We start from the raw sequence: 42791 nt of genomic DNA on the forward strand, positions 1-42791 counted from the left end.
GGACCCGCGCCCGGCGGAACACCGCCTCGGCGTACTCCCGGACGACCTGGACGGCCTCCTGCTGCATGGCGGTGCTCCTAGGGGAAGGGGTGCGGGTGGGGGTTGCGGCCGGTGGCGCCGAGCCGGTCCGGTCCGTGCGTGCCGCGGGCCAGGTGGCGCGCCAGGCGGTCGCTCCACAGCACCCGCTGGCGCTGCCAGCCGAAGTCGATGGGGACCAGGGCGGGCGCCACCACAGCCATCGTGTGCACGCCGGCTACCTCCTGCTCCGGGCAGGTCTGGTCGACCGCAACGACGTCCCCGCCGAGCCCGGCGATCAGCCCGCACAGGTACTCCATGTCGGCGCGCAGGTCGTCGTGGACCGGCCGGGTCGACAGCCAGTCCCCGTACAGGTCGTCCATCGCGCGCAGCGGCGGGTCGTCGAAGAGGAAGCCGGCGTGGCGGGTCATCTCCGGCAGCCCGTACAGCAGGGCGTGGTGGCTCAGTTCGGTGACCTTCGTGTAGTCGCGGATCATCTCGCGCAGCTCCGGCTCGCTGGCGGCGACGCGCTCGTCGAAGCCGGGCACGTAGGACGCGGTCTCGCAGACGGCCGCGCGGACCGCGTCGTCGGGGTCGAGGCTCGCGCCGGCGGCGAAGCAGAGCTGACCGAGGCCGCCGCCGCGCTTCACGGCGACCGCGGTGACCACCGGCACGGGCAGGTCCGCCCGGGTGTCGAACAGCCGGATGTCGTACCCCAGCAGGTCGACCCGGTCGAGCATGAAGTGCACCCGCTCGTCGCGGCAGGTCGCCGGGTCGATCTCGGCGAGCCGGGCGGAGCCGTACCAGGCGAGCAGGAACGCGTCCCGCTCGACCAGCTCGAGCATGCCGTGCAGCAACGCCTCCTCGGGGCAGCTGCCGCTGGCGCAGCCGTTGGAGCACTCCTGGACGAACTTGCGGTGGTCGGTGCGCCGGTCCAGGTAGTAGACGAGCTGCTCGGGCACCAGCCGCGGCACCTTGTCCCGCAGCGACCAGCCCCAGACCCAGGGCATCGGCCGGTCCGGCGCGTACTGCTCGTAGTAGAGGCCGTGCCCCTGGTAGAACGCCGGGTGGTAGCCCAGCCCGGCGGGGTCCAGGGCGTCCGGGGCCAGGTTGGCGTAGCTGTCGAAGACGCTGGTCCGCCGGGTGCGGGGGAACTGTCCGGCGTACCGTTCCAGCCCTTCCAGCAGTGCGTACGTCTCGCTGCCGCCGTAGCTGTTGGCGTGCCCGCTCCACCACATCTCGTGCAGGTCGTAGCGGCTGCGGATGCGGAAGTAGCCGGTCACCGGCGCCGTGGCGGTGGCGTTGTACGCCCGCAGCGCCCCGCCGCCGAGCGCGCCGGCCACCGGGTTCGCCAGCGCCGCGACGGGCAGGTCCAGCTCGCCGGCCGAGCGCAGCCGGTACGCGGACGGGTCCGGCTTGGGCCGGCGGGTGAGCGGGATGACCGCGGCCTCGGCGGTGTCCGGCGCGACGGTGGCGCAGGCCGGGCACTCGGAGTCGGCCAGCACCGGCACGGCCGTGGTCTCCAGGGTGTCCATCCGCAGCTGCCACAGCCGTCCGACGCCGGCCCGGTCGGTGCGCGGCCGGGCGGCGTCCAGCAGGAGCTGCCACAGCGCGTCGACGGCGAACGGTGTCAGGTGGGGCAGCGCGGCGACCGTGCCGACGCGGGCCTGGTGCTCCAGCGCGTGCCGCTCCTCGCGTACCCGGATGGCCTGCCACCGGCGCTGCGTGCAGAGCGGGCAGGGGCCCGGCGCGGTGCCCGTCCACCGTGGCCCGACCAGCGCGGTCGCGCCGTGCAACCAGATCGGCACCACCGCGCCGGTGCTGCCGTCGCCGCCGTCGGCGTACGCGTCGGTCAAACCGAGGGCGGCGATGCGGACGGTGACGCCGTGCAGCGGCGCGTCGGGACCGGCCGGCTGCCGCGCGCGATCCTGGAATCGCTCGTGGAACGCCTCGCCGAGCTGTTTGAGGCTGCTGTCCCACCCGGTGGAGGTGGTCCGGACATCGACGATCATGCGGTTCACCTGTCTGCGGTCGCGGGGCTGTGATGCGGGGAACCGGTGCCCCGCCGGCGTGGCTCGCCGGCGGGGGCGGTAGGGCGGTGGGCAGGGATCACCCGCCGCCGCATCCGGTGCTGGTGCTGCTGCTGCAACAGCTCGACGTGCTGCAACTGCAGCAGCTGGAGCAGGAGCAGCTGGAGCTCGACCAGTCCATGACCATCGCGTCGATGGCGTCGACGTCCTCGATCTCGAACGTCTCCGTCTCCAGCGCGCGCAGTTCCTCAGTCAGTTCCGGCATTTCCTTCCACCTCCCCTCGGGCGGTCAGGGCGCGCGGCGCCGGCGGCCGTCCGGAGCGACCGGCGGCGACGTCGCTCAGCTGGTGCTGCTGCAACTCGACGAGGTGCAGCTGCAACAACTGGACGTGCTGCAGCTGGAACAGCTCGACGTGCTCGTGCTGCTGCTGCAGATGTCCATGAGCTCGGCGGACAGATCAGCGATGTCCTCGATCTCGAACGTCTCGGTCTGCAGGTCGCGAAGCTCGCTGCGGACCGAGTCGGGCAGTACGCCGGATGTCGGGGGTTGTGTGGGCACAGGCCTCTCCTTGAGCCGCGTTCGAGCCGGTCGTCGGTGGTCCGCCCGCACCACCACGGTGGCTGCGGAGGCACGCAGGGGGCTACTCGCCGGCGTCGGCCGGCGGCGGATGGTGCGTCATCGTTGCGGCGTCCCACCGGGGACCGGAGTCGTCAGCGTCGGGGGCAACCCCGTCGGACCGGTCAGCCGCAGCTGGAGGTGCTGGTGCTGGTGCTGCAGCAGCTCGACGTGCTGCAGCTGCAGCAGCTCGAGCAGGAGCAGCTGGAGCTGGTGGCGGCGAGCGCCTCGCCGCCGTCCTCGACCTCCTCGATCTCGAAGGTCTCGGTCTCCAGCTCGCGGAGCTCGTCGTTCAGGGTGATCGGCATGTTGTCACCTCCTTCCCGTGGTGCGTGCCTCGCCGAAACCACTGACGTGGTGGTTCAGTCGGCCGCCGGGGCCTGCCGGCGCAGCAGCACGACGCCGCTGCGGAAGGCCCCGGTGGCCCGGACGTCCCGGGTCGTCGTCTCGACCAGCAGGGCGTTCGTCCCCCGCTGCGCCAGCGCGGCCAGCACGGCCGCCCGGTCGGTCGGCGTGGCCGCCGAGGCGGCCGGGATGTCGCCGACCGTCAGCACGGCCGGGTCGAAGTCGCGCAGCACCGGGTCGCCGAGGTCGGCGGCGGCGCCCTCGAAATGCCGCACCTGGACCCGTCCGACCGCGTCGCGGACGGCCGCCAGCCGGGTCGCGACCGGGTCGTACCCGCCGGCGAGCGCCCAGTCCCGGTCACCGCCGTCGGGCGGCTCGGCGACGGCGAGCACGGCGTGCGCCGGCTCGGCCCCGGCCAGCGTGTAGACCGACAGCCGGCGGCCGAACCGGTGGGCGGCCTTGACCACGAACGCGGTGTCGTCGTCGCCGACCAGGTCCTCCTCGCCGACCGGGCGCACCTCGGCCCGCCCGCGCAGCGCGTCGATCAGCGCCCGGTAGGCCAGCGCGTCGGCCAGCCCCCGGTCGGCGACCTCGTCGAGGGAGCCACCGGCGGCGGCGCCGGCCACCGTCGGCTCGGCCCAGCCCTCGGCGTTGAACCCGGAGGTCGGCAACGCCAGCGCGGCCGGCACCCGGACCGACCCGGTCCCGCCCAGGACGGTGGCCGTCAGCCAGCGGGTGCGCCGCCGCTCGTCGACCGGTGGCGCCGCGGTCGGCGCGAGCTCCGACCAGGGGACCGGCTCCTCGCCCCGCTCGCGCAGCTCGGCCGCCGACGCGGTGACCGCCGCGGCCGGGTCCGCGTGGCGGGCGGCGTGGTCGCGGACCGCCACCCGGTACGCGGTGAGTCGGGCGCCCATCACCGTGTGCACGTCGAAGGCGGTCACCTCCCGGGGGCCGCGCCGGCCGGGCAGCCGCAGCCGGGCCGTCTTCAACGGCGCCTGCTCCAGCGGGTCGTCGACGAACCGGGTGAACACGCCGGCGTTCGGCGTCACCAGCGCCTCGGCCCGCTGGTAGGTCTCCTCGTCGGAGCCGGCGGTCGGCCCCGGGTCGGCCACCTCGACGTCGCGGCAGACCGGGCACGCCGGGTGCGGGAGCACCCGCTCCCGGGTGGACTCCAGGGTGGCCGTGTCGAGCAGCAGGACCCCGCCGCCGGTGTCCGGGGCGAACGCGCCGGTGAGCGCGCGGAACAGTTCGAAGGCGGCGGCGTTGCCGAGCATCCGGGCGGTCACCTCGGGCAGGGCCGCGGCGACGTCGCCGCCGACGGCCAGCTGGCGCCAGAACTCGGCCGCCGTCGCCGGGTCCGCGGTGGCGGCCAGCCGGAGCTGGGCGCAGTGCCAGCACGGGGTCTGCCCGGCGAGGACGGTCGGGCCCACCACGGCGCGGGCGTCGTCCCAGCGCACCGGCACGAGCAGCGGCCCGTCCCGGTGGCAGTCGCGGGCCAGGGCGCCCAGGCGGGCCAGGCCGTCGGGACCGGTGCAGCAGACGACCGCGTCCACCGCGCGCAGGTCCGGTGCCCCGCCGGGGTGGCGCACCTCGACCGGCAGGCCGTCGGCGCGCAGGTCCGCCAGCTCGGGCGCCAGGGCCTCGGCGTACCCCTCGGGGCCGTCGTCGGGGTGCAGGTCGAGGCGGACGCAGCCGTTGCGGAGCAGTCCGCTCGCCGCGGCCAGCAGCACCGCTCCCCCGCCGCAGAGCGCCACCCGCGCGGAGTGGAAGCGCTGGAACCGGCCGGTGGGGTCGTCCGCGAAGTGGTCGACGAACTCGATCTGGGCGGCGAAGCGGCGGGCCAGCGGCTCGGGCAGCGGGGTGCGGTCCCCCGCGTCCTTGGCGAAGCCGCGGTCGAGCAGCGCGCGCACCAGGGTGAGCACGGTCTGCCGCTGGCCCGGGTCGAGGGCGGCCGTGAGCTGGGCGAGCGTGTGCTCCCCGGTCAGGTAGGGGCTGAGCGACGTCAGCCAGCGGAACGCCGACCTGCCCTTGATCAGGAACGCGCTGTCCGGCCCCCGCAGATACGCGCCGGCCGGGGCGTCCAGGAAAACGACATCGTGCCGCAACTTGGGGCGCATTTCCAGGCTGGTTGCACCGTCCGGCGGCTGGCTCATGCGACCCCCCATGACAACGACCACGGTCACTTCGAAAGCGTCTTCATGCTGCCCAAGGTCATGTCTTTCGTCAACAGATTGTTTCGCACGAGGTAGTGACGCGAGCAGATTTGAGCGCGTCGAGCTGCGGCTAAGACAAAAACCTCGGCCGGCCCGGACGACGGCCCTACCGGAGTCGATGGATCTTCGGTACTCTGTGCGCGTCGTTACTCCGTCGCAGGTCAGAGGCTCGATTGCCCGCCGCTGGGCGTCGCCTCTGACGCGGGGGCGTGGCGGCACGACGGCGCACCAAACCAGCGGGACCGGCCTTAAGCAGCGCTAAGTCCGGGCGAAGAAATAAAAACCCCGGAGTGCAGTCGGAATGGGAAGGAATCCGGGATGAACGCGAAGCAAAACCCGACCGACGCTCCGACGGCACGGCATCGTACGATTGCGGTGGCACGTTGAGGAATGACCGTTTTGCCATTGAAATTCATCAAGTGACCAAACGCTATCCCGGCGGGATCACCGCGGTGGACGGCCTTGACCTGCGGGTGCGCGAGGGCGAGGTGCTCGGCTTCCTCGGGCCCAACGGCGCGGGCAAGACCACCACGATGCGCATGCTGGTCGGGCTGGTCCGCCCGACCAGCGGCCGCATCGAGGTGCTGGGCCGGCCGCCGGGCACCCCCGACCGGCTCGCCCGGGTCGGCGCCCTGATCGAGTCGCCGGCCTTCTATCCGCACCTGTCCGGCCGGGACAACCTGCGGCTCGCCGCCCGGTACGCGGGCGCGCCGGAGCGGGCCGCCGACCGGGTGCTGACGGAGGTGGGCCTGACCGACCGGGCCGGCTCGCCCTTCCGGACGTACTCCCTCGGCATGAAGCAGCGGCTCGGCGTGGCCGCCGCCCTGCTCAAGGAGCCGAGCCTGCTGATCCTGGACGAGCCCACCAACGGCCTCGACCCGGCCGGGGTGACCGACATCCGCGAACTGCTCCGCACGCTCGGCCGGCGCGGCCACACCGTGCTGCTGTCCAGTCACGTCCTCGGCGAGGTGGAGCAGATCTGCGACCGGATCGTCGTCATCGACGCCGGGCGGCTGGTCGCCGACGGCACCCCGGACGAGCTGCGCGGGTCCCTCGGCCAGGCGGTGCTGGTGATCGACGCCGACCCGGCCGACCGGGCGGCGGAATGCCTGCGCGGGCACGACGGGGTCCGGTCGGTGGAGCTGGCTGACGGGCGGCTGCGGGTCACCACCGACCCCGCCCTGGCCGCGGCCCTGAACCGCCGGCTGGTCGAGTCCGGGATCGACGTGCGGGAACTACGCCCCGTGCGGCACTCGCTGGAGGAGGCGTTCCTCAGCTTGACCGCGCCCGCGCGGCCGCCGGTGGCCGGGTCCGAACCGCCGGGCCGGGAGCAGGAAGCGGCAACCACGACGGGAGGCGTCCGATGATGGCGGCGGTGCGGGCGGCCTGGTTCGCCGACCGGAAGCGGCCGGCGGTGTGGACCGTGACGGCGACCTGGCTCGTCCTCGCGCTCGGCTTCGGCATCGGGGTGCCCTACCTCGTGCACCTGGCCCTGACCGGCGACCCGGAGGAGGCGAAGTCCGCCGAGTCCCTGCTGGCCGCCGTCCTGCCCGGGCAGCTCGTGCCCACCGGGATCGGGCTGTTCCCGCTCTTCGGGGGCGCCATCCTGGTGATCCTCGGCGCGCTCGTGGTCGGCAACGAATACCGCTGGGGAACGTGGAACCTGGTCTTCACCCAACGGCCCCGGCGGGTGCAGGTCATGGCCGGGCAGGCCGTCGTCCTGTGCGGGCTGACCCTGCTCATCGCGGTGCTCACCTTCGGCGTGCTGGCGCTGACCACCGGTTCCCTGGCCGCCGTCGAGGGACGGTCCGCCGACTGGCCGTCGGCCGGGCGGCTCCTGGCGGCGGTGGCCGGGGCGTGGCTGATCTGCACCGCCCACGCCGCCGTCGGCTGGTTCCTCGCGATCGCCTTCCGCAGCGCCACCACGGCCATCGCGGTCGGTCTCATCTGGACGCTGGTCCTGGAGAACGCGGTCAGCGCGCTCGCCCTCGCGCTGAGCCCGCTGACCGTGCTCCAGAAGGTGCTGCTGGCACCGAGTTCCGGCGCCCTGGCCGGCGCGCTGGGCGCGCGGTCCCAGTTCGACGGGGGCACGCCCGGGGTGCTGGAATCGTCGAGCGCGCTGATGCCGACCCTGGTCCTGCTGGGCTACGTTCTGGTCATGTTCACCACGGGCAGCTGGCTGGCCACGCGGCGCGACGTCGGCTGACGGAGCGGAGGAGACGTCGAGATGGACTTCCTACTCGCCTTCGCGGTGACCGGCCTGGCGGCGTCCGGGGGGTGGATCGCCTGGGCCGCGGTCCGCGGCTGGTCGCGCGCCCGGGACCGGCGCCACGAGCTGCGGCTGGCCCAGGCCCGGGCGAGCGCGGACATCCGGCGCGCCGAGCTCGAGGCGCAGGTCCGCGAGGCCGAACTCGCCAACGAGACCTACGAGGACTTCGTCCGCCGCCACCCGGAACGCTGAGGCCGGCATGACCGAGCTCGGACCCGTCGCCTGGCCGCCGGAGCCGATCCGGACCGAGCGGCTCGTGCTCCGTGCGTCCGAGGCGCGGGACCGTGCGGCGTTCATCGAGCTGCTGGCGTCGCCGGAGGTGCACACCTACCTGGGTGGCCCCCGCCCGCGTGACGAACTCGAGCGCGAGTAGCCCGCGGTGCCCGAACGGTGGCCCGGGAGTTTCGTCGTCGACCTCGACGGGGCGATGATCGGCCAGATCCTGCTCAGGAGAGCGACCGGGCACCGTCGCCCGGCTGCCGTGGGGAAGGCCGATCTCGGTTACCTGTTCCTGCCGCCGGCGTGGGGATCCGGGTACGCCGCCGAGGCGTGCGCGGCGGCACTCGACTGGTTCGACGGCGTCCTTCCCGGCGAGCCGGTGGTGCTCACCACCCAGACCGCCAACGTCGGCTCGATGCGCCTCGCGGCAAAGCTGGGGTTCACCGAGGTCGAGCGGTTCCAGGCCTGGGACGCCGAGCAGTGGCTCGGCCTGCGGTCCCCGGTCACGCCGTCTGTCTGAGCTCGTGCTCGACAGTGCTCCCGACCCTATGACAGGCGGCCGGGGCCTCGTGCGACCCGGAAGCGTAGGTGGGTCACGGTTCCGGTCACCGGCTTTCCTTCCGCGATCAGCTCGGTCTGCTCGCCGGCGAACAGTGGTGTTCCCTCACCCAGCAGGAGCGGAATCAGGTGGATGCGTACCTCGTCGAGCAGGTTCGCCCTGAGCAGCTGGCGGGCGACATCGGCCCCGAGCACCAGGACGTCCTTGTGTCCAGCGGCCTGCCTGGCGCGCCGCACCGCGGCCCGCATTCCGTCGAAGGCAAACGTTCCGCCGTTGTTGCCGAGCAGGTCCTGCCTCGCCCGATGAGTCACCACGAAGCTGGGGACGCCGGGCCAGGGGGTTCCGCCCCACGGGCCGAGGCCGAGATCGAAGGTGCGTCGCCCGATGACCGTTGCTCCGACGGCCGCGTCCACGTCTCGGCGCACCGCGGTGTCGATCTCGCCTTCGGGCCCCTTCTCAGCCATCCATGCGTGTAGGCGTTCGCCGCCATCCCCCATCGGCTCTGCCTCGCGGACGTTCGGCCCAGCCGTGAACCCGTCCAGGGACATCGACACGTCCAGCACGACCTTGCCCATCGCTGTCCTCCGCCACACTCTCGGCACCGCCGTCCGGCGCCGTCAGGAGATAGTCGGAGCCGACCCGGCAGTTCCGACATCGGCTCTCGACATGGGTGCGGCGATTCCTTCTCAACCGGCCGGCCGGCCGTGCTGCGGGCGAGGAACGCGGCGACGGCTCAGGCTCGGCCCGAGCCGTCGCCGCGGCCCCCCGTCGTCAGCCGCGCGCCCAGCGGCCGACGACGGCCGCCGCGCCGCCGCCCCGGCGCACGGGCTCGGCCGCGGCGAGCAGCCGGCCGTCCGCCAGGAACTCGATACCGGTCGCCGCGCCGATCTCCGCGGTGGGCGAGAAGGTGTGGCCCGGCGGGAGGCCGGTGGCGTATCCGGTGATGAAGGCCGGCTCCGCTTGCGTGCTTGCGCCGTTGCGCTGCGACGCCCGTGGCGCGGCGAGAGCCTGCGGCAGCGTCATGCCCCGGTCGATCCGGTTCACCAGCATCTGCAGGACGGTGGTGATGATCGTGGCGCCGCCGGGCGAGCCGACGGCCAGGAACGGCCGGCCGTCGGCCAGCACGATCGTGGGTGACATGGAGCTGCGCGGGCGCTTGCCCGGCCCGGGGAGGTTGGGGTCGGTCGCGGCGCCCTGGGTCGGCGCGAAGTTGAAGTCGGTCAGCTCGTTGTTCAGCAGGAATCCCCGGCCGGGCACGACCATGCCGTTGCCGCCGGTCGCCTCGATGGTCAGCGTGTACTCCACGACGTTGCCCCACCGGTCGGCCACGGTCAGGTTGGTGGTGCCGGTGCGGTCGTCGCGGACGTCGGCGACCGCCGCCGCCGAGCAGCCGCCGTAGGCGCCGTCGGGGACGCCGGGCGCGACCGGCTTGGGCAGCGCCGCCGCCGGGTCGATCAGGCAGGCACGCTCCTTGGCGTACGCGTCGCTGAGCAGCTCGCGCAGCACATTCCGCTGGGTGTGGTCGCCGACGTAACGGTTGCGGTCGGCGAACGACAGCGCGCTGGCCTCCAGGTAGTGGTGCATCGCCTGGGTGGCGGTCATGGAGCGCAGGTCGAACTGCTCGAGGATGTTGAGCGCCTGCTTCCTACTTGTTGCTCATAGTTGAGCGGTTCGGATAGTTCGCTCTCCGCCCGGTGGTGGCTGGGCTGGAGTCCTGGACCGGCAGTCTGGTCCGGTGGCGATCGGTCCTGTCCTGCAGGATCTGCTTCACCTTGTGGTGCGGGGTGTGCAGGGCGATGTCGGGGTCGCCGGCTCGCTGCAGGATGTTGATCGCGGCGTTCACGTCGGCCTGCCACACCACCCCGCACGAGGTGCAGTGAAACTGGTCCCCGCTGCGTCGGCCGAACCGAGTGAAGCGTTTGGTGAGGTCTTCGGCGATCACGGTGCCGGCCTTGTCCACGACCTCGTGCACCGCGGTGAAAATTTCCGTGCACACCCGCGCTCGGTGCCGGGCGGCCCGCCGGTCCCGCTTGATCGTGCCGAGGTTGTTGGCCTTGATCCGGCGCGCTTTCGCGCAGTCGCCACGCAGTGCGGCGGTGTTGGCGATTGAGCGTAGCTTCGCTCGACGGCGGTTTCGTTCCTTCAACCGGTCCGACTCGCGGGTGAGCAGGTCGCCGAGCTGTTCACCGTGGGGTTGGCCGTCGGAGTCGGTGAGGGCTTCGGTGTAGCCCTTGTCCACGCCGATCGTCGCCTCGCCGCATGCTCGCTGTGACGACCGCATCTGCGTCGCGTCGATTTGGTAGTGGACCTCGACTCGGCCGCCGCGCAGGATCAGCCGCAGCGTCCCGGTCGGGGCGACGGTCGTGGACAGCGGGATCCTGACCATCTTGCGGGGCTCGAGACCGGGGACCGCGAGCCACAACCGTCCCCGCCCATCGACGGCGGCGTTGTACCTGTCGGCGCGCACCACGATCTGATCGTGCGTGCGGTTGTGGCCCCGCTTCCAATGCTTGCGCATCTGCCGGGACAGGAACGGATCCTCAGCCCACTGGTCGGCCTTCAGCGCGGTGAACATCCGTCTACGCTCGGCCGGATCGGTGGTGCGTCGGCTGACCGCCCGCCGGACGTCGACCTTGGCCGCCGCCAGGTTCGCGGCGATATCGGCCATGGCATCGCGGACGGTTTCCTTCCACGCATTCGCCAACACGGCGAACTGCACATGCGTGCCGTCACCCAGCCACCGGTCCCGCACCTGCCGGTCCGTCAACCCAGACCCGACCCCGGCGATCGACCCGTAGCGCTGCCACACCTCGCTGCGCACCCGGCCCAACCGGCGGGCCTGCTCCACCAGTGCCGCGTACTTGCCCCGATTCAGCCGGACAGAGTAGGCGATCCGGGTAACCTTCACCGATCACCCTCCATGATCAAGTCGGCCACCTGCGAGGACAAGTCGACCTTCTGACCTGAGAGACTTGACCACACCTTCCACCGGTCGGCGTCGAAGCCCGCTGCAACTCTCTACGCACATCGGAATCATCGAAACACCGCTGCCCGGCCGGCAACGACGAGCCGTGATGCCCTCCGCGCCTCACCGGCGCACCGTGTTTACCGAGCCGCCCGCCCGCTTGGCGAGCTCGCCGATCCGATAGAAACCTGCCACGGCGGTCGATTGTGGACAACTCTGGAAAGAGAATCAACCACCGCGCCCCTGTCACATCGAGGGGGCGGCCGCCGTCGGTCGCAGCCGGGGTGGCTGGCTCACGCTGCGCGCAGGTGATACTCGAAGACGGGAACGCGAGGACAAGTGCGTAGGGCCCTCCAATTCGGAGTCGGCTCGGTTCGACGGGCACATCGAAGAAACTTCCCCCGGACCAACCGACGGCAACTGTCGCCACCCACCCGTAAAGGTGCTCGATACGCCTGGCAACGCACAGTTGATCGTGGCGCCCGCCCTGGGTTTCCGACGCCGGCGAAACCACCCCCGCCACATCGCAGCTGACGATCCCGGGACCACGCCCGCGCAGCAGGGTCGGCGATGTCGGCGCACAGGAAGGAATGCCTGCGCGGGCCACCGCCGCGCCGACCGCGAGGGAGATCCCGGGGGCACCACGCTGATAGGACCGCGCGCTGGCGCGGAACCCATCGCACTCCGGCACGTCTCACTGGACGACGAAATCACCCGCGATTGCGGCGCCGGCTGACACGCTACGGAAACAGCACTTTCAACTAATGGGTTGACGAATGACTCTCCTGCTGCCTAGGGTGCATTAAACCCTCTGGTTGAAAGGAGGGCGGATGACGACGGATGCGCTGTCCCGGGCCTTCGCTGCCCTCGCGGATCCGACCCGGCGCGACATGGTGGCCCGACTCTCGGAGGGCGACGCGACCGTGAGCCAGCTGGCCGAGCCGTACCGAATGACGCTGCAGGCCGTCTACAAGCACCTGCGGGTGCTCGAGAACGCCGGGCTGGTCAGCCGGCCGAGCGGGCCGCAGCCCCGGCCGGTGCGCCTGGAGGCCCAGGCCTTCGACCTGATGAACACCTGGATCGAGCGCCACCGGCGCCGCGTCGAGCAGCGCTATCGCCGCCTCGACGCCGTCCTGGCGGAGATGGAAGGAGACGAGCATGGACCGGATCACGGAGACAGCGATCGAGGCCGACCCGAGGGTGCCGGTCATCCGGACGAGTCGTGATTTTGCGGCACGGCCCGAGCAGCTGTTCCGCGCCCACACCGATCCCGTGTTGTTCGCCCGGTGGGTGGGTCCCGATGCCACGGCCACCCGGATCGACCACTGGGACGCGTCCACCGGCGGCAGCTGGCGGTACGCCTCGACGCACGACGGCACGGAGTACCGGTTCCGTGGCTGCTTCCACGACGTACGGCCGGACCGCATCGTGCAGACCTTCACGTTCGAGGGCGAGCCAGACGGAGTCGCGCTGGAGACGTTGTGGTTCGAGGACCTGGGTGACGGCCGTGCGCGGCTGCGGACCCAGTCCCTGGTGGACAGCTTCGAAGGCCGCGACGCGTGGCTGCGCAGCGGCATGGAGGTCGGCGTCAACGAGGGTTACGGGAAGCTGGAGAGGATGATCGTCGATGGCATTGTCTGACCGCCTGGCCGAGCGGCACCGCCAGGTTGCCGGGCTGTTCACCGACCGGGTCCGCGGCACCCGGTCGTGGGACGCGCCGGCCCCGGTGGCCGGCTGGACCGCCCGCGACGTCGTGCGTCACCTGACCGAATGGTTCCCCGGGTTCCTCGCCTCCGGCGCCGGCATCGACATGCCCAAGGGGCCGTCTGTGGACGAGGACCCGGTCGCCGCGTGGCAGATCCACGCCGATGCGGTGCAGGCGGTGCTCGACGACCCGGAGACGGCGCACCGCCAGCTCACCAACCCCCACCTCGGCAGCCTGCCGCTGGCGGCCGCGATCGACCGGTTCTACACCACCGACGTGTTCATGCACACCTGGGATCTGTCCAGGGCCACCGGCCAGGACGACGCGCTGGACCCGGAGTTCTGCGCCGAACTCCTCGGTGGGATGGAGCAGATGGAGGAGGTCATCCGCTCCTCCGGCCAGTACGGCCCGCGAGTGGCGGTCCCCAAGGACGCGGATGCCCAGACCAGACTGCTGGGCTTCATCGGTCGGGACCCGTTCTGGTCGACGCCGTGAGCCGCGCTGCCCGGCGCCGTCGTCGGTCGGCAGCGGCCTGCGGCATCCCGCCGGCCGGCGGTCGTCAGGACAGCCGCACCGTCCGGTCCCGCAACCAGTGCGCGAAGTCGGTCGCGACGTTGCGCTCGTCATGCACGCCAGACGCGTCGTCGGACGCTGCGTCTTCACCAGCACCCGCACCTGGCCACCCGGGCCTGTGAGCGGACCGTCGCCGGCCTCGTCTGCTTGGAGAGGGAAGCACTCATGGCGGGGACGCTAGGGATTGGAGCGGGCTCGAGGTCAAGGCGATGTAGTGTCGCCAGGCCGTGGCTGCCGGGCGGCTAGCAAGCGAGCACGTCCACGGCGAGTTCCCGCACCACCGACTCGTCCACGTCGACGCCGAGCCCCGGCCCGGTCGGCACCCGCGCGATCCCGTCCTTCACCTCGACCGTCGCCCCGGTGGCGTACGACGAGGTGAGGAACTGCCGCCCGTTGAGGTCGACAGGGGTGTCGATGCCGTACGCGGCGAACAGGTGCAGCGAGGCGGCCAACCCCAGGTCGGAGTCGGTGAGCCCGGAGCCCATGAGCCGGACCCCGGCGTCCTCGGCGAGCGCGCAGAGCCTTCGCGACAGCGTCAGCCCGCCGCTGCGCTGCACCTTGGCGATGGCCACGTCGACGGCGTCGAGCTTGACGAAGGTCGCCAGGTCGCTGGGGTGGCGCAGGCTCTCGTCGAGGGCGACGGGAATCGGTGAGGACTCCCGCAGCCGGCGCTGCCCGGCCACGTCGTTGGCCGGCAGCGGCTGCTCGAACGTGGTGAGGTCGTACTCGGCCAGCCGGCGGGCCATCCGCAGCGCGCCGTCGACGGTGTAGCCCTGGTTGGCGTCCACCCAGAGCGCGGCGTCGGGGGCGGCCTCGCGGACGGCCCGCACCACGGCGGCGTCCTCGGCTTCGCTGTGCAGGCCGACCTTCACCTTGAACGCCCGGTAGCCGAGGTCGCCGCCCTCCGCGACGGCGTCGGCGACCTCCCCGGCGGTCTGCCCGGACACGATCCAGCCGAGCTGGATGGTGTCCCGGCGGCGCTGCCCCCACAGCACCCCGACGGGTACGCCGAGAGCGCGGCCGAGCAGGTCGTGCAGGGCGATGTCGACCGCGCTCTTGGCCAGGGGCGAGCCGATGGTGAAGCCGCGGTTGATGGCGCGGTCGAAGGCGGTGGTGATGCCGTCGAGGTCCCAGGCCGGGCGGCCGAGGACGGCCGGGGCGAGGTAGCGGTCGATGGTGGTGACGATGGATTCGGCGGTCTCGTAGGTCCAGGCCGGGATCGGGGTGGCCTCGCCCCAGCCGGTGACGCCGCCGGCGGTCACCTTGACGAGCACCCGGATGCTCGGCCTGCCGGCGACGGCGACCGAGCCGCCGGAGACGCCGAACGAGCGGATGGTGGGCAGCGCGACGGCGTACGTCTCGACCGCCTCGATGGTGAGGCCGGCAAGCGGGGTCACGAGCCCACCTTCGCGGTGCTGCCCCGCAGGACCACCTCGCCGCCCATGCGCAGGAGCCGCCGCCGTCGCCCGTTGTTCTCGGTCAGCGCCAACTCCATGGCCTTCTCCCCGAGGCGTTGCAGCGGCAGCGCGACCGTGGTCAGCGCCGGGGTGAGGTCGCGGACGATGGGGATGTCGTCGAAGCCGGCGACGGAGATGTCGTCCGGGACGGACAGGCCCTGGTCGCGCAGCGCCGCGCAGGCGCCGATGGCCATCACGTCGGTCAGGGCGAACACGCAGGTGGCCGCCGAGCCCCGGGACAGCAGCTCGGACATCGCGCCGTACCCGCCGTCGCGGGTGAAGGGGCCCTCGACGATGTCGGCCGGGTCGAGCGCCACGCCGGCCCTGGCCAGCTCCTCGCGGAAGCCGCCGAGCCGGTCGGCGACGGTGGTGAGCGCCCGCGGTCCGGAGAGCACGGCGAAGCGGCGGTGGCCGAGGTCGAGCAGGGCGCGGGCCATGGCGGCGGCGCCGGCCTTGTTCTCCGGCAGCACGCTGTCGACCTTCAGGCTGCGGTGCCGGCTGACCACGGCGACGCGGCCGCCACCGTCCAGGTAGGGCTTCAGCTCGGCCTCCAGGGCCCGTTCCCAGCGGGCGTCCTCGAAGCCGGAGCCGATCAGCAGGATGGCCGGGGCGCGCTCGGCGCGCAGCATCGACACGTACGCGATCTCGCGCTCCGGGTCGCGGAACGTGCTGGCCAGCATGACGAGCAGGTCGTTGTCCCCGGCGACCCGCATGACGCCGCCGGCGATGGCGGCGAAGTAGGGGTCGGTGACGTCGTGGCAGATGACGCCGACGGTGCGGTCGGAGGCTCCGGCGAGGGCGCGGGCGTGCGCGTTCGGGGTGTAGGCCAGCTTCTCGGCGGCGGCGAGGACCCGGTCGCGCAGTTGCGGGGTGACGCGCATGCCGTTGAGTGCCCGGGAGGCCGTGGCCAGCGAGACGTCGGCGGCTCTGGCCACGTCTTCCAAGGTCACGTGCGCCCGTGGCTGCATCGAGTTCTCCCTGCGGAAGTTCTTGACCGGATTATTTCGGCGTGGTTACCGTAGCACCCTGAAAGCGCTTACTGAAAGCGCATTCAGGGCCGGTTCCCCCTCCTCACCGGGGTCGTCCGGCCCTGCCGACGGCACGCGCCTACCCAGCGGCTGAGTACCCGGAAACCGCCGGCCAGCCAGGGAGAACGGAGGGTCATGGCCGCGCAGAGCACCATCGAGCAACGGGAGCGCACCGCTCCCGCCGGCGCCACCGCGTCGGCCACCCGCCGCCCCGGCGGGGCGGGCGCCGGCCTGCTCCGGTTCGCCCGCAACACCTGGCGCCCGGCCGCGGTCCTCGTGGCCATCCTCCTCGTCTGGTGGATGGTCACCGCCGCGGACCTGGTGAAGCCCTACCTGGTTCCCTCCCCCGGCACGACGCTGGACGTCGTCCTCGCCCAGCCGGGTTACTTCGCGCACCACACCTGGATCACCACCTACGAGACGGTGCTCGGTTTCGCCATCGCCATCGTGGTCGGCGTGCTCTCCGCCGTCGTCATGGTCTACTCGCCCACCGTCGAGAAGAGCCTCTACCCGCTGCTGCTGTTCGCCCAGGTCATCCCGAAGATCGCGATCGCGCCGCTGTTCATCGTGTGGCTCGGCTTCGGGCTGTCACCCAAGGTCGTCGTCGCGGTCCTCATGGCCTTCTTCCCCATCGTCATCTCCACGGTCACCGGCATGAAGTCGATCGACCCGGAGATGCTGCAACTGTCGGCGACCATGGGCGCGGGCCCGGCCCAGACGTTCCGGAAGATCCGGTTCCCCGCCGCCCTGCCGCACCTGTTCGCCGGCCTGAAGGTCGCCGCCACCATGGCCGTCACGGGCGCCGTCGTCGGTGAGTTCGTCGGCGCCAACGAGGGCCTCGGCTACGTGATCCTGCAGGCCAACGGCAACCTCGACACCCCGACCCTCTTCGCCGGGCTGATCATCATGTCGCTGCTCGGCGTCGTCCTCTTCGTCGTCGTGGAACTGCTGGAGTACCTCGTCCTGCCGTGGCACGCCAGCCGCCGCACGGACTCCGCCACCACCACCCTGTGAACAGGAGAACCCTCGGATGAAGTTGCGTACTCTCGCCGCCGCGCTCCTGCCGGCACTCCTTCTGGCCACCACCGCCTGCGGCTCCTCCTCCGACGAGCAGGAGAAGAACGCCCAGGGCCTCGACAAGGTCACCCTGACCCTCAACTGGTACCCGTACGGTGAGCACGCCCCGTTCTACCTGGGCAAGAAGCAGGGCATCTACGCCAAGCACGGCATCGACCTGACCATCCAGGCCGGCCAGGGCTCACAGAAGACCGTGCAGGCCACCGCCGCCGGGCAGACCGACTTCGGCTGGGCCGACACCCCGGCGCTGCTCTCGGCCGTCGGCCAGGGCATGGACGTCAAGAGCGTCGGCGTCTTCCTGCAGACCACCCCGTCGTCGGTGCAGTTCTTCACCGACAAGAACGTGGCCTCCCCCGCCGACCTCAAGGGCAAGACCATCGCCTCCACGGCCGGCGACGCGCTGAGCAAGACTTTCCCGGCGTTCCTCAAGACCAACGGTCTGGCCGCCACCGACGTGACCCTGCAGAACACCGACCCGGCCGGCAAGATGGCCGCCGTCATGTCGGGCAAGACCGACGCGCTGCTCGGCTTCGCCACCGACCAGGGCCCGACCATGCAGGAGAAGGCCGGCAAGCAGGTCTCCTACCTGAAGTTCGCCGAGCACGGCCTGAACTTCTACAGCAACGGCCTGATCGCCTCAAGCGACACCATCAAGAACAAGCAGGACCTGGTCAAGCGCATGGTCGCCGCCAGCAGCGAGGCGTGGACCGCCGCCGAGAAGGACGCCGCCGGCGCGGTCGCGGCGATGGCCGGCGCCTCCCAGCAGCTGCCGTCGGAGAAGGTGCTGACCGACCAGTTCAACGCCACGCTGCAGCTGCTGCACACCGACGCCACCAAGGGACAGGCCCCGGGCGTCAACGACGAGGCCGACTGGCAGAAGACCATCACCGTCTTCGCCGATGCGGGTGTGATCACCAAGGCGGAGTCGCCGTCGGCGTACTGGGACGCGAGCTTCGCTCCGAAGGGTTGATTTCGATGACGGTCGGCAACACCACCACGCAGCGCTCCGCGGACGCCACGGGGACCGGCGCCACGGTCGAGATCGATGAGGTCGCGGTCCGGTTCCGCACCAAGAAGAAGGACGTCACGGCGCTGCGCGACGTCTCGCTCCGGATCGAGCCGGGCGAGTTCGTCGCCATCGTCGGCGCCTCCGGCTGCGGCAAGTCCACGCTGCTCAAGCTGGTGTCCGGCCTGCTGCGGCCCTCGTCCGGCCAGGTCCGCCTGCACGGCGAGGACGTGCGGGGGCCGCGGCGCGACATCGGGTACATCTTCCAGCGCGCCGCCCTGCTGGAGTGGCGCACGGCCCGGCGCAACATCCTGCTCCAGGCCGAGATGCGGGGCATGCCCAAGGCGCAGGCCCGCCAGCGCGTCGACGAGCTGATCGCCATGACGGGGCTGACCGGCTTCGAGGACGCGTACCCGAACGAGCTCTCCGGCGGCATGCAGCAGCGCGTGGCCCTGTGCCGTGCGCTGCTGCACCGCCCCCCGGTGCTGCTCATGGACGAGCCGTTCGGTGCGCTCGACGCCCTCACCCGCGAGCAGATGAACGTCGAACTGCGGCGGATCTGGCGGGAGACCGGCACCACCGTCCTGCTGGTCACCCACTCCATCGCCGAGGCGGTCTACCTGGCCAACCGGGTGATCGTCATGACCCCTCGACCCGGCACCGTCGCCGAGGTCATCGATGTCGACCTCCCCGTCGAGCGGGACTACGGCCAGACCATGTCGGCGCCGGAGTTCGCCCGCGCCACGGGACGCATCCGGGACCTGCTGGGTGCGACGACGACCGCCGAATAACCACTGGAAGGACACACACGTGGAGCGCACGTCAATCGGGATCATCCTCAACGGGGTGACCGGCCGGATGGGGTACCGGCAGCACCTGGTCCGGTCCCTGCTCGCCATCCGCGAGCAGGGCGGCCTGCCCGCCCGCGACGGCAGCCGCATCTGGCCCGAGCTGACCCTGGTCGGCCGCAACGAGGCCAAGCTCGCCGAGATCGCCGCCCGGCACGGGCTGACGTCGTACACGACCGACCTGGACGCCGCGCTCGCCGACGACTCCCACCAGATCTACTTCGACGCGCAGGTCACCGCGCAGCGGGAGAAGGCGATCCGGGCGGCCATCGAGGCCGGCAAGCACATCTACACCGAGAAGCCGCTCGCCGAGGGGCTCACCGGCTCGCTGGAACTGGCCCGGCTCGCCGCCGCCAAGGGCGTCAAGAACGGCGTCGTGCAGGACAAGCTGTTCCTGCCCGGCCTGCGCAAGCTCAAGCGGCTGGTCGACAGCGGCTTCTTCGGCCGGATCCTGTCCGTGCGCGGCGAGTTCGGCTACTGGGTGTTCGAGGGTGACTGGCAGGACGCCCAGCGGCCGAGCTGGAACTACCGCGCCGAGGACGGCGGCGGCATCACCGTGGACATGTTCCCGCACTGGCACTACGTCCTGGAGCAGATCTTCGCCCCGGTCACCGCGGTGACCGCGCACATCGCCACGCACATCCCCGAGCGGGTCGACGAGACCGGCCAGACCTACCGGGCGACCGCCGACGACGCCGCGTACGGCATCTTCGAGCTGGCCGGCGGCATCACCGCGCAGATCAACTCCTCCTGGGCGGTCCGGGTCTACCGGGACGAGCTGGTCGAGTTCCAGGTCGACGGCACGCACGGCAGCGCCGTGGCCGGGCTGCGCGAGTGCCGCATCCAGCACCGCGGTGCCACCCCCATGCCGGTGTGGAACCCGGACCTGCCGGTCACCGAGCCCTTCCGGGCGCAGTGGCAGACGGTCCCCGACAACGAGGACTTCGACAACGGGTTCAAGATGCAGTGGGAGGCGTTTCTGCGGCACGTCGTCGACGGCGAGGCGTTCCCGTGGGACTTCATGGCCGGTGTGCGGGGGGTGCAGCTCGCCGAGGCGGGGCTCCAGTCCGCCCGGGAGGGACGGCGGGTCGAGATCGAGGAGATCCGGCTGTGACCGTCCGCATCACCCTCCCCCGCCCCGACGGGGGCGCCGCGGAGCTGACCCTGCGCGAGCCGGCCGGCTGGCAGCGGCCGGCCACCCCGCCGGCCAGCCGGATCGCGTACGCCGCGGCGCACGTGGTCGCCGACCCGCACGCGGACAACGCGCCCGGCCGGCCCGCCCGGCTGGACTGGGACGCCACCCTGGCCGTCCGGCGCAACCTCTGGTCCTGGGGTCTCGGCGTCGCCGAGGCCATGGACACCGCCCAGCGCGGCATGGGGCTGGACTGGGCGGCCACGCGGGAGCTGATCCGGCGCAGCGCCGCCGACGCCGCCGCCTGCGGCGGGCGCATCGTGGCCGGGGCGGCCACCGACCAGCTCACCGGCCTGCCCGACACCCTCGACGAGGTCGTCAGCGCGTACGCCGAGCAGGTCGCCTTCGTGCAGGAGTGCGGCGCTGTCCCCGTGGTGATGGCCAGCCGGCAGCTCGCCGCGCTGGCCACCGGACCCGACGACTACCTGAGCGTCTACGAGCAGGTGCTGCGGGAGACGTCGACGCCGGTGGTGCTGCACTGGCTCGGCGACATGTTCGACCCGGCCCTCGCCGGCTACTGGGGGTCGACCGATCTCGACGAGGCGACCAAGACGTTCGTGGCGCTGGTGCAGGCGCACGCCGACCGGATCGACGGCGTGAAGGTGTCCCTGCTCGACGCCGAGCGGGAGGTGCGGCTGCGCGAGCTGCTGCCGCCCACCGTCAAGGTCTACACCGGCGACGACTACCACTACCCGGAGCTGATCGCCGGTGACGGCCGCCGGTTCAGCCACGCGCTGCTCGGCGCGTTCGCGGCCGTCGCGCCGGCCGCGTCGGCGGCGCTGCAACGCCTCGATGCCGGTGACCCGGCGGGCTTCCGGGCGATCCTGGACCCCACCGTGCCGCTGTCCCGGCACGTCTTCGCCCCGCCGACGCAGTACTACAAGACCGGCATCGCCTTCCTGTCCTGGCTCAACGGCTTCCAGCCCGGCTTCACCATGGTGGGCGGCCTGCACAGCGGGCGCAGCGTGCCGCACCTCGTGGAGGTGTTCCGGCTCGCCGACGCCGCCGGGCTGCTGCTCGACCCGGACCTGGCCGTCGCCCGGATGCGCCGCTATTTGTCGGTGGCGGGGGTGTCGGCGTGAGCGCGAGGAGTGAGCCGGTCCTGCGAGCCCCGCAGGCGCGAACGGAAGGAAACACGGTGAGGGCCGTCGACCCCCGCCTGGCGAGGTTGTCGCTGAATCAGCGCACCACCGAGTCGTGGTCGGTGCGGGAGGCCGTCGAGGGCTGCGTCCGCGCCGGCATTCCGGCCATCGGGTTGTGGCGGGAGCCGGTGGCCGAGATCGGGGTGGCCGCTGCCGCGAAGCTCGTCGCCGACGCGGGACTGCGGGTGTCGTCGCTGTGCCGGGGCGGCTTCCTCACCGCCGGCGGCGAGGCCGGCCGGGCCGCGCTGGAGGACAACCGGCGCGCCATCGACGAGGCCGCCGGCCTGGGCACGGACTGCCTGGTCATGGTCGTCGGCGGGCTGCCGCCCGGCTCCCGCGACCTGATCCGCGCCCGGCAGCGGGTGGCCGACGCCCTGGCCGAGCTGGCCCCGTACGCGGGCGAGCGGGGCGTGCGCCTGGCCCTGGAGCCGTTGCACCCGATGTACTGCGCGGACCGCGCGGTGCTGTCCACCCTGGGGCAGGCCATCGACCTGGCCGAACCGTTCCCGGTGGCGCAGGTGGGCGTCGTCGTGGACACCTTCCACATCTGGTGGGACCCGGACGTCTGGCGGCAGATCGCCCGGGCCGGCGACCGCATCGCCAGTTTCCAGGTCTGCGACTTTCTCACCCCGCTCCCGGCCGACGTGCTGCTCGGCCGCGGCATGATGGGCGACGGGCACATCGACTTCCCGCCGTTCCGGCGGGCCGTCGAGGAGGCCGGCTACACCGGCGACACCGAGGTGGAGATCTTCAACGCCGAGGTGTGGGCGACCGACCCCGACGAGGTCCTCGCCACCATGAAGGACCGCTACCTCCAGCTCGTGCTCGCCGACTGATGCGCGTCGTCGTCGCGCCCGACTCGTTCAAGGGCTCGGTCGCCGCCGGCGACGCGGCCCGGGCCCTCGCCCGCGGCTGGCTGGCCCACCGGCCCGGCGACGACGTACGGCTGCTCCCCCTGGCCGACGGCGGCGAAGGCACGGTCGACGCCTTCGCCGCGGCGCTGCCGGACGCCGAGCGCCGGACGACGGTCGTGCCGGGGCCGGACGGCCGGCCGGTCGACGCGGCGTGGCTGCTGCTGCCGGACCGGACCGCCGTGCTGGAGCTGGCCCAGTCCAGCGGGCTGCCGCTGCTGGCCTCCCCGGATGCGCTCGGCGCGCACACCTACGGGCTGGGCGTGGTGGCGCGGGCCGCCCTCGACGCCGGGGCCACCCGCCTCGTCATCGGACTCGGCGGCTCCGCGTCCACCGACGGCGGCACCGGCGCGCTGCGCGCCCTCGGGCTGCGGCTGCACGACGACCAGGGCCGGGAACTGCCGCTCGGTGGCGCGGCGCTGGCCGAGCTGGCCCGCCTCGACACCACCGGCCTGGCGCCCCCGCCGCCCGGCGGCGTGCACCTGCTGGTCGACGTGACCGCGCCGCTGACCGGCCCGGCCGGGGCCGCCGCCACCTACGGACCGCAGAAGGGCGCCGGCCCGGAGGCCGTGGCGCTGCTGGACGCGGCGCTGGGCCGGTTCGCCGGGCTGGCCGGCGGTGCGCCGGACCAGCCCGGCGCCGGCGCGGCCGGCGGCACGGCGTACGGTCTCGCGGCGCTGTGGGACGCGCGGATCGCGCCGGGCGCCGCGACGATCGCCACGCTGGTCGGGTTGGGCGACGCGCTCGCCGGCGCGGACCTGGTGCTCACCGGCGAGGGACGCTTCGACGACACCTCGCTGACCGGCAAGGTGGTCGGCTCGCTGCTCGACGCGGCCGCGGCCGCCGGCGTACCCGTGGCGGTGGCCGCTGGGCAGGTCGCCGGACGGGTTCCCGGGTCGGTGGCGGCGGCGGTGTCCCTGGTGGAACTCGCCGGCTCGATCGACGCGGCTATGGACGACCCGACGACGTGGCTGGCCGAGGCCGGCGAGGCGCTGTCCCGGCGGCTGACCCGCTGAGGGGACCTGATCCTCGTCGCATCCGCGCCGTTGCGGTGCTCGCTCGCTTCTGGGCAGAGCTGTCAGGAGTAGCGGAATTCAGCCGGCGACACTGTTGCGGTGCCGCAGGTCGATGGCGTTCCGGCGCATTCCACCCAATGGTCCGTCCCGGCCATGACCCGGTAACCGTGCGGACTCTTGAAACCCGTCGTCCGGAAGGGCCGGCCGTGGTTGGTCACCTCGACATTCTGCGACTCGCCGCCCACGACGAGGTTGAGATCGATGACCCATTCCACCGTGCCCCTGGTGGTGGCGGTCAGCTCGAAGACCTCGGTCTCTCCCTTTTCGAGGGTGAACCCGAAGAGCGGCAGCCGGCCGTCCACCTTGGCGGCGTACTCGGCTGACGGTTCTGCCGCATCCAGATCCATGGCGACCTGCCGCGGCGTGACGGTGCCCTGCCCGCCGCCGCAGGTCAGTGAGGCGCCGCCCGGGTCAGGGGTCGCCGAACGCCTGATGACGCGTGCGCGCATCCCCTCGATGAGCACGCCCTTGTCGGAAGCGCCCTGCACCACCAGCCGCACCCTGGTGGCCTCCTGATCCACCCCGCCGTTGCCGTGCGCCCAATCCACGATCGAGGGGCAGTCGAGCGGAGGACGTGTGGCGGGACGTGCGTCCGTGGGCATGACGAACGAGAACACGTCGTTGCCCCAGGCGGGCACGGTGGCGGGGTTGCTCACCACGTTGACCGCGACGGGCCGCTCGTCCTGCGGGTCGAGCATCTTCGGCACATAGATGCCCGCGGCGGCACCGATGACAGCCAGGACGGTGCCGCCGACCACGAACCACCATCCCTTGCTGATGGACTGCAGCACCCGCCGCCGCGGGCTCAGTTCCTGCCGCGGGGCAGGATCTTCACGCGGACGCCGTCGGGTATCGACCAGACCTGCCCGCCCTCGCCTCCGTCGAGCAGCAGCCATTTCCCGTCCTCCGTGAAGTGCGGCTCCACACCGAAATACCGCAATTGATAGTCCCCGTTGAGCGGCGGCCGCTCAGGCAGCGTCCAGACCCGCTGCTCGCGCCGGCCGGCCACCTCCCACAGGGACAGCTTGTTGTCCGGAATCACCAGGGCCACCAGGCTTCCGGCACGGTTGACCGCGCCCGTGTCCGCTCCGCAGCCGCACGGCACCCAGGTGAGCTTCTGGCTTTCCACCGCCCAGTGCAGGAATCCGTCGCTGCCGGCGGCCACGACCTGCTTCCCGTGGTCGAAGACGGCGAGCGATCCCGAATACCAGGAGGACCCCGGATCGTTGGACACTTCTATCTCCGGCGGCACCGGTGAGGTGGTCCATTTCCCCGTCGCCACATCGACCACCACAAGGCGTCCGTTGCGAACCTTCTGGTAGTCCTCCCGGCCGACCAGGTAGGCGCTGTCCGCTGAGAAACGGATGCTCTCCACGGGCGGGGTGAACAGGGCCTTCGGCCGCCTGGTCGTCAAGTCATAAAGGATCACGGTATCGGGGTCGGCTACGGCGAGATAGTGTCCGTCCGGCGAGAAGTCCGCGCCGAGCATTCGCTCCACAGCGGTGCCGAATCGGCCGAACTCTTCGCCGTCCCGGGTGACCACAATCCATTCGTTGACATGCTTCGCTTCGAATCGCCCGTCCTGGCTGACAAGATGATCGAGCTGACGCCAGGACAGGTCGAAGGCCTCGGCAGGCAACGTGATCGACGGCGGTGACGCCTGGGTGGTGACGATCGGGTCGGAGCCGTCGGAGGTCGCCTGCTGGGGAGTTGGCTGGCATGCCGCCAGGCAGGCCAGCACCGCGACCCCCGCAACCAATCTCACCGGCGCTCTCCCCCGAAATCGCCACACACCTTCGCAGTACCTTATAGAACCTTGTCAAGGTCAGGATCGTCAGTCGATCCTGGTGCGCAGGCTCCGGGCCAGGGTGGGGATCATCACCGCGGCGGGGACGAGGTGTAGCCCGAGGAGGGCGGCGGCGGTGGCGGTGTCAGCCCCGGAGAGGAGGGGCGGGACCAACGAGAGCGCGGTCAGCGACGCTGCCGTCCACACGAATCGCTGGGCGGGGCGAGCGCTCCACCGGAGAAGTGCGACGGCGATGACGATGCCCACGACCGAGAAGAAGCCGGTCACGACGGCGAACCCGGGCAACGGGATCGTCTCGCCACCGTCGGGGATCTCGAAGTCGACGCCGACGGCCCGGGCGAGCGCGGCGGCAAGGGTCGTGGCCACCATCGCCGCGAGCGTGGCGATGAGGCCGGTGACGGCGAGCCCGCGGAATCGGTGGGTGTGACCGGTCCGGGCCGGCGCCGGGTCTGCGACGATCCCGGGCTCAATGCTGCTGTTCATGTCGTTCCTCCATTGATCGGGAGTGGGGGTGAGGATGCGCACCGTCGCCGTGCGACGGCCGGGGTTGCGCAGGGCGCGGACGCCGGTGCCGTGGAGCCAGAAACCGGAGTCGCGTCCGAGGACCGGCCCCGGCTCGCCGTCGCGCAGCTCCAGCTGCACCCGCCCGCGGGTGACGACGCCGAACGCGTCGTACCACTGGGCCGCGACGACCGCGACACGCGCGCCACCGCGCAGCGTGAGCGTCCGCACCGGGGCTACTCCGTGCCGTCCGCCGGCAGGCGCTCCGGCAGCCCGAGCCGCGGGAACTGGTCGTTGTGGAAGATGGTGATCTCGGTGATCGCCCCGCCGGTGACGCGCAGGACGTCGATGGTCAGCGGCAGGTACGCGTTCTCCCGCTCCCGCCAGTGGTAGAAGGCGACGGCGGGCTGCCGGTTCACGGACGTGGGCACGCCGCGCAGGCCCGTCATGCGGTCGAAGCCGTCCTCGATCCAGTCGTTCACCACCGCGTCGCGGCCGACCTGCAGGCCCGGCGTGGGCGGCATCGAGCAACGGACGTCGTCCCGCAGCATCGCGGCGAGCGCCGGGATGTCCGTGGCCACGCTGGCCGCGGTGAAGCGGTGCACCAGCTCGCGCGTCCCGGCGTCCTCTTCGCTCCCGGTCCAGTCCTGCCGCTCGGCGGGCAGGTGCTCCCGCATGCCGGCGCGGGCCCGCTGCAGCGCGCTGTTCACGGAGTTGACCGAGTCCCCGAGCAGCTCCGCGACGTCCCTCGCCGGCCAGCCGAGCACGTCCCGCAGGATCAGCACTGCCCGCGGGCGCGGCGCGAGGTGCTGGACCGCGACCAGGTACGCCAGCTCGATCGTCTCCCGCGCGACGGCGACGGTCTCCGGCTCGTCCGCGTCGCCCGCGGGCAGCTCGTCGAGCAGCCGGTCCGGGTAGGGCTGCAGCCACCGCACCTCGCCGCCGGTCGCGGGCTCCGGGCGGCGCTTGGCGAGCAGGTCCAGGCAGGCATTGGTGGCGATCCGGTACAGCCAGGCCCGGAACGTCGACCGCCCCTCGAAGGTCTCCCGCCGCCGCCAGGCCCGCAGGAACGTCTCCTGCACGGCGTCCTCCGCGTCCTCGAACGACCCGAGCATCCGGTAGCAGTGCACGTGCAACTCCCGCCGGTGCCGCTCCGCCAACCCCGAGAACGCCGGCTCGCCGACCTCGCCCAGTCCGCTCACGCCCAGCTCCTCCAGCCGCGTGTCCGCACTCATCACGTCATCCTTCCGTCTCGTCGTGTCCCGCCGTAGGTGTGACGGCTGCGGGCGCGACAACTCATCACCCGGGTCGGTCGGCAGGGTTGGTCCAGAGACGGATCAGGTGGCGGGGGCACACCGCGCGGTGCGGCGAGGAGAGGGGCCCACGGGCACGGCACGAGGTCGACAGGGCGGTCTTGATCTTGGAGATCAGACCCGGTTCACCTGGGAAGATGCGCGTCCGGCCGCCCGCCGAACGCCCAGTTGTGCACCTCGATGTCGGCGTACCGGTCCGGGGTCAGGACGGTGCGCGCCTCGTCCGCGTCCCGCGCCTCGATCAGCGCCGCCGTGCCCAGCCACGTGGCGCCGTCGTCGGAGAGCAGCGGCCCGTACGCGATGAGGTCGTGCCGGTCATGCGGCGCGGCGAGGTCGGCGGCCTGACCCGCGCCGAGGCCGAGCACCAGGTAGCGGTTGCCGCCGGTCCGGCCCCCGGGGAAGTCCCACATGGTGCGCCCCAGCAGGTTGCGCCACCGGCGCAGGAGCACGTCCCGGTAGGCACCGGCCTGGTAGTTGGGCTCGTCGAAGGCGAACGCCCGGGCGGCGGCGGGACCGGGCAGATTGTGAACGGGGCGGCGGGCTGCTCGCCGCCGACGACGCGGCCCGGGCCCTGGCCAACGGCTGGCTGGCCCACCGGCCCGGCGACGACGTACGACTGCTTCCCCTCGCGGACGGCGGCGAAGGCACCCAGGCGCGCTGTGCGCGCTCGGGCCAGGTCAGCGCCGAGAAGCTCGACGAGCCCACCGAAGCGTTCGCAGACGTCCGATCCGATGCCCGTGACGATGGGGATCGACGGCTCCCAGATCTGCAGGACATCCATGCCGCGCGTGGTTTCGGTTCACCCCTGGCGGCGATCCGCCCGCCCTCCATGACCGGAGGTGCCGCTTGAGGACCCATCCGTGGAGGCCGGGACACGCACGCCCGCGACGAGATGGCGGACGACCTCGGGATCGCCGGTGATGACCGCGCCGGCCGCTACGAGCCCGGCCAGGTCCTCGCCGCCGAAGGCGGCGAGGAGGGCGTCGGTCGTGGTGAGCAGGACGGCGTCCGGCTCTTCGGGTGGCTCGTGGGCCACCTCGGCGCCCGCCGGCGTGAGGCGGACGCCGAACAGCCCGGCAGGACCGTGGTCGCGTAGTTCGATCCGGAGTGTCACCTCGGGCTGCTCCGGCGTCGGCACGAAGAAGGTGCGGATGGTCAGCATGGCGCTGTCCGCGCTCACGAAGAGCTGTTCCGCGGTCGGCGGGGCGGCCAGCGCCCAGGTGCCCAGCGCGACCACGATCGGCTCGAGGCCCCGACCCCACGCGGTCAGCTCGTAGACCCGCACATTGCCCGGCGGAGGCAGCTGCCGACGGCGTACGACGCCCGTGTCGGCCAGCTCGCGCAGCCGGTCGGACAGGGCGTTCGGGCTGGCGGTCGGGAGCGCCTGCTGGAGGTCGGTGAACCGTTTCGGCCCGAGCAGCAGCTCGCGCACCACGAGCAGCGACCACCGCTCCCCGACGATGTCGAGACCGCGTGCGACACCGCAGGCCTGCCGATAGCCCCGCTGGGTTGGCATGGACACCTCTCTTTCGTACTTGCTCGATCCTAGCAGTCGCTATTACGCTCATAGCGATCGATCCCGAGGAGGAACCCATGACCACGCCCGCGACACCCCCGCTCACCGACCGCGAGACCTGGCAGAAGCAACTCGACGAACTCCGGCGCCGCGAGAAGGCGCACACGCGTGAGGGCGACGCCATCGCCGCGGCCCGCCGGCGGCTGCCGATGGTCGAGGTCGATCCGGCCACCCACCTGGTCGGCGCCGACGGCCCGGTACCCCTGCTTGACGTCTTCGAGGGCAGGACCCAGCTGTTCGCGTCCTACCACATGTGGCACACGGGCAGGCCGGCCGCCGACCAGTGCGAGGGCTGCACGTTCTTCACCGGTCAGGTGCTCGAGCTGTCCTACCTGCACTCGCGCGACATCACGTTCGCGGTCTTCTGCCAGGGGCCGTTCGAGGAGACCTCGCGCTATCGCGACTTCATGGGCTGGCAGGCGCCCTGGTACTCCGTGCCCGCGGAGTCGCTCGACTCCCTCGTCGCCGGTCGCGCGTTCGGAATGAAGGCGTGCTACCTGCGCCAGGGCGACCGGGTGTTCGAAACCTACTGGACCACCGGGCGGGGCGTCGAGGCGATGGCACCGTCGTACGGGTTGCTCGACATGACCGTCTACGGTCGCCAGGAGGACTGGGAGGACTCGCCGGAAGGCTGGCCGCGGCGCTTCCGGACCGACGGCGACCAGTTCCGGCTCGACGGCCGGCCAACCTCGCAGTGGTCGCGCCTCGCCGCCGGCCGTGACGACGACCTGGGCGCCACGGCACCCATGGGCAGCGAGCACCGTTGCTGCCACTGAGGTTCGGTGACACGCCGCTGTGCGCGGGACGTCACCCACGGTGATCGGTGTTGACCCTCTCCGAAGGTTGTTGACGGTGGCTTTCGGGGGCGGCGGCCGTCTTTCACCTGCTCCGGTGCCTGCGCCCACCCGCTGCGTGGCTCTCGCTCGTGGCGGAGCATCGACTCTCCGAGATGTTGCACCTGGTCATGGGCCTATCGATGATCGCGATGATCTGGCCGTGGCCGTAGGTGTGCGGCAATCCCTCGTTCGATCATGGAATGGGCGCGGCCTTCCCGCACACGCCGAAAAATGGCTGGTCGGTGTGACGGCGGGCCGGTAACGTCCGTCGCGCCGTGACACTGCCTGAGGAGGTGAGACCCGTGAACGTTTGTATCGATGTGGGTGCTCCCCTCGTCGTCACGGACCGGCTACTGACGTAGGTGTCGCCGGGAGCGCCCTGAACAATGGCGATCCCGAAGGGCACCAACTTATGAATCCTGTGGAATTCAGCCAGGCCGTGCTGATTTCGCGCGTTGCACCCGGTCAATGGCATGCGCTGGAGGACGACCTCGTGGTCGGCCGCGGCGAGGCGTCGCGCCGGCCCGATGGGCGGATGTTCGTCAGCATCGACGCCTGGCACGCCGCAGCCTTCGACCGGCTGGCCGAGGTCATGCTGGCGGCCCTGCGGAGGCCGCTGCACACGGTGGTCGACGAGACCGACCTCGACCTGACCGCGCAGTGGCAGCGGACCGGCTTCACGATGCGGCGCCGCGAGTGGGAGTACTCGGTGCCCACTGACCCAGGCGCCACGGGCCTCGACCCGGCTCGACCGCCGTCCGGCGTGACGATAAGGGCCTTCGGCAGTGCGGAGGAGGCTCCGCTACGCGCCCTGGACCGCACGATCCGCGACGAAGTCGAGGCCGGCCCTGGATGGCAGGACATGCCGGCCGAAGTATTGGCCCGCCCCGTGTTCGACCCGTCGAGATACGCCGTGGCGGCACAGTCCGGCCAATACGTGGGTCTGCTGCGGGTCGCGACGGTGACCCGGCTGCCACGCATAGGGCTGATCGCCGTCCGGGCCGACCGTCAACGCCGCGGCATCGCCCGGGCGTTGCTGGCACACACGCTGGGCGCGCTGCACGTCATCGGCAAGGAGAGGGCATCGGCCGAGGTGACCGAATCCAACATGGCCGCCACGGCCCTGTTCGAGGGCATCGGCGCCCGGCGCGCCGGCAGCAACCTCGAACTGATCCTCCGCTGACCGCGAACGAGAGGAGGCGCTGACTATGGCAAGAACATCAAACGGCATCGAACTTGAGGGCACCGTCCTCGAATGCCTGCGCAACGCCACCTTCAGGGTGGAACTCCAGAACGGCCACAAGGTGCTGGCACACATCAGCGGAAAAATCCGTAAGAACTACATCAAGATCCTTCCGTACGACCGGGTGCTCGTAGAGCTGAGCCCTTACGACCTGACCCGGGGCCGAATCGTCTTCCGCTACCGCAGCTAGCGCCGTTCCCAGCGGTGCGGGCAAACCGCCTCCGGGCCGATCGCCCGCACCGCTGGATCCGCCTTCAGCTGCCCACAGGCCGGACCCGCAGCCTGGCGGCGGCACGAGCGACCGTGCCGACCGCGGGCGCGCTGCCGGATCGAGCCGTTTGTCCTGGGCGGGGCGAACACCGGTCCGGGTGACGTGCGCGCACGTGGGCCACTCCATGCCACCCCAGGTGAACCCACAGGGCGCGAGACTCGACCCTCGCGCCCTCGTGGCTCAGGGGGTCGAGCAGCGGTTTCTCGATCCGCCCGTCCTCGGCACTCGTATCGTCGCCAGCAACGCCGCGCTCGTCCGGCCCTACCTCGGGGCGGTGCTGCCGACGCTGGTGGTCACCGGACTGCTCACCTCCCTGCGCCTGGTACAGAACATGGTGGAGAACGAGCTGGATCTCGCGCGGATCCAACGCATCCGGGCGTACTACCACCGTCGGCTGGCCGGCGAGCACGACTTCTTCATCGACGCGGTGCAGGGTGCGGGCATCAGTCGGGTCGGCGCTGCTGGCCTTCGCCGCCCAGGTCGCCTACCTCAACCGCGCGTCGATTTCGCAACCCGGGTAGGGATCACCCCGGCGGCGGTGCCCACCGCGATCACGCCGGCCGTCTCGGCCACCGAAGCGCCGGAGGGGACGGCGGCACCCGGCCGCCGTCCCCTCCGCTCCTCGACTCAGGCCGGGGAGCCCGTCACGGTGAACTGACGGGTACGGCCGATGTTGTCGAAGGAGCCGAAGCCGACCCGACCGGAGGTGAAGGTGGTGTCCTTCGCGGTGAGCAGCGGGTCCTTGTGCCCGTCGACGTAGACGGCGATCTCACCGGTGGCGGGCAGGTGCACGACCCGCACCCTGTGCCAGTCGGCGTCGGTGATCGCCGGGTTGGCGCCGCGCGAGCGCCCGTTCCACTGGTGGTCGATCCGCTCCCGGTCGGCGTTGTTCACCTTGAAGATGCCGTTGTGCGGGTAGATCGTGTTGTCGGTGGACAGGTGCGCGTAGTAGTACTGCGTGTCGGACTGCCAGCCGAAGACGATGATCACGTCCCGGTTGGTGACCTCCACCGGCTCGTCGAGGCGCACCCGGGCGTCGATCTGGACCGAGGACCAGGCCGGTCCCTTGTCGAGGATGGCGTACTCGAACGGGCGGCGCGGGCCGGGGCGGCTCACGCCGGCCTCCGCGAGGATCACCTGGTCGCCCTCGAACCGCCACTTCGACGGGGTCACCGGCGTCCAGTTCTCCGCGCCCGCGGTGTGGACGACCTTGGTGTGGCCCACCTTGCCCTCCGCCACGGTCTTGGTGTCGACGACCTTCCAGATCTTGCCGTTGGCCTTGGCCAGGATGTAGAGCTCACCCGCGGCGTCGGTGCCGAAGCGCAGGTCGACCCGGTTCGGGTCGCCGGGCGCGCCGGGGCTGGACAGGTCCTGCATGCGTACCAGGTCACCGGCGGTGGTGTACAGGGCGAGCCGGTGGATCGTGGCGAGGCCGGCGCCGCGGCGCATCTCGTTCGCCTCGGTGTAGAGCACCCGGCCGTCGACCAGGTCGCCGAAGACGTACTTGCCCTTCAGTGCGGGCACGGCCTTCCCCCGGTAGACGAAGCCGCCGGCCACTGCGACGCCGACGTCGGAGGTGCAGTTCCAGTTCGCCGCCGGGTCGTGGTCGTACGCGGCGACCGGGTAGGTGTAGCCGTACTTCGCGTCGTCGGCGGGCAGCGGGTAGAGCTTGTCGCAGGGGTTGGTCGCGGTCTTGTCGAAGACCCAGTTGCCCTCGCGCTCGCTCCAGCCGAAGTTGTCCCCGGCCCGGACCTCGTAGATGGACTCGATGGCGTGCTCGCCGATGTGGCCCAGGAACATCCGGCCGGTTGCCCGGTCCCAGCTGAACCGGTGCGGGTCGCGGAAGCCGACCGCGTAGATCTCACCGAGCGCGCCGTCGCGCCCGACGAACGGGTTGTCGGCCGGGATGCCGTACCGGCCGTTGGGGGCGTTGGTGCCGCGCGGGTCGATGCGCAGCAGCTTGCCGTGCGGCATGCCCATGTTCTGCGGGTCGCCGTTGCGGTAGCCCTGGCCGCCGTCGCCGACGGCGAGGTAGAGCATCCCGTAGTCGGGGTCGCCCGGCTTCGCGGTCGGGTTGAAGTTGATCTCCTGGACGCCGTGGATCTGGCCGCCGAAGCCGATCCGCAGCACCTCGCGGTGGGTGCCGGCGAAGGTGTCCGCGGCCGGGTCGCTGGCCGTCCACTCGGTGATGACGGCCTGGTAGATGGTGTTCGGCTGGGCGTAGTCCGGCGTCCGGGTGGCCAGCGACGCCTGCTCGGTGTGGATCGTGTAGAAGCGGCCGTTGCGCCCGAACTCGGGGTGGAAGGCGACGTACCCGAAGCCCTGGCCCAGGCCACGGCCGGAGAAGAACTGCGGCGCGAAGGTGGCCGCCACGTCGAGGTAGACGTGCGGCGTGCCGTTCTCCACGAGGTACAGGTTGCCGTTGAGGTCCGGCACGGCCCGGCGGCCGGAGCCGTCGGGCAGCTCGCTGATCGTGTTGATGCGGGCCTTGCGCACCAGCCGCGCGTCGACCGGCGCGGGGTTCGGGGTGGACTGCGGGAAGCTGGCGTACTCCTGCAGCACCAGCCCCAGGTGCGACTGGACCTGCGACTCGGGGATCGGGTCGTAGACGGCGCCGTCGGCCCGGGCGGGCCCGGCGACCAGGGTGGACAGGACGAGGGTGGCGGCAGTGACCCCGGCGGTGACTGCGGCTCTGCGGAGCCTGCCGGTGCTGCCAGCGCGAATGAACACGCGGTTCTCCTTCTCGGTGGGACGGTCCGAGGAACGGTCAGCGGGCCATGTAGCGGTACTGCTTGGCGATGTCGCCCGCCGGGATCACGCTGTCGAGGAACATGAGGCCGTCCATGCGGCAGTCGCACGGGTTGCGTTCCAGGTTGTTCTGCGGGAAGCTGCCGCCGATCTTGATGCCGCGGGAGTCGGTGGCGCTGGTGACGTGCGGGCCGGGGCCGTTGAGCTGCCACGGGTCGCCGGCGGTGGTGTAGAAGCCGTCGACCGGCTCGCCGTTGCGGTAGAGCGCCATGGTGCCGCTGGTGAAGTCGTAGGTGGCCGCGAGGTGCACCCACTCACCCTTCGGCAGCAGGGTCCGCCAGTCCTCGTTGGCTGCGAAGGTCTGCGAGGCGCCGCCGTCGACGCGGCGGCCGAGGGCGACCAGGCGCAGCTCACCGCTCACGTCGATGAGTTCCAGCAGGGCGCGCACGCCGTGCCCGTCGGAGTCGCCGGTCAGCACGCCGGCCAGGCCGATGGCGTTGAACCGGTCGGTCGGGTTGGCGGTGGTGGAGTTCAGCGCCGGGCCGTCCATCTCCCGCTTGAACCAGCCCATCACCGTGGTGCCCTCGGCGCCGCTGAACGCGCGCAGCGTGCGGACGCCGCTGGAGGACCAGATGCCGGCCTTCCAGTCGTCGTTGCCGGCGGCCTGCGGGTTGACCTGCCGGGTCTGCAGCGCGTCGCCGCTGCCCTTGTACGCCCGGTCGGGCACCCGCATGGCCGCGCCGCCGTTGACCAGCTCGATTTCGGTGCCGGACCGGCCCAGGTCCCGCTCGAGCGCCGGGTCGCCGACCACCGGGTGGTCGAAGTCGTAGAAGGCGACCAGGTGCTGCCGGAGGGCGGGGTGGACGTCGTGCGGTCCGGGCCGGTCGGCCTGGGCCGGGCTCGCCGCCGCGGTCAGCGCCAGCGTCAGCAGGGCGGTGGCCGCGACGGCGGCCCGTGGGTGTCTTCTCATGGGGAGGTGCTCCCTTCGTCGGTGCGGTGGTGGCGGTGACGAAAGCGCTTACGCCGGGCGTGGATCGGTGCCCGGATGTGGAGTCGGGGTGTGTCGGGACAGGACGGTCCGCCGTGGGGCCGGCCGGATGGCCGAGGCGGCGCCGCGCTTACGAAAGCGCTTACGTAAGCGCTTTCGTACCCTATGCTGTGCGCTACGCCACACGCAAGAGCACGGCGCGGATCAATGCCTGCCAGGAGTTCCCATGCCCCGACCCGGACCACGGTTGCGCCTCGTCGACGTGGCGGAACGCGCCGGCGTCTCGCTGGCGACCGCCTCCCGCGCCCTCGCCGGCCGGGAGGGTGTCAGCGAGGAGGTGGCCCGGCACGTCCGCCAGGTCTCCCTGGAACTCGGGTACGTGGCCAACCCGTACGCCCGCACCCTCGCCGGCGGCGCCAGCACCACCGTCGGCCTGATCGTGCACCAGATCGACGACCCGTACTTCTCCGAGATCGCCAGCGGCGTGCTCCAGGTCGCCGCCGAGGAGGGCCTGCTGGTCCAGATCGCCCACTCCGGACGCGACCCGGAGAACGAGCTGCGCCAGTTGCGGCACCTCATCGCCCAGCAGGTCGGGATCATCCTCATCGCCGGCTCCGGCTACGACGACCCGCGCGTGGAGGCCGAGGCGCGCGCCGAACTCGCCGGCTTCCAACGGTCCGGCGGGCGGGTCGCCGTCATCGGACGGCACGCCCTGGGCGTCGACGCCGTGGTGCCGGACAACGAGGCCGGGGGCCGCGACATCGGCGCCCACCTGCTGGGCCTCGGCCACCGGCGGATCGCCGTCGCCGCCGGCACCCCCGGCCTGACCACCGTGGCCGACCGGCTCGCCGGGGTGACCGCCGCGCTCGCCGCGCACGGGCACTCCCCCGACGACCTCGCCGTCGTCCACTCCGACTTCACCCGCGACGGCGGCCGGGTGGCCACCGAACGGATCCTGCACCACCACCCGGACCGCACGGCGATCATCGCGCTCAACGACGCGATGGCCATCGGCGTGCTGTCCGTGCTGCGGTCGCGCCGCATCCCGGTGCCCGAGCACGTGTCGGTGGTCGGCTTCGACGACGTGTCCGTCGCCGCCGACCTGGCGCCCAGCCTCACCACCGTCCGGCTGCCCATGACCGAGATGGGGCGGATGGCGCTGACCCTCGCGCTGAAGCCCCGGTCGACCCGGCCGCGACGACGGTCCACCGGTCACACGCTGATCGTCCGCGACTCCACCGGCCCGGCGCCCACGACCGGCGGCTGACCGGACCGGTGCTGCGACACTGGTGCCTCGGACGGAAGCAGCGGAGGAGCGCGGCCATGCGGGCAACCACCGTCGTCAACCTGAAGGGCCACCGCGACGACCCGGCGTACGCCGACGTGGTCTACGTCGGGCGGGCCATGTCCCGCGGCGGCTGGCGGCTGCCGCAGTCCCCGCTGTCCAGCCCGTACCGGCCCGGCCCGGACGGCACGCGGGACGAGGTGATGGAGAAGTACCGGGCGTACCTGCTCGGCCGGCCCGACCTGCTCGCGCTGCTGCCCGACCTGCGCGGGCGCCGCCTCGGCTGCTGGTGCGTGCCGGAACGCTGCCACGCCGAGGTGATCGCCGAACTCGCCGACGCGCCGCCGTCCGCCTGATCCGGCGCCGCGTGGCTCAGCCGAGCTTCTTCCGCAGGGTCTCGAACGCCAGGTCCGGCCGCAGGGGTACGCCGAACCGCTCGTCACCGTACGGGAACGGGCTCAGCTCGCCGGTGCGGACGTAGCCGCGCCGCTCGTACCAGGCGATCAGGTCCTCCCGCTGCGTGATCACGGTCATCCGCAGCTCGCCGCTCTGCCACTGCTCCCGGGCGTGCCGCTCGGCCTCGGCCAGCAGGTCCCGGCCCAGCCCGCCGCCCTGTCGCCCCGGGGCCACCGCGAACATGCCGAAGTAGACATGGTCGTCGCGGCGCTCCAACTGGCAGCAGGCGACGATCCCCGTGCCGTCCTCGACGACCAGGACCGTCCCGCCCGGGCTCGACACCGCCTCGGCCACCATGGCCGGGTCGGTGCGCTGCCCGGCGAGCAGGTCGGCCTCGGTGGTCCAGCCGGCCCGGCTCCGCTCCCCCCGGTACGCCGACTCGACCAGGTCGACGAGGGCGGCCACGTCGGCGGGACGGGCGGTGCGGACGGCGCGTGGGCTGGTCATCGGCGGTCTCCACGGTCACGACGGTCTACCGGATCAGCGTACGCAGCCCACCGGCCCGGGGAACGCCGGCCCGGCGGCGGGGCGGCCGGGACCGCGCGGGGCGTGGTTGACTGCCGGCATGCAGCTGCGCGTCGGTGAGCTCGGCCTGCCCGCCACCCTGGACCTGCCGGCCGGGCCGGCCCGCGGCGGCCTGGTGGTGCTGCACGGCTCGCACGCCGGCGAGCGGTCCCATTTCCTCTACGAGCACCTGGCCCGGCTGCTGCCGCCGGCCGGGATCGCGGTGCTGCGGTACGACCGGCGTCCCCGGGTGGACGGCCACGACGTGCCACTGGCCGCGCAGGCCGACGACGCGGCGGCGGCCCTGGACCTGCTGCGCGGGCAGGTCGGGGACGTTCCGGTCGGACTGTGGGGGTTCAGCCAGGGGGCCTGGGCGGCGACCCTCACTGCCACCCGACACCCGGTCGACTTCCTCGTGCTGGTCGGGTGCAGCGGGGTCAGCCCGGCCGCGCAGATGCGCTACGGCACCGCGGAGCAGTTGCGCCGGTACGGCTACGGCGAGGCCGACCTGGCCGAGCTTGACCGACTGCGCGGGATCGCCGAGGGGTTCCTGCGCGGCACGGTGCCCCGGGCGACCGCCCAGGCGGAGCTGGACGTCGCCGGGCGGCGACCCTGGTTCCCGCTGGCGCACCTGCCCCGCGAGCTGCCCGACACCCCGGACACCTGGATCGACATGGACTTCGACCCGGAGCCGGTCTTCGCGAAGCTGTCCGGCCCGGTGCTGCTCTGCTACGGCGAGACCGACGGGTGGACGCCGATCGAGCAGAGTCTGGTGGTGTGGCGGCGCGCCGCACGCGACGCGGAGCTGACCGTGGCCCGGCTGTCCGGCTGCGACCACGCGCCGACCCTGGACGGACGCAACGACCTGACCGGCGTCAGCCCGGAGTACGAGCACGTCCTGCTGGACTGGCTCGGGCGCCGGCTGCCGGAGCGCCGGGCCGTGCGGTGACGGCCCGGCGTCCGCCCGGTCAGCCGTGCTTCTGCTGGCAGGGCACGCAGAAGCGGGCGTGCGGCAGCACCTCCAGGCGCTCCACCGGGATCGGCGCGGCGCACCGCTCGCAGCGGCCGTAGCCGCCGTCGGCCATCCGGCGCAGCGCGTCGCCGATCTGCCCGAGGCTCTGCCGGGTGGCCGCGATCAGCGCGGCCCGCGTGTGCGCCTCGCCGGGGTCTCCGGTGTCCGCGGTCAGCTCGGTCAACCGGGCCGTCTGCGCCGCGAAGTCGTCGGTCAGCGTGGCCCGCAGCCGGGTGAGCCGGTCGTCGTGCAGGTCGGTGCCCATCTGGATCCCCTTCCGGGAAAAAGAAAAAGGCCGAAGCCGGATGGCTTCGCCCTGGGTGGCCGTACGCGGATGAAGGGGTATCCGGGTGGGCCACGGTCGGTGGGGATCGGGCTCGGCAGGCCGTGGATGGGCGCGACGGAACGGCTGCCCGCCGGACGGGCGGGCACGGCCTCGGGACGCCGGCGCCGGGCAGCGGCGAACGCCGCCGTGGTGACGGCGGTCGCGGAGAGCCCGGCCGGGTACATCCGCCCACCATAGGCCAGCCCAGGCGGTTCGCCAACGACTTTGCCCCACGCCTCCGCCCCGGCGCGCAGCCTCGCGTCTGCCAGGATGGGCCGGTGGAGTTCGAGACCTACCGGGGTGAGTTGATCGCCTACTGCTACCGGATGGTGGGCTCGTTCCACGAGGCCGAGGACCTGGTGCAGGAGACGATGCTGCGGGCTTGGAAGGCCCGCGACCGGTACGACGACGCCCGCGCATCGGTACGGACGTGGCTGTACCGCATCGCCACCAACGTGTGCCTGACCGCGCTGGAGGGGCGTGCGCGGCGGCCGTTGCCGTCGGGCCTGGGCGCGCCGAGCCACGACCCCGGAGCGCCGCTCGCGCCGGCGCTGGACGTCCCGTGGCTGCAGCCGTTCCCCGACGCGCGGGTCGACGTCGAGGTCCGAACGGGCATCCGGCTCGCCCTGGTGGCGGCCATGCAGGCGCTGTCGGCCCGCCAGCGGGCCGTGCTGCTGCTGCGCGATGTGCTGCAGTTCAGCGCCGCCGAGGTCGCCACGCAGTTGGGGACGACGGTCCCCGCGGTCAACAGCGCGCTGCAACGCGCCCGCTCCGCGCTCGCCGAGGTCGGCGATATCGACGAGGTCAGCGAGCCGGACGATCCGCGGGTGCGCGCGGTGATCGACCGGTACGTCCGAGCGTTCGAGGCGGCGGACGTGCCGGCGCTCGTGCGGCTGCTGACCGACGACGCCGTGCTGGAGATGCCGCCGGTGCCGCTCTGGTACCGGGGCAGCAGCGACTACGGCCGCTTCATGGACCGGGTGTTCCAGCTGCGCGGGACGGGCTGGGCCGTGACCCGGCTCACCGCCAACGGGCAACCCGCGCTCGCCGCGTACGCGCCGCAACCTGGTGGCGGGCACCGGTTGCACACGCTCCAGGTTCTCACCGTCGCCGGCGGTCTGGTCGCGGGCAACGTCGTGTTCGCCGACCCGGCCGTGCTCACCGCGTTCGACCTGCCGCAGATTCTTTCCGACGGGTTCCGCCCGCCGCGATGAGTCCGGCCGGCGCCGCCGGTATGTGCCGGTGAGCGTCGACCGAAGGGACATCCGCCGTGAGCGTCATCGTCATTCAGTTCATCACCCTGGACGGGATCGTGTCCGACCCCGACGGGTCCGCGAACACGCCGACCGGCGGCTGGGCGTTCCGGTACGGCCCGGAAACCGTCGCGGGCGACAAGTTCCGCCTCGGCAGCGCGCTGGACGACGGCGTCATGCTGCTGGGCCGCACCACGTGGCAGCTGTTCTCCCGGATCTGGCCGGGCCGCGACGACCCGTTCTCCGCGCGGATGAACGCGGTGCCCAAGCTGGTGGCCTCCCGTACCCTGACCGACACCTCGGCGTGGGCGAACTCCCGGCTCGTGGAGGGCGATCTCGTCGACGTCGTGAAGCACGAGCCGCGGGACGTCGTCGTTACGGGCAGCCTGAGCGTGGTGCGAGCGCTGAGGGCCGAGGATCTGATCGACGAGTACCGGCTGCTCACCTTCCCAGCCGTCCTCGGCACCGGCGAGCGGCTCTTCCCCGCCGGCGGCCCGCCGGCGGACCTCGAAACCGTGTCGGTCGAGCGCGTCGGCGCAGCCGTCCTCACCCGGTACGGCAGGGCCGCACCCGGCCACCGACGGTGATCCGGTGCGGGCCGTGCGCGTCAGCCTCAGATCGCCGTCCCCGGTGGCGACTTCAGCAGCGCCGCCGCCTCGGACAGGTATCCGCCGCGCCCCGACCGCAGGGCGGCGGCGGCCATCCGGACCAGGTCGATGTTGACGCCGGCCGCGCCGCTCGGGTCGTGCACCTTGAGCCGCACGTCCAGGCTCACCTCGGTGCCACCCCAGCCCTGCGCCTCGACGTTGAGGTGGGCGATCTTCTGCGACCCCAGGTGCGGAAGGTATCCGAGCGGGGCCATCTCGACCCGGTCCGATCCGACCGCGTTCGCCTTGGACCGCTGCTTGGTGTTCGGGTTCTCCACGAGGTTACGGAAGTCCTCGGTGCCACCGAGATTGACCTGGTAGGAGCTGACCAGGGTGAGGCCGCGCTCCGCGAGCAGGCGCAGCAGCGCGTGATGCACCACGGAGGTGCCGAACTGGCTGGCCAGGTCGTCGCCGAGCAGCGGCAGGCCGGCCGCCTCGAAGCGTGCGACCCAGGAGGGGTCCCTGGCCACGCCGTCGGACGTGGTGTTGACGAACGCCACGCCGGCCAGCAGCGCCGCCTCTGCGTAGGCGCGCGCGGTGTCCGGCCGGCCGCTCGGCGCGGAGTAGAGCAGCACCTCGGCGCCCTTCAGCGCGTGCGCCACCCGCTCGACCTCCGTCGCGTCCACGAGACCACGCTGCACCGTCACGCCCGACGGCGGCAACTCGGCGTCGAGCCGGGGGAAGTTGTTGCGCGGCAGGAAAATCGCCTCGTGCAGGTCCCGGCCCACCTTGCCGTCGGAGATGGCGAACGCCGCCACCACGTCGACGTCCCCGACGCTCAGGCCCGCCAGCTCCGGGCGGTGGACGCCCACGAGGCTGCCGGCGCGGCGGTAGAAGTTGATCCCCTGTACCAGGGCCGACGTGTTGTTGCCCACGCCGACGACGGCGACCTTCGCGCTTTCGATCATGGCTGGAGGCTACCCGGACGGCCCGCTCGTCATGATCCGCGGCTTCGCCAGGTGAATCCCGGTGGCCACCGGGCAGTCCCGCCGGTCACGGGTCGCGACCGCCCTATGCTCGGGCCCATGGCGATTCAGCGGATGGACCACGTCGGCATCGTCGTCGACGACCTCGAGGCCGCGGTGGCGTTCTTCGTCGAACTCGGCATGGAGCCAGAGGGCGAGGCGCCGATCGAGGGACGGTGGGTGGACCGGATCAACGCCCTCGACGGCGTCCGGGTCGACATGGTCATGCTGCGGACCCCGGACGGCCACGGCAAGGTCGAGCTGACGAAATTCCGCTCGCCGGCCGCGGTCAGCGCCGAGCCCGCCGTCGCACCGCCGAACACGCTGGGCCTGCGCAACATCATGTTCGCCGTCGACGACATCGACGACGTCATCGCCCGCCTGCGGACCCGCGGCGCCGAACTCGTCGGCGAGGTGGTGCAGTACGAGGACTTCTACCGGCTCTGCTACGTCCGTGGGCCCGAGGGCATCATCGTCGCGCTGGCCGAGCAGCTCGGCTGACGCCACCGAGGAGGCCCCGCGGCGGCGGCACGGTCAGTGGTCGGGGGTGGTCGGGCCGGAGTCGGCCACCCAGGTCGGATGGGCCGCGACGAACGCGGCGACCGTGTCGTCGCGTACCGCGTGCAGCAGTTGCACGCTGGTCGGGCTGAGGATCTCGGCGCTGCCGACGCCCGGAACGGTACGGCTGTTGAAGGTGCCGCCGTTGGTCTTGAGGGTGGTGATGGCGTCGGGGTGGACACCGCGCATGGCGAACGCCCAGTCGGCGAGCGGGATGCCGCCGTCGTCCACGGTCATGGTCCGCCCGACCGCCGACAGCAGCCCGGGCAGTTTCGTCGGCGAGTCCAGTCCCTGGCTGACCACCTGGGTGAGCACGGCCTTGACGAACTGCTGCTGGTGGCGCTGCCGCCCGTAGTCGAAGTCGTGGTTGGCCAGCAGGTCCCGCTGCCGGACGAAGTCCAGCGCCTGCGCGGGGTCGAGGCAGTGCTGGCCCTTCGTGTAGACGTTCGGGGTGACGCCGGGGATGCGGTGGTTGACCGTGCCGTCCGGGTTGATCGCGTACGGCGCGGCGGGCTTGCCGGCGGCGTCGTGCCCGACGTGGATCGAGGTGGTGGTCTCGTCGATGTACATGCAGACGTGGCCGAGCACCTGGACGATCTTCTTGAAGCCCTGGAAGTCGATGATCCCGCCGGCGTCGGGGGTGATGCCGGTCAGGTCGCGGACGGTCAGCGCCAGCAGTTCGAAGCCGTGCGAGAGCGCCGCGGAGCCGGTCAGCCCCCGGCTGCCGAACGCGAAGGCAGCGTTGATCTTGTTCTGCCCGCCGCGGAACGGCGTGGCCCCGTTGTCGTACGCGGGGATGGTGACCAGCGAGTCCCGGGGCAGCGAGACCAGGTACGCCTGGGTGTGGTCGGCCGGGATGTGCAGCAGGATGATCGAGTCCGCGCGGGTGAGCTGGCTCGGATCCTGGTTCGGGCGGGTGTCGACGCCGACGAGCAGGATGTTCTTCGCCCCGGTGATCGTCCGGTGGTGCTCGCTGGGCGCCGCGGCGGCGCCGAGGAGGTTCTGCCGGGTGACCTGGCCGGTGGCGGCGTGCAGCAGGTAGGCGCTGCCGCCCAGCGCCACCCCGCTCAGCGTCATCAGCGTCGTGCCGACCGCCACGCACCACCGGGCCCAGCGGGGCCAGGGCCGCCGCGCGGACCGGCGCGGCGGGACCGGACCGGCCGGGCCGGCGGTGATCGGGTACGACACCGTGTGATCTCCCAGGTCAGAGGGGGTGGCGGGCCGGTCCAGGGTATGCCGGGCCCGCCACCCCCTCTG

At 72.2% G+C, this 42791-nt stretch carries 47 protein-coding genes and 1 pseudogene; 26 read left to right on the top strand and 22 right to left on the bottom strand.

Annotated elements, in window-relative coordinates:
• Positions 1-77: 77 nt before the first annotated feature.
• The 5 genes from F8274_RS11815 to F8274_RS11835 all read right to left on the bottom strand — a co-directional run bounded on the left by F8274_RS11815 (position 78) and on the right by F8274_RS11835 (position 5123).
• Complete coding sequence (locus F8274_RS11815; RefSeq protein WP_151462345.1) at positions 78-2027, bottom strand: TOMM precursor leader peptide-binding protein; 1950 nt, start codon at positions 2025-2027, stop codon at positions 78-80.
• A 97-nt stretch (positions 2028-2124) separates the two neighbouring features.
• The gene (locus F8274_RS11820) at positions 2125-2310 is read right to left on the bottom strand and encodes a thiazolylpeptide-type bacteriocin (protein WP_046564718.1); all 186 of its coding nucleotides are present in this window, start codon (positions 2308-2310) and stop codon (positions 2125-2127) included.
• Between the two features lie 75 nt (positions 2311-2385).
• Positions 2386-2661, bottom strand: coding sequence for a thiazolylpeptide-type bacteriocin (locus F8274_RS11825; RefSeq protein ID WP_370518219.1), 276 nt, complete (start codon positions 2659-2661; stop codon positions 2386-2388).
• A gap of 125 nt (positions 2662-2786) precedes the next feature.
• Complete coding sequence (locus F8274_RS11830; protein WP_046564715.1) at positions 2787-2969, bottom strand: hypothetical protein; 183 nt, start codon at positions 2967-2969, stop codon at positions 2787-2789.
• A 54-nt stretch (positions 2970-3023) separates the two neighbouring features.
• Entirely contained in the window at positions 3024-5123 is a 2100-nt protein-coding gene (locus F8274_RS11835; protein ID WP_192579797.1) for a TOMM precursor leader peptide-binding protein, read from the bottom strand.
• 515 nt (positions 5124-5638) lie between these two features.
• On the opposite strand from F8274_RS11835, the gene F8274_RS11840 reads away from it, so the two are divergent.
• Genes F8274_RS11840 through F8274_RS11855 form a run of 5 tightly spaced genes read left to right on the top strand, consistent with a single transcriptional unit; the run spans position 5639 to position 8227 of the window.
• A complete protein-coding gene (locus F8274_RS11840; protein ID WP_225853739.1) occupies positions 5639-6586 on the top strand; it encodes an ABC transporter ATP-binding protein in 948 nt (315 codons plus the stop codon).
• Positions 6583-7425 (top strand): ABC transporter permease, encoded by an 843-nt coding sequence (locus F8274_RS11845; protein ID WP_151462348.1) that lies wholly within the window; start codon positions 6583-6585, stop codon positions 7423-7425. Before F8274_RS11840 ends, F8274_RS11845 begins: the two co-directional genes overlap by 4 nt.
• A gap of 21 nt (positions 7426-7446) precedes the next feature.
• On the top strand, positions 7447-7680 hold the full coding sequence (locus F8274_RS11850) for a hypothetical protein (RefSeq protein WP_151462349.1): 234 nt from the start codon (positions 7447-7449) through the stop codon (positions 7678-7680).
• A gap of 7 nt (positions 7681-7687) precedes the next feature.
• Positions 7688-7861, top strand: coding sequence for a hypothetical protein (locus F8274_RS31910; RefSeq protein WP_225853740.1), 174 nt, complete (start codon positions 7688-7690; stop codon positions 7859-7861).
• Positions 7862-7867: 6 nt separating this feature from the next.
• Positions 7868-8227 (top strand): GNAT family N-acetyltransferase, encoded by a 360-nt coding sequence (locus F8274_RS11855; protein ID WP_225853741.1) that lies wholly within the window; start codon positions 7868-7870, stop codon positions 8225-8227.
• Between the two features lie 26 nt (positions 8228-8253).
• Here F8274_RS11855 and F8274_RS11860 read toward each other — a convergent pair whose 3' ends face one another.
• The 3 genes and pseudogenes from F8274_RS11860 to F8274_RS32605 form a co-directional block, all read right to left on the bottom strand.
• On the bottom strand, positions 8254-8841 hold the full coding sequence (locus F8274_RS11860; RefSeq protein WP_151462350.1) for a dihydrofolate reductase family protein: 588 nt from the start codon (positions 8839-8841) through the stop codon (positions 8254-8256).
• A 196-nt stretch (positions 8842-9037) separates the two neighbouring features.
• A pseudogene (locus F8274_RS11865) lies at positions 9038-9919 on the bottom strand (gamma-glutamyltransferase); the annotation flags it as partial.
• Positions 9912-10934, bottom strand: a complete 1023-nt coding sequence (locus F8274_RS32605) for a zinc ribbon domain-containing protein (RefSeq protein ID WP_370518221.1) — start codon at positions 10932-10934, stop codon at positions 9912-9914. The pseudogene F8274_RS11865 and the gene F8274_RS32605, both read right to left, overlap by 8 nt.
• 1127 nt (positions 10935-12061) lie before the next feature.
• On the opposite strand from F8274_RS32605, the gene F8274_RS11875 reads away from it, so the two are divergent.
• The 3 genes from F8274_RS11875 to F8274_RS11885 are packed head-to-tail and all read left to right on the top strand — an operon-like array spanning position 12062 to position 13431.
• Positions 12062-12457, top strand: coding sequence for a metalloregulator ArsR/SmtB family transcription factor (locus F8274_RS11875; RefSeq protein WP_151462353.1), 396 nt, complete (start codon positions 12062-12064; stop codon positions 12455-12457).
• The gene (locus tag F8274_RS11880; protein WP_151462354.1) at positions 12390-12872 is read left to right on the top strand and encodes an SRPBCC domain-containing protein; all 483 of its coding nucleotides are present in this window, start codon (positions 12390-12392) and stop codon (positions 12870-12872) included. The genes F8274_RS11875 and F8274_RS11880 overlap by 68 nt, the downstream gene beginning before the upstream one ends.
• Positions 12859-13431: a TIGR03086 family metal-binding protein gene (locus F8274_RS11885; protein ID WP_151462355.1), complete on the top strand. Its 573-nt coding sequence runs from the start codon at positions 12859-12861 to the stop codon at positions 13429-13431. Before F8274_RS11880 ends, F8274_RS11885 begins: the two co-directional genes overlap by 14 nt.
• A gap of 320 nt (positions 13432-13751) precedes the next feature.
• On the opposite strand, the gene F8274_RS11890 is transcribed toward F8274_RS11885, so the two are convergent.
• Complete coding sequence (locus F8274_RS11890) at positions 13752-14906, bottom strand: mandelate racemase/muconate lactonizing enzyme family protein (protein ID WP_151462356.1); 1155 nt, start codon at positions 14904-14906, stop codon at positions 13752-13754.
• Entirely contained in the window at positions 14903-15934 is a 1032-nt protein-coding gene (locus F8274_RS11895) for a LacI family DNA-binding transcriptional regulator (RefSeq protein ID WP_151462357.1), read from the bottom strand. Before F8274_RS11895 ends, F8274_RS11890 begins: the two co-directional genes overlap by 4 nt.
• Positions 15935-16129: 195 nt before the next feature.
• On the opposite strand from F8274_RS11895, the gene F8274_RS11900 reads away from it, so the two are divergent.
• From F8274_RS11900 to F8274_RS11930, 7 genes are read left to right on the top strand one after another with little or no spacing between them, the layout of a single operon-like run.
• On the top strand, positions 16130-17008 hold the full coding sequence (locus F8274_RS11900; protein WP_151462358.1) for an ABC transporter permease: 879 nt from the start codon (positions 16130-16132) through the stop codon (positions 17006-17008).
• Between the two features lie 16 nt (positions 17009-17024).
• Positions 17025-18041: an ABC transporter substrate-binding protein gene (locus tag F8274_RS11905; protein WP_151462359.1), complete on the top strand. Its 1017-nt coding sequence runs from the start codon at positions 17025-17027 to the stop codon at positions 18039-18041.
• 5 nt (positions 18042-18046) lie between these two features.
• Positions 18047-18868 (top strand): ABC transporter ATP-binding protein, encoded by an 822-nt coding sequence (locus tag F8274_RS11910; protein ID WP_151462360.1) that lies wholly within the window; start codon positions 18047-18049, stop codon positions 18866-18868.
• Positions 18869-18887: 19 nt separating this feature from the next.
• Positions 18888-20039 (top strand): Gfo/Idh/MocA family protein, encoded by a 1152-nt coding sequence (locus F8274_RS11915; RefSeq protein ID WP_151462361.1) that lies wholly within the window; start codon positions 18888-18890, stop codon positions 20037-20039.
• Positions 20036-21199, top strand: a complete 1164-nt coding sequence (locus tag F8274_RS11920) for a dihydrodipicolinate synthase family protein (RefSeq protein WP_151462362.1) — start codon at positions 20036-20038, stop codon at positions 21197-21199. Before F8274_RS11915 ends, F8274_RS11920 begins: the two co-directional genes overlap by 4 nt.
• A gap of 56 nt (positions 21200-21255) precedes the next feature.
• Positions 21256-22095 (top strand): sugar phosphate isomerase/epimerase, encoded by an 840-nt coding sequence (locus F8274_RS11925; protein WP_151462363.1) that lies wholly within the window; start codon positions 21256-21258, stop codon positions 22093-22095.
• On the top strand, positions 22095-23186 hold the full coding sequence (locus tag F8274_RS11930) for a glycerate kinase (RefSeq protein WP_151462364.1): 1092 nt from the start codon (positions 22095-22097) through the stop codon (positions 23184-23186). The genes F8274_RS11925 and F8274_RS11930 overlap by 1 nt, the downstream gene beginning before the upstream one ends.
• 62 nt (positions 23187-23248) lie before the next feature.
• On the opposite strand, the gene F8274_RS11935 is transcribed toward F8274_RS11930, so the two are convergent.
• The 5 genes from F8274_RS11935 to F8274_RS11955 all read right to left on the bottom strand — a co-directional run bounded on the left by F8274_RS11935 (position 23249) and on the right by F8274_RS11955 (position 27316).
• On the bottom strand, positions 23249-24037 hold the full coding sequence (locus F8274_RS11935) for a hypothetical protein (protein WP_151462365.1): 789 nt from the start codon (positions 24035-24037) through the stop codon (positions 23249-23251).
• 14 nt (positions 24038-24051) lie between these two features.
• Positions 24052-25011: a WD40 repeat domain-containing protein gene (locus F8274_RS11940; protein WP_151462366.1), complete on the bottom strand. Its 960-nt coding sequence runs from the start codon at positions 25009-25011 to the stop codon at positions 24052-24054.
• 69 nt (positions 25012-25080) lie between these two features.
• Positions 25081-25785 (bottom strand): DUF6069 family protein, encoded by a 705-nt coding sequence (locus F8274_RS31920; RefSeq protein WP_151462367.1) that lies wholly within the window; start codon positions 25783-25785, stop codon positions 25081-25083.
• Positions 25786-25790: 5 nt separating this feature from the next.
• Positions 25791-26789 (bottom strand): RNA polymerase subunit sigma-70, encoded by a 999-nt coding sequence (locus F8274_RS11950; protein WP_151462368.1) that lies wholly within the window; start codon positions 26787-26789, stop codon positions 25791-25793.
• Between the two features lie 203 nt (positions 26790-26992).
• Positions 26993-27316: a hypothetical protein gene (locus F8274_RS11955; protein ID WP_225853742.1), complete on the bottom strand. Its 324-nt coding sequence runs from the start codon at positions 27314-27316 to the stop codon at positions 26993-26995.
• Positions 27317-27453: 137 nt separating this feature from the next.
• On the opposite strand from F8274_RS11955, the gene F8274_RS11960 reads away from it, so the two are divergent.
• Positions 27454-27717 (top strand): hypothetical protein, encoded by a 264-nt coding sequence (locus tag F8274_RS11960; protein ID WP_370518222.1) that lies wholly within the window; start codon positions 27454-27456, stop codon positions 27715-27717.
• Here the strand turns inward: F8274_RS11960 and F8274_RS11965 are convergent.
• A complete protein-coding gene (locus F8274_RS11965) occupies positions 27667-28383 on the bottom strand; it encodes a helix-turn-helix domain-containing protein (protein ID WP_151462369.1) in 717 nt (238 codons plus the stop codon). The genes F8274_RS11960 and F8274_RS11965 overlap by 51 nt on opposite strands.
• A 77-nt stretch (positions 28384-28460) precedes the next feature.
• On the opposite strand from F8274_RS11965, the gene F8274_RS11970 reads away from it, so the two are divergent.
• The 4 genes from F8274_RS11970 to F8274_RS11985 all read left to right on the top strand — a co-directional run bounded on the left by F8274_RS11970 (position 28461) and on the right by F8274_RS11985 (position 31451).
• Positions 28461-29219, top strand: coding sequence for a DUF899 family protein (locus tag F8274_RS11970; RefSeq protein ID WP_151462370.1), 759 nt, complete (start codon positions 28461-28463; stop codon positions 29217-29219).
• A gap of 472 nt (positions 29220-29691) precedes the next feature.
• On the top strand, positions 29692-30462 hold the full coding sequence (locus F8274_RS11975) for a GNAT family N-acetyltransferase (protein WP_151462371.1): 771 nt from the start codon (positions 29692-29694) through the stop codon (positions 30460-30462).
• Positions 30463-30487: 25 nt separating this feature from the next.
• Complete coding sequence (infA, locus tag F8274_RS11980) at positions 30488-30712, top strand: translation initiation factor IF-1 (RefSeq protein WP_151462372.1); 225 nt, start codon at positions 30488-30490, stop codon at positions 30710-30712.
• Between the two features lie 256 nt (positions 30713-30968).
• A complete protein-coding gene (locus tag F8274_RS11985) occupies positions 30969-31451 on the top strand; it encodes a hypothetical protein (RefSeq protein ID WP_151462373.1) in 483 nt (160 codons plus the stop codon).
• On the opposite strand, the gene F8274_RS11990 is transcribed toward F8274_RS11985, so the two are convergent.
• Together F8274_RS11990 and F8274_RS11995 are read right to left on the bottom strand one after the other, a co-directional pair.
• Complete coding sequence (locus F8274_RS11990; protein WP_151462374.1) at positions 31421-33523, bottom strand: sorbosone dehydrogenase family protein; 2103 nt, start codon at positions 33521-33523, stop codon at positions 31421-31423. The two genes, F8274_RS11985 and F8274_RS11990, sit on opposite strands and share 31 nt — an antisense overlap.
• A gap of 37 nt (positions 33524-33560) precedes the next feature.
• On the bottom strand, positions 33561-34511 hold the full coding sequence (locus tag F8274_RS11995) for a LamG-like jellyroll fold domain-containing protein (RefSeq protein WP_151462375.1): 951 nt from the start codon (positions 34509-34511) through the stop codon (positions 33561-33563).
• Positions 34512-34755: 244 nt separating this feature from the next.
• Here F8274_RS11995 and F8274_RS12000 point away from each other — a divergent pair, with 244 nt between their 5' ends.
• Together F8274_RS12000 and F8274_RS12005 are read left to right on the top strand one after the other, a co-directional pair.
• Positions 34756-35796, top strand: coding sequence for a LacI family DNA-binding transcriptional regulator (locus F8274_RS12000; protein ID WP_151462376.1), 1041 nt, complete (start codon positions 34756-34758; stop codon positions 35794-35796).
• Positions 35797-35852: 56 nt separating this feature from the next.
• A complete protein-coding gene (locus F8274_RS12005; protein ID WP_151462377.1) occupies positions 35853-36170 on the top strand; it encodes a DUF4326 domain-containing protein in 318 nt (105 codons plus the stop codon).
• Positions 36171-36186: 16 nt separating this feature from the next.
• Here F8274_RS12005 and F8274_RS12010 read toward each other — a convergent pair whose 3' ends face one another.
• On the bottom strand, positions 36187-36717 hold the full coding sequence (locus tag F8274_RS12010) for a GNAT family N-acetyltransferase (protein ID WP_151462378.1): 531 nt from the start codon (positions 36715-36717) through the stop codon (positions 36187-36189).
• 118 nt (positions 36718-36835) lie between these two features.
• Between F8274_RS12010 and F8274_RS12015 the strand changes: the two genes are divergently transcribed.
• Entirely contained in the window at positions 36836-37723 is an 888-nt protein-coding gene (locus tag F8274_RS12015; protein ID WP_151462379.1) for a S9 family peptidase, read from the top strand.
• Between the two features lie 19 nt (positions 37724-37742).
• On the opposite strand, the gene F8274_RS12020 is transcribed toward F8274_RS12015, so the two are convergent.
• Positions 37743-38051 carry a TraR/DksA C4-type zinc finger protein gene (locus tag F8274_RS12020; RefSeq protein ID WP_151462380.1) on the bottom strand — a complete coding sequence of 103 codons (309 nt, stop codon included), beginning with the start codon at positions 38049-38051 and terminating at the stop codon, positions 37743-37745.
• A 338-nt stretch (positions 38052-38389) separates the two neighbouring features.
• On the opposite strand from F8274_RS12020, the gene F8274_RS12025 reads away from it, so the two are divergent.
• Both F8274_RS12025 and F8274_RS12030 read left to right on the top strand, forming a co-directional pair.
• Positions 38390-39325, top strand: a complete 936-nt coding sequence (locus F8274_RS12025; protein ID WP_151462381.1) for a sigma-70 family RNA polymerase sigma factor — start codon at positions 38390-38392, stop codon at positions 39323-39325.
• Positions 39326-39381: 56 nt separating this feature from the next.
• Complete coding sequence (locus F8274_RS12030) at positions 39382-39951, top strand: dihydrofolate reductase family protein (protein WP_151462382.1); 570 nt, start codon at positions 39382-39384, stop codon at positions 39949-39951.
• A gap of 26 nt (positions 39952-39977) precedes the next feature.
• Here the strand turns inward: F8274_RS12030 and F8274_RS12035 are convergent, their stop codons facing one another.
• Positions 39978-40919, bottom strand: coding sequence for an inositol-3-phosphate synthase (locus tag F8274_RS12035; protein WP_151462383.1), 942 nt, complete (start codon positions 40917-40919; stop codon positions 39978-39980).
• Positions 40920-41036: 117 nt separating this feature from the next.
• Here F8274_RS12035 and F8274_RS12040 point away from each other — a divergent pair, with 117 nt between their 5' ends.
• Positions 41037-41477 (top strand): VOC family protein, encoded by a 441-nt coding sequence (locus tag F8274_RS12040; RefSeq protein WP_225853743.1) that lies wholly within the window; start codon positions 41037-41039, stop codon positions 41475-41477.
• Positions 41478-41510: 33 nt separating this feature from the next.
• Here the strand turns inward: F8274_RS12040 and F8274_RS12045 are convergent.
• On the bottom strand, positions 41511-42791 hold a 1281-nt coding region (locus F8274_RS12045; RefSeq protein ID WP_370518220.1), incomplete at its 5' end, for an LCP family protein.

This window comes from Micromonospora sp. AMSO31t (genome assembly GCF_008868175.1).
GTDB lineage: Bacteria > Actinomycetota > Actinomycetes > Mycobacteriales > Micromonosporaceae > Micromonospora.

Coding starts and splice junctions, on each gene's coding strand:
- F8274_RS12005 (WP_151462377.1), top strand. CDS start 35,853: ATGCGGGCAACCACCGTCGTCAACCTGAAGGGCCACCGCGACGACCCG.
- F8274_RS32605 (WP_370518221.1), bottom strand. CDS start 10,934: ATGGCCGATATCGCCGCGAACCTGGCGGCGGCCAAGGTCGACGTCCGG.
- F8274_RS11880 (WP_151462354.1), top strand. CDS start 12,390: ATGGACCGGATCACGGAGACAGCGATCGAGGCCGACCCGAGGGTGCCG.
- F8274_RS11875 (WP_151462353.1), top strand. CDS start 12,062: ATGACGACGGATGCGCTGTCCCGGGCCTTCGCTGCCCTCGCGGATCCG.
- F8274_RS11900 (WP_151462358.1), top strand. CDS start 16,130: ATGGCCGCGCAGAGCACCATCGAGCAACGGGAGCGCACCGCTCCCGCC.
- F8274_RS11895 (WP_151462357.1), bottom strand. CDS start 15,934: ATGCAGCCACGGGCGCACGTGACCTTGGAAGACGTGGCCAGAGCCGCC.
- F8274_RS11975 (WP_151462371.1), top strand. CDS start 29,692: ATGAATCCTGTGGAATTCAGCCAGGCCGTGCTGATTTCGCGCGTTGCA.
- F8274_RS12000 (WP_151462376.1), top strand. CDS start 34,756: ATGCCCCGACCCGGACCACGGTTGCGCCTCGTCGACGTGGCGGAACGC.
- F8274_RS11830 (WP_046564715.1), bottom strand. CDS start 2,969: ATGCCGATCACCCTGAACGACGAGCTCCGCGAGCTGGAGACCGAGACC.
- F8274_RS12035 (WP_151462383.1), bottom strand. CDS start 40,919: ATGATCGAAAGCGCGAAGGTCGCCGTCGTCGGCGTGGGCAACAACACG.
- F8274_RS11885 (WP_151462355.1), top strand. CDS start 12,859: ATGGCATTGTCTGACCGCCTGGCCGAGCGGCACCGCCAGGTTGCCGGG.
- F8274_RS11850 (WP_151462349.1), top strand. CDS start 7,447: ATGGACTTCCTACTCGCCTTCGCGGTGACCGGCCTGGCGGCGTCCGGG.
- F8274_RS11970 (WP_151462370.1), top strand. CDS start 28,461: ATGACCACGCCCGCGACACCCCCGCTCACCGACCGCGAGACCTGGCAG.
- F8274_RS11995 (WP_151462375.1), bottom strand. CDS start 34,511: ATGAGAAGACACCCACGGGCCGCCGTCGCGGCCACCGCCCTGCTGACG.
- F8274_RS11845 (WP_151462348.1), top strand. CDS start 6,583: ATGATGGCGGCGGTGCGGGCGGCCTGGTTCGCCGACCGGAAGCGGCCG.
- F8274_RS11835 (WP_192579797.1), bottom strand. CDS start 5,123: ATGCGCCCCAAGTTGCGGCACGATGTCGTTTTCCTGGACGCCCCGGCC.
- F8274_RS31910 (WP_225853740.1), top strand. CDS start 7,688: ATGACCGAGCTCGGACCCGTCGCCTGGCCGCCGGAGCCGATCCGGACC.
- F8274_RS11905 (WP_151462359.1), top strand. CDS start 17,025: ATGAAGTTGCGTACTCTCGCCGCCGCGCTCCTGCCGGCACTCCTTCTG.
- F8274_RS12015 (WP_151462379.1), top strand. CDS start 36,836: ATGCAGCTGCGCGTCGGTGAGCTCGGCCTGCCCGCCACCCTGGACCTG.
- F8274_RS11965 (WP_151462369.1), bottom strand. CDS start 28,383: ATGCCAACCCAGCGGGGCTATCGGCAGGCCTGCGGTGTCGCACGCGGT.
- F8274_RS11860 (WP_151462350.1), bottom strand. CDS start 8,841: ATGGGCAAGGTCGTGCTGGACGTGTCGATGTCCCTGGACGGGTTCACG.
- F8274_RS12010 (WP_151462378.1), bottom strand. CDS start 36,717: ATGACCAGCCCACGCGCCGTCCGCACCGCCCGTCCCGCCGACGTGGCC.
- F8274_RS11815 (WP_151462345.1), bottom strand. CDS start 2,027: ATGATCGTCGATGTCCGGACCACCTCCACCGGGTGGGACAGCAGCCTC.
- F8274_RS12040 (WP_225853743.1), top strand. CDS start 41,037: ATGGCGATTCAGCGGATGGACCACGTCGGCATCGTCGTCGACGACCTC.
- F8274_RS11930 (WP_151462364.1), top strand. CDS start 22,095: ATGCGCGTCGTCGTCGCGCCCGACTCGTTCAAGGGCTCGGTCGCCGCC.
- infA (WP_151462372.1), top strand. CDS start 30,488: ATGGCAAGAACATCAAACGGCATCGAACTTGAGGGCACCGTCCTCGAA.
- F8274_RS11910 (WP_151462360.1), top strand. CDS start 18,047: ATGACGGTCGGCAACACCACCACGCAGCGCTCCGCGGACGCCACGGGG.
- F8274_RS11950 (WP_151462368.1), bottom strand. CDS start 26,789: ATGAGTGCGGACACGCGGCTGGAGGAGCTGGGCGTGAGCGGACTGGGC.
- F8274_RS11820 (WP_046564718.1), bottom strand. CDS start 2,310: ATGCCGGAACTGACTGAGGAACTGCGCGCGCTGGAGACGGAGACGTTC.
- F8274_RS12020 (WP_151462380.1), bottom strand. CDS start 38,051: ATGGGCACCGACCTGCACGACGACCGGCTCACCCGGCTGCGGGCCACG.